A 55,358-nucleotide genomic window follows, 5' to 3' on the forward strand; every position below is an offset into this window, starting at 1 on the left:
AACTGGGGGTGATGTTCCACTACGGAAAGCTGAATATGGCGTTCTGAGCCTTCCCACCATGATCGGGGAAGACCCATTTATATACAGTATTATTATGGATGCCTGACATGAGCAGAGTTAATGTTGTCGATTGCCATGCCGATTTACCCCTGCCGCTGTTCGCCAGTACCGTGGCCTGCGGCTTTCCCAGCCCGGCTCAGGACTATGTGGAAGCGCGTATCGATCTTAATCATCTGGTGGTTCAGCGCCCCAGTGCCACCTATTTTGTCAAAGCCGCTGGCGAGTCGATGATTCAGGCCGGGATCGCCAGTGGCGATCTGCTGGTGGTGGATCGTTCCCTGGCCGCTCGCCATGGCGATATTGTCATAGCCGCACTGAACGGTGAATTTACCGTCAAGGAGCTACAGACCCGACCGCAGGTGCGGCTGGTGCCCCATAACCCCACCTGTCGCCCCATTGTCCCTGGCGAAGGGGAGAGTCTGGAGATCTTTGGTGTGGTGACCTGGATCCTGAAATCGGTACATCAGCATGTACGCACTGGTTGACGTTAACAGTTTCTACGCCTCCTGCGAAACGCTGTTCCGCCCCGATCTGAAAAACCGCCCGGTGATTGTACTGAGTAATAACGATGGCTGCGTGGTGGCCTGCAACACGCAGGCGAAACAGGCGGGGATCGCGCGAGGGGAGCCCTTTTTTAAGATTCGTCAGCGGGTGGAACGCTATGGCGTTCAGGTATTCAGCTCTAACTACGCCCTGTATGCTGATATGTCGGCACGGGTGATGACGATTCTGGAGGGTTTTTCCCCTGCGGTGGAGTGTTATTCCATCGACGAAGCTTTTCTGGATTTGCGCGGCGTAGCCGATCGCTACGCCCTGGGATGTGAGATACGACGCTGCATTAAGCGTGATACAGGTCTGACGGTCGGGGTCGGCATAGCGCCCAGCAAGACTCTGGCCAAGCTGGCGAACCACGCTTCCAGCCGCTGGCCAGCCACCGGCGGAGTGGTGGATCTTGCCGATCCGGCGCGTCAGCGCAGGCTGCTGGCGATTATGCCCCCCGAGGAGGTCTGGGGCGTCGGTCGCCGCCTGGGGCGCCGGCTCCATGCCATGGGTATCACCAGCGCACTGGCGCTGGCGCAGAGCGATCTCTGGTTTATCCGTAAGAACTTTAACGTGGTGCTGGAACGCACGGTGCGTGAACTGCGCGGCGAATCCTGCCTGGCGTTTGAGGAGTTCGCGCCAGCGAAACAGGAGATTATCAGCTCGCGCTCTTTTGCCGAACGGCTGATGGCGTATGAGCCGGTGCGCGAAGCGGTTTGTGCCTGGGCCGCCCGGGCGGCGGAAAAGCTGCGGGCAGAGCGTCAGTATTGCCGCTATGTAGCGACTTTCCTGAAAAACAGCCCCCACGACAGGCGCGAGCCTTACTACAGCAACAGCGCTGGCGTGCGGCTGCTGACGCCGACCCAGGATACCCGGGATATTATCGCTGCGGCGACCCGGGCGCTGGATGCGGTATGGAAGCCGGGGCCGCGCTATCTGAAAGTGGGGGTGATGCTCGGCGACTTTTACAGCCGCGGCGTGGCGCAGCTTAATCTGTTCGATCGCTATGCCCCCAGAGCCAACGGCGAAAAGCTGATGCAGGCGCTGGACGCCATTAACCGCCAGGGAAGGGGCAGGATCTGGTTCGCCGGGCAGGGCACTGGTGAACGCTGGGCCATGAAGCGCGCCTTTCTTTCCCCCTGCTATACCACGCGCTACGGGGATCTGCCGATAGCGCGTTGATCAGCCGTTATCCAGCAGCGCATCAACCAGGGTTTCAATACGGGGGCGATCCGGCAGTTCGGAGGCGAACAGTAGTCGATAGACCAGCGGTGCCACCAGGCGATCGAGGATTGCATCCCCTGCGGGAACCGTCTCGCCGCGGGCCTGCGCGCGCTGTCTGATGGCATCGACCTGTTCCAGAGTATAGGTGGTGCACTGTACCCGGTTCTGTGGTTTATCCACCGCCAGAACGGTACGTAGCATATTACGGCCGGGAACCGAGGATACCTCCTCGATATACTGCTCTATCCAGGCGATCAGATCGGCCCTGAAGCTGCCGTAGTCCTCCGGGGCGCGATCCGGGCGCAGGTTTTCCACTGCGACATCCGACAGCAGCTCCGCCAGAGTGCCCCAGCGTCGATAAATGGTGGAAGGGGTTACGCCCGCTCGCCCGGCGATAGCCGGAATGGTGAGCTGCTGCGCGTCGCCTTGGGCCTGGATTTCACGTACGGCCTGGTGAACGGCGGCCTGTACCAGCGCGCTGCGCCCGCCCGGTCGTGGCCCCGGGCGGCTTTTTTTGTTTTCCATTCAGCTCCTCTGATAAACGCTAAAAAATTGCTATTGCAAATAATTTGCGTTAGTGGGATAGTCCCGCCTATCGACAATTGCAAATTATTTGCTTTTAGCAGAGGTCATGTCGCTATGTCCAGTTTGTTGACTCAAAAAACGCGCCAGTCAGATGCCGCGCTGGTCGCACTACATGCCCAGACGTTGATGGTGACGCTGGCGGCATCGAGCGCTTCAACGCCACTTTATGCGCTCTACCAGGCAACGTGGACGTTCTCTCCTTTCCTGCTCACGGTGGCGTTTGCCGCCTATGCTATCGCGCTGTTACTGACGCTGCTGTTCGTCGGCCGCCTTTCAGATCGCATTGGACGGCGTCCGGTGATCCTGGGGGCCTTACTGTTTGAAGGCGTCAGTATGCTGCTGTTCCTGAACGCTTCCGATATTGGCTGGTTGATAGGCGCCCGCCTGATGCTGGGGGTAGCCACCGGGCTTGCCACTTCAGCCCTGAGCGCGGCCATTATCGATCTTTCCCCACGGCGCGGTGGCTTTATCAACGGCGTCTCGCCGCTGTTCGGCATGGGCGTTGGCGCGTTAGGGGGCGGGTTGCTGGCGCAGTACGCTCCCGCGCCGCTGCATCTGATCTATGCGCTGCTGCTTGGGCTATTTGCACTGCAGTTTATGCGCACCTGGTTTTCGCGCGAGACGGCAAGCGCGTTGCGTCCCGACGCCTGGCGGCCGCTGCCGAAGATAGCCGTTCCGCCAGCGGCGCGCGGCGCGCTGCTGTTGGTCAGTCCGGTGAACATCGCCGCCTGGGCGCTGTGTGGTTTTTATCTGTCGCTGATGCCTTCGCTATTGCTGAAGGTGACGGGGATAACGACGCTGGGATTTCCGGGACTGGTGGTGGCACTGTTGGCCCTTAGCGGCGCGGCGTCCGTTGTGGTTGTGCGGCATCAGCACGGCCACCGGGCGCTGGCGGTGGGGATACTCGCGATGATCCCCGGGGCGCTGTTGATTCTGGCGGGAATTATAGCGGGATCGGTTACGCTGCTGCTGGGGGGCTCGATCTTCGCCGGTGCCGGGCTGGGTGCAGGCTTCCTTGGGGCTATTAAAAGCGTGGCACCGCTGGCCGAGTCCCATGAACGGGCCGGGCTGATGGCGGTATTCTATATCGAAAGCTACCTGTCGAACGCGCTACCAGCCATGAGTGCCGGTCTGCTGGTGCAGTTGATTGGTTTAAAGGCAACTGCGGAAGCGATGAGTTTGCTGGTGTTAGGTCTGTCGGTGATGGCCGCCGTTGCCATACTGCGAATCAGACGGCAACAGATAAGGGATTGTGTCTCCTAAACCTGAATATGTTTAATCAGAAAGTCGACATCGGTGTGGTTTACAAACGTCATCGACCGGGAAGTGAGCAGGCCGAAGACCCGGTTCTTATGGCCGCAGATGACCAGATCCACGCCGTTATGGCTGATAAAACGACGCAGCTCTGCGATACGATCCTGTGAAAAGAGCAGGGTGGTGGCGACTGGCCAGTCCGAATTATGCGCCAGTTCGCTTAGCAGGGATTTGGCCTGAATGAGCTCCGAGGCGGCGGCGTCGTTCATCAGACAGTCGGAAACATAGTTCATCGCCCGATAGTCGATAGCGAAGTGGCCAAGCGTAAGTATTGCCTGGTCATTGGCGGCAATCTTACAGGCATGCTCCAGCAGCGGCAGGCCGTCCCCTTTATTACGCACCAGAACCAGCAAATGGTGATAGTTTTTCATGACGCCTTCCGGGACTGTCTCCTTGGCTGATACCGATAAGCGTAGCACAGTCAGGTATTAGGCTGGATGGGAAATCAGGGTCGCAACGAATGCACCAGGATGCTAAAAAGAGGGGGCGGGGGCACACCCGCCCGCGACAATTCACGACAATAAGATAATAAGGAGTCCGCCATGCCGCACGTCGATATTAAATATTTCCCGCGCAACCTGAGCGAGGAGCAGAAACAGGCGCTAAGCGATGATATTTACGCCGTACTGAACAAGCATCTGCAAACCAAAGAGCATTCCCTCTCCATCGCCCTGACCGAAGTGGCTCCGGAAGCCTGGAAAGAGCAGGTCTGGGATCCCATCATCCAGCCGTCGCTGGAAACCCTGGTGAAAAAGCCCGGGTATAGTATGTAACCGTTGGCGCCAGGAGCCGCCTGGCGCCTCACTTTCATTCGAAAGCTTTTTGCGACATCAGTTACGGTTGTTCTATACTGCCGCTCGTCATTTTTGCATTCCGGCACCGGAACAACGAGGTTGTATGAAGATTAAGCTCATCGCTGTGGATATGGACGGCACCTTCCTGAACGACAGGAAAGAGTACGATAAACAACGCTTTCTGGCGCAGTATGCCGCGCTGCGCGAGCAGGGCATCCGCTTTGTGGTCGCCAGCGGCAACCAGTACTACCAGCTCATCTCTTTCTTTCCGGAAATTCGCCATGAAATCGCCTTTGTGGCCGAGAATGGTGCCCTGATTTATGACCGTGACGAGCAGGTCTGGCATGCTGAACTGACGCACGACGACTATTTGTCCGTCCTGGACGCGCTGGATGATTTTCGCGGCACCAACTTTGTGGCCTGCGGCCTGAAGAGCGCTTACGTGCGCGAAGGGGCGCCGGAGGCTTTCCTGAGCCTGATGGCAAAGCATTACCATCGTCTGCAGCCGGTGCAGGATCTGCGAGCCGTTGACGACGTTATCTTTAAGTTTTCCCTGAACTTGCCGGATGCCGAAGTACCGGCGCTGGTACGCCAGTTGGATCATAAACTGGACGGCATTGTGAAACCGGTGACCAGCGGCTTCGGTTTCGTCGATCTGATTATCCCTGGCGCCCACAAGGCCAGTGGTCTGTCGCGTCTGTTAACGCGCTGGAATATTGAGCCACAAGCGTGCGTGGCGGTGGGCGACAGCGGCAACGATGTCGAAATGCTGGAGCTGGCGGGCTACTCCTTCGCGATGGCGAACGCCGCAGATGTGGTCAGCGAAGTGGCGAAATACCGGACCACCTCCAACAACGACAGCGGTGTGCTGAAGGTGATTGATGCCGTACTGCGGGGCGAAAAGCCGTTTAACGACTGACCGATACGTCGCCCAGTAAAAAGGCGATACTGCGGCCGCCCTGGCTTTGTTCCAGGGCGATTTTTACGATAATGGTCAGCGGCACCGACAGTAGCATTCCCACCGGCCCCAGCAGCCATCCCCAGAAGATCAGCGATAAAAATACCACCAGGGTGGATAGCCCCAGTCCTCGCCCCATCATACGCGGCTCCAGAATATTGCCGAACAGCATATTAATCGCCAGATAAAGGGCCACTACCAGCAGCGCGTCGTAAACGCCACTGAAAACCAGCACCTGGGCGACAGGCGGAATAGCCGCCAGCACGGAACCGATATTGGGGATGTAATTGAGCGCGAAGGCCAGTAAACCCCAGACAAAAGCGAAACGTACCTCAAGCAATGACAGCATGCCCCAGACTACAAGGCCGGTAACCAGACTGATGACGGTTTTCAGCACCAGGTAGTGGGTGACGCTATCCAGCGCTCGCTGAATGGCGCTCATACCTTCTACCGGACGGGCCATGAGCTGCTGAAGTTTGGTGGGTAACTGAGGCACTTCCAGTAGCATAAAGACGACGGTCAGCAATAACAGGAAAATGGACGACATGGCGTTAGAAAGCCGGGCCAGCAGGCTGGTGATTAGCGTCATCGCGGCGTTGGGGTCGATATATTTCACCACCTCGTCCACCGAGACCTGAATGCCCACTTTTTGTAGCCACGGCTCCAGAGTGGAAAGCGGTGCGATCAACGAGGAACGATACTGAGGCAGGGTGCGTGCCAGCTCATTCAGGGAGGTGCCAAGATAGGCCAGCAGCAGCACCGCCAGCATTACGATGGCGCCGACCAGCAGCACGATGGCCAGCGCCCGTGGGATACGGATACGTTCCAGCAGACTCACCACTGGGTTAAGAATGACGGCGATGAACAGCGCCAGGATGAAGGGGACTATCAGATCGGCGGCGACTTTAATCCCGGCCATCACAATCACCAGCATGCCCAGCATGATGACCAGTTTTAAAGCATTCAACGTAATAATGGGCTTTGCCATCCCGGCGACTCCGCGTAGTGGTGTTCGGCGAAAAATAGCATGTCGGCCGACATCAGGGAAATATCCTGGATAAAAATCATGTCCTGACGGTAAAGAACCGAAAATAAATTGAATATCAGAAGGGGCTTATGATAGAAAAGAGAGGTGTTTAGCTACCGGAGACAATTTTCTGTCCGCAACGATGAGAAGCAACCCGCGGATAAGTTGTACAACTTATGAATCAGACGCTGATGTCTTTATCCCTTTCCACTAATTGTTCTCTCTTCTCTGTCGCCAGCCTTTTTAGCGGCGAACAGCACTGGCGCAGCGCGCTTTAGTCCCAGCCTCTCCTGTTCGTGACCCGGCGTTTTTCCGGCGCGTCACGCTAATTTTTGTTTTATTTACTTTCTGTTAAACGTCATTTAACGGATCGACTTTATCATATTTACGTTCAGGAGAGCGTTATGCTGTACTGGCTATTTCTGGCCCTGGCAATTATTTGTGAAATCACCGGAACCCTGTCGATAAAATGGGCCGGTGAAACCTCTGGCGGCACTATTTTTATGCTGGTGATGATTGCCCTTTCTTATATTTTACTGTCCTTCGCCGTGAAGCGAATTGCGCTGGGCGTGGCTTATGCCATGTGGGAAGGCATTGGTATTTTGTTTATCACGCTGTTCAGCGTGCTACTGTTTGGCGAATCGCTACCGCTGCTGAAACTGGCGGGACTGGCGACGCTGGTGGCGGGGATCGCCTTGATTAAGTCAGGCACCCGTAAAGGCAACCGCGAGCAGGAGGTGGCCCGTGGCACAGTTTGAGTGGATTCACGGCGCCTGGCTGGGGTTCGCCATCGTGCTGGAGATTGCGGCCAATATTCTGCTTAAATTCTCCGATGGCTTCCGCCGTAAGCTTTTTGGCGTGCTGTCGCTACTGGCGGTGATGGGGGCCTTCAGCGCGCTTTCCCAGGCGGTAAAGGGAATTGAACTGTCGGTGGCTTATGCGCTGTGGGGCGGCTTTGGCGTGGCTGCCACCGTTGCCGCAGGCTGGGTTCTGTTCGGCCAGCGCCTCAACCATCGCGGCTGGGTGGGACTGGGCCTGCTGCTGGCAGGCATGGTGCTGATTAAGCTGGCCTGATGTGATGCGGGTCGGTGCGGCTTACTGCGCCAGCCCGTCCAGCTGTTCGCGAAAGGCGGTGACCGCAATGGCGCGGTTGTCCGCCCGGGCGCGATCTTCGGGGGCCGGAGCGGAACTCTGGATCCCAATCAGTTCCCAGTTGCCGTTACGTTTCAGCAGCAAAGGCGAACCGCTGTCGCCGGGTAGGGTATCACACTGGTGTGACAATACGCCCTGCTGGGCCCAGCCGGTAATCAGACATGCCTGATGCATATAGAGCGTATCCAGATGATCCTCCGGATACCCGGACTGCATCACCTTGCGGCCGGCCTCTTTCAGCGCGGCGGTCAGCTCGCTACGGCTGCCTTTAAATAGCGGTACCGGCATAATACCTGATGGCGCGTAGCGCAATACGATGAGCCCGTAATCATTCGCGGCGGCGGCGGGGGGGATAATCCAGCCGTCGCCGTCCGGCTTCAGTAACCGCCCCAAAGCGCTGGCCGGACGTCCTTCAATTCCGTGAATTTCATAGCGCCAGACCCCTTTTAACGACACAAAGCGTAGCGCTACCGCCCGATCCGGGGTGGCCTTAGGGGGAGAGAGCAGACAGTGACCGGCGGTTAATGCCAGATTCGGCGCGATAAGGGTGGCAGTACAGAGGTTACCGCTGGCGGTTTCCAGCTGTCCGATGGCGTCCCAGGGGGAAAGTGTGGCGTCGGCGACCGGTACGCGATCGTCCTGACCGAAAAAGAGCGTCTTAATTTGGGCGGCGCTGAGGTTGCCTGCATCGTCAGCCGTGGCCTTTACAGACACCAGACAGAGCGCACCCAGTAACAACACAATGGTTTTATGCATATCACTCTCAATGGCGATCTCGTGTAGAGCGTGTTCCTGAGTCCTAACTATAGCCGGGCCGGGCGCAAAGCGGTAGAAAAATCAGCGTGCTACGTTTTTATAGCCAGAGACAGGCGGTGAGGATCCCGCAGAGAATAAGAACGGTCAGGATAATTTCGAACAGATAGCGACGCAGCATGATGGGCAGCTCCGAAAAACGGTACCCTGGGCGGGCACCGTGCGGGGGATCGGTTCGAATAATGCGGCTATCAGGCGGCCGGTTTTTTAGCGGTGGGTTTGGTCGCCTGATGATGTTTTTTCTGCGGCGCTTTATGCGTCTGTTTTTTTGCCGCCTGGCCTTTCTGTTCAGCGGCTTTAGTTTTATGGTGGTGCACTTTTTTATGATGCTGCTGAGTCGCAGCCGGTTTTGCCGCCGGTGTGCCCTGAGCCGGGGCGGTATCGGCAGCGAAAGCGGCGGAAGAAAGCCCCATAGCGGCAGCGAGAGCCAGTGCGTATACCTTGTTCATTCCATCATCCTCATCTGATTTGTGGTACAGCCCCGACCGGGGCCGTTGACGTCACTATATGCCCCGCAGCCGGGGCATTCCGTGAGTGATTGGTATCGGCGTGTAACGCAATGTACAGCCTTTACAGATAGCGGGTTTCCAGATGACGGCGGAAATGGGCGGGATCGAAATCTTCATTGCTGGCGTGACGGATTAACTGACCGACAGGGAAGCGGCTGCCGTGCTGCCAGACGTTCTGACGCAGCCAGTCGAATAGCGCGCTGAGGTTGCCTTTTGCGATATCACGCACAAGCGCTGGCAGCGCCTGGTGGGCAGCATGGAACAGTTGGGCGGCGTACATGGCGCCCAGCGTATAGGTCGGGAAATAGCCGAAACCGCCGTCGGCCCAGTGAATATCCTGCATACAGCCGTCGCGGTAATTATCGCGGCTGGAAAGGCCGAGCCAGGCCTGCATTTTCTGATCCCAGAGTTCGGGGATATCGGCGACCCTGATATCGCCGTCGATCAGCGCGCGCTCTACCTCATAACGCAGAATAATATGGGCCGGGTACACGTTTGTAGAAAATGAGGTTTAATCATGGCGACTGGTAAACGTCCCGATGGTGAAATTTTTGCGTCTGGTGCGAAAGAGGGAGAGGTACAGGAATTTCCGGCAGTTCCTCGCGGGTGGGGGGCACCGTTGATGAACAGGATGCAGAGGGAAACTCAGTAACTGAGCCGACTAATGGCATCCCACCTATGGAGTGGTTCAATACAGTTCAAACACTGAAATTTGGTCGCCCAGTTTCAGGGTCTTTAAAGGCCATAATAGTCGGGTTGTACTCGGCTGTTTTGTCTCTGTATAGTTTAGTAATCATAAACAATGGAGCTATTCAGAGGGACAGACATGGCAGTCATTCCATTAATGCCACCCGAGGGATTTGCACTTGTTGCGCGGAATATTCGTGAGGCTAAGCGAAATGGTATGCCGCGCAACATGGCGACACCACGCGTTTATTACTGGTTTTATCAGATGGTCAGAAGCGGAGGCCCGTGGGACTATAAGCGGTACAATCGAGCCTGGGCCAACTTCGGAAATTTCAACTATGGCGCCACCGGAACCGCTGCGGGGATACCCCCGAATATTCTGCTGATGGGGGGAGGCTTCGCACAGGGGCGCGCCGGGACATCCAGAAAAGAGTGGGGACACTGGTATGAAAAACCACCCTACGGCGATGACCCTACCGACCAGTTCTGGATACAGCAAGGAATCGACTATGCAAACCAGCATCATTTTTAAAAATGCCCACCGGGTTCTGACCGCAGTTCTTTTAGTGATAGTCGTAGTCGGCTATTTCCTGTGGCGTTCTGATCAAGGGCCATATGATGACAGTCTGTACAGCAGGAAAGATCTGGGCGATGGCACCTGGCTTTATATCACGAAGTACAACAATGCCGGGGCTACAGATAGTGACGTTTATCGCTACTATCTCAATAAGAAACTGGATGATCCGATGCCAACGCTACAGGAAACAGGGCCGTTTCTGACGGCGGATACTGGCGATGCTAAGGTATCGGCCATCGGGCAGCGCGTTATAGTCAGTATGACGGGTAGAATTTACTCGTTCTCTAACTCGGATTTTTTCTATAACGGCTCTGTGGCAGTGATGCCGCGTATCGATATTCATGCTCAAGCCTCGAGCAATTATTAATCAAAAGCTTTCCCCAAAACTATTTTTAACTGGTGGATTTATAAAGGCTGATAACTGCACTATAGAGCGGAGAGTAAAGGGCGGAAAAGTTTTGGTATTTTACTGATATTTAAAGGTATTTTTTTGATTTCTCTACTTCTATGTTTCAAAAAAAGCTCTGGGATTCTGGATTGTGGTGGAGTGCGCCAGTTGAACCGGCTGACCTGACCATTCCCGGGGCAGCTAGCTCCTGCTCATAGCGGGCGTGACTGGTTTCGTGAATTACGCCCAGCAGAGCGCGGAACAGCCCGTCTTCGCTGTAGCGGGTGGTGATGCGAACATCTTCAGGCACGCCGCCGCAGAACGGGTGGGGGCTGACCTCCAGTCGACCGCCCTCGAAGTCAAATCCCAGCAGGGCCATCACCTCCATGCCCAGCGCCCGCTGTTACTCTACGGTAAATGGGCTGTGGGGCGCATCGGGGGATGCTGCGCCTGCTTTTCCAGCGCGCGCTGGAGCAATTGCGGCAGCCAGTCTTTCAGATCGGCGAACAGGGTATCGAGACGAGCGCTGGTCATTTCAGGCTCGTAAAGATCGAGCAGCGCGTCATAGCGCGAACAGCCCAGAGCATCGGCGCGGATGGCGGCCTCTTCGCGACTCAGGCGCACCACCTCCTGTAAATTGGGGGCGAATCCCTGTCAGTCGTTCGTTGGCCGGGCTGGCTACGCCAGACGTGTTCGTAGCGGCTGCCAGCCAGAGATTTGGCCTCGACCAGAGCGGCGGGCAGAATCGCGACCTGCTGATAGTGACGCCGCATTTCCCGCAGGTTGGCGCGCTGCAGATCGTCCAGCGATTCCAGATCCGCCTCCGCCAGCCAGTCGCCGACCCGTTTATCGGTCAGAATCTGATGTTGCAGAACGCTCAGTTCCGCCAGCGCTTCGCGGCGTGCCTGACTGCCGCCGGGGGCATCATCGTGTACATATCCCGGCCGGCGATAGGGGAAAGATGGCCAAAACGGGCAGGGCGGGTAAAAGTATGGGTAAGCTGTTGATAGTTTACCGGTTGCATAGGGCCTCATCCGGCGGTTTGCGAAGCTGGCAAGATAGCACTCAGTGAGGTAAAAAACGAGGAAGCGCGCCATAACGACGGTGGAAGAACAGCTAAGGAAGAAACGATGACTTTAGATATTCGCTCTATGACCCCTGAGGATACGCCGTCCGGTCTGGCGTTAAGCCAGCAGGTGGGCTGGCCGCATCGGCTGGAAGACTGGCGTCAGTCGCTGATGCTTGGGCAGGGGCTGGTGGCGCAAGAGGGCGGACGCATTGTTGGCACCACTCTGTACTGGCCATGGGGCGCGAGCTGTGCCACTGTGGGGCTGGTAATTGTCGATCCTGCCTGCCAGGGGCGCGGTATCGGGCGTAAACTGTTGCAGCTGGCTCTGGATAAACTGGAAGGCTACAACGTGCGCCTGCACGCAACAAAGATGGGGCAGCCACTCTATCAACAGTTCGGGTTTGCAGCGGTGGGGTGCGCCTCGCAGCACCAGGGCCTGGTGGCACCGTCATTTGTGGCGCCCACGCCGCGTTCCGGCACTTGTCTGCGCCCGGGGAATGAACGGGATGCTCCGGCGCTGACGACGCTGGACAGGCAGGCAAGCGGTCTGTACCGCCCGCAGCTTATTGGACTGTTGCTGGCCCGGGCCCGGGTTCTGGTGCTGGAAAGTGATGATGGCGAAGCGCTGGGGTTCGCCGCGCTGCGGCCCTTTGGCCGGGGGCTCTCTATCGGGCCGATAGTCTGTCCGAACGAAGAAGATGCCCGGGTGCTGGCCGGAGCCTTTATGGCGCAACGGCGCGGCGATTTTGTACGCCTTGACTGTGATAGCGCGTTACCGTTTTGTGACTGGCTGGCCCGACAGGGGCTGAGTGAAGCCGATGCGCCGGTAATGATGGTGCGCGGCAAGCCCTGGCAGGCTGAAGCAGGCACACCGCGTACCTTCGGGTTGATGAGTCAGGCGATGGGCTGATTCATCATCCTGTAAACATCACCGATACGCACAGCAGGCCGACCACCAGCGTAATCAGGTTCGCCAGCGAACGGTAGGGCCTGAGCGTCGGAATAATAAAAGTCGACAGGGTCGGCATAATAAACAGGATGATGGCGATAAGTGGCCCGCTAATGGCGGAGATCATCGAAATTGCATTGGGATTAATGCAGCACACCACAAAGGTAATACCAGAGAGGGTCAGCACTGAAATCGCCCGGTTAAAGGCCCGACTGCGTTTAACGCCCACCCGACCCAGCGCGGATTTAGTGATTTCCGTTGCGCCTTCGATAACGCCGAAATAGGTGCCCAGAAACGACTTGGACATGGCGACCACCGCCACAATGATGCCGGAAATACCCAGCCAGCCAGGGGCATCCGGCGTCATTGCCAGCGCGGAAAGAATCGTCAGCCCTTTTTCTTTTGCTTCCACAATATACGGGGCGGGAATCGCCAGCAGGCAGCTAAAGACAAAGAACAGCACGCTCAGGCAGATAATCAGGTAGGCCACTTTCATTATCTTCTTGCAGTTAGCCATGGCGCCGTCGCCGCAGCGCTGGCGGCGCGCCACCGCGAAGGTCGAGATAATGGGAGTATGACTGAAGGCGAAGACCATCACCGGAATAGAGAGCCACACCTGATGCAGGTTCTGGCTGGTTATCTGTAACTGGTCGGTAAAGTGTGCGGTTTGCCAGCTAGCGGTCAGCCAGAGCGACAGAAACAGAAAATAAGCGATAAGCGGAAACACCAGCATGCCCATCACCTTTATGGTGATATGGCGCCCGGTAAGGAAGATGAGATTCAGCGCCAGTACTACGGTAAAACTCACCAGAATGCGTACCGGGGTATCGACGGTAACGTGCTTTGCCAGTTGTTCCGTCAGTGAATTGGTAATGGCCACTGCGTAAATCAGCACTATCACAAAGAAGGCGACAAAATAGAGCGTGGTGATCAGGCTGCCGATTTTTCGGCCATAGTAGCGTTTTACCGCACCGGTGATCCCCTCTTCGCCGGAGGCGCCGGATGACAGAATAAACTGGCACAACGCCCGGTGGGGCCAGTAAGTTAATGGCCAGGCGACCAGTAACGTAATCAGCAGAACCACAGAGCCTGCGGCGCCCAGCTGGATGGGCAGGAACAGAGTACCCGCACCAACGGCAGTGCCATATAATGCAAAACTCCACAAAGTTTCTTCTTTTGACCAGATTTTAGACATCAGAATAGCGTTATTGACTACTAATTTGCGTTCAGGGTGGTGCAATCTACCACAAATGAGGCGGGGGCGGGCAGCAGAGTTTGATGCGGCGTATGGCAGAGGGGCTTGACCCTGTCTGGAGCGGCTGTTGGTTTGAGCGGTAACTGCGGCGTTGTGAATGGGGGCTTATTGGATGAAGCGTTGCCGGGAACGATGCCCCGGCATATTCTCAGGCACGGCTGCGGTGCAGGTGGTGGCCCACCAGCAGAGCGATTATCAGTAGCGCGCCGATAAAGGCAGTTACGCCATGCCAGCCGTAATCGTGCCAGAACCAGCCGCCGCTGGTACCCGCCAGGCTTGACCCCATATAGTAGCTGAACAGATAGAGCGATGAAGCCTGACCTTTAGCGCGGCGTGCCCGAATGCCGATCCAACTGCTGGCCACCGAGTGGGCACCGAAGAAGCCTGCGGTGAACAGCAACATGCCGGTGAAAATCAACCACAGCCAGCCGCTCAGGGTCATTAACAATCCTGCCAGCATAATGCCGGTAAACAGCAGAATAATCGGCCCGCGGCCGTGGCGCGCTGAAAGGGCGCCGGCGCGTGGGGAACTCCAGGTACCGGTCAGATAGGCGACGGAGAGCAGGCCGACCACGGCCTGACTCAGATGCCAGGGCGACTGCATCAGGCGATAGCCGATGTAGTTAAACAGGGTGACGAAGGCCCCCATCAGCAGGAACCCTTCAGCGAACAGCCACGGTAGCGCCCTGTCGCGCCAGTGCAGGCGGAAGTTGATAAACAGCGTTTTCGGGCGCAGCGAAGTGGGACGGAAGTGGCGCGATGCCGGCAGGATTTTCCAGAACATCAGGGCTGAAGCCAGTGAAAAGCCGGCGATAACCGCCAGCGCGATGCGCCAGCCCATCAGATCGGTCATCACGCCGCTCAGCAGGCGGCCGCTCATGCCACCAATGGAGTTGCCGCTGATGTACAGCCCCATAGAAAAGGCCGCCACGCTGGGATGCATCTCTTCGCTCAGCCAGGTCATGCCCACGGCCGCTACGCCACTAAGCGCCAGACCGGTCAGGGCGCGCATTACCAGAATGCCGTGCCAGCTGGTCATAATCGTCGCCAGCAGGGCGCAGCAGGAAGCGAGCAGCAGCGCGGTGACCATAACCGGTTTGCGGCCCACGGCATCGGATATCGGGCCGGTGAACAGCATTCCCACCGCCAGCAGCGCGGTGGTGATGGAAAGCGATACGCTGGCGCTGGCCGGTGAAATACCAAATTCATGCGAAAGGATGGGCAGAATAGGCTGGACGCAATATACCAGGGCAAAGGTGGCGAGTCCGGCGGAAAAGAGCGCCAGGGTGGCGCGCATAAAGGCAGGTGTTCCGCGCCGGATATGGCTGGCCGCTGCTGGCGCAGTCTCTTCGTCACGCATTCCGGTGGCGGAAGGGGCGACGGTAGTTGTACGACTCAAAATACTTCCTTAAATAAAAAAAGTGACCAGTATCACGTATTTATAGGGTAGAAAGTCGGGAATATTCTGTCTAATATATTAATAATCTCAAATAATATGTATTAAATATGAATATCGAGCTACGTCACCTGCGTTACTTTGTGGCGGTGGCGGAAGAACTGCACTTCGGGCGTGCCGCCGCGCGTCTGAATATCTCCCAGCCGCCGCTAAGCCAGCAAATTCAAACCCTGGAACAGGAGGTGGGAGCCCGTCTGCTGGCGCGTAATAATCGCAGCGTGCAGCTAACCGAAGCGGGTCGACAGTTTCTGGGGGATGCCCGTCAGATTCTGGGGCAGGTGGAGGCGGCGGCAAGCCGGGCCGCCCGCCTGCATCACGGTGAAACCGGTGAATTGCGCATCGGTTTTACCTCGTCCGCCCCTTTTATTCGCACGGTTTCCGACAGCCTGTCCACTTTTCGTCGCCTGTGGCCGGAAGTGCATATCGGAACGGTAGAGAATACCACCCGGGCGCTGATTGCACCGCTCAACGAAGGGGAACTGGATCTGGGGCTGATGCGTAATACGGTGCTACCGGAGACGCTGGACTGGCATCTGATTCTGCGTGAGCCGCTGCTGGCGGTGGTTCACCAGGATAATCCGCTGGCGCGACGGCCGCTGATTTCGCTATGCGATCTGGCCAGCGAACCCTTCGTTTTTTTCGATCCCCGGGTGGGAACCGGCCTTTATGACGATATCCTCAACCTGCTGCGCCGTCATGACGTTAGCCCCTATATTACTCAGGAGGTGGGTGAAGCGATGACCATTATCGGTCTGGTAGCGGCGGGGCTGGGGGTCAGTATTTTGCCTGCTTCCTTTCGCCGGGTGCAGCTGGCGGAAACGGTCTGGGTTCCCCTGAGCGAGCAGGAAGCCGTTTCCGAAATGTGGCTGGTCTGGCCGAAGCACCGGGAGATTGGGGCTGCGGCCCGCCGTCTGGCGCAGCTTTTAAAGGATAAAACGACGCAGGAAGTGCAGTAAAATGTGCGACAAATCACAAGGCTGGGTAAATATTTGACGCCGCCTTGCGAACTGATTCACCATAGCCCTGAATGTTTATTTCGAAGCGCGAAAAATAGGGAGTCCAGCAGTGGGGTCGGAGAGTCAGCCAGGGCATATCGATCAGATAAAACAGATTAATGCAGGGGCGGTCTACCGTCTGATCGACAGACATGGCCCGGTATCCCGCATCGATCTGTCACGACTCGCTCAACTCGCCCCCGCCAGTATCACCAAAATCGTTCGCGAACTGCTGGAAGCGCACCTGGTTCAGGAGACTGAAATCCAGGAGCCGGGTAGCCGCGGGCGTCCGGCCATTGGGCTGATGGTGGAAACCGAAGCCTGGCACTATCTGGCGGTGCGTATCAGTCGCGGCGAGCTGGCGCTGGGACTGCATGAACTGAGCGGCAAGGTGGTGGTGGAAGAGCAACTGTCGCTGGCCCCGGAAGCGGAGGAGCCTTTTGCGACCCGGCTGTGCGCTGAAATCGATCGCTTCTTCACCCGCCATCAGCACCAGCTGGAGCGTCTCACCGCTATCGCCATTACGCTGCCCGGGATTATCGATACCGCTAAGGGTATCGTCCGCCGGATGCCGTTCTATGAGGAGGTGCGGGATTTACCGTTGAGCGAATTGCTGGAGCTACGGATCGGCGTGCCGGTCTATATTCAACACGATATCAGCGCCTGGACGATGGCCGAATCCCTGTTTGGCGCCTCGAAGGGAGCCAGGGACGTCATTCAGGTGGTGATTGATCATAATGTCGGCGCCGGCGTTATCAGCGGCGGCCGCCTGCTGCACGGTGGCAGCAGCAGTCTGGTGGAGATTGGCCACACTCAGGTGGATCCTTACGGTAAACGCTGTTACTGCGGTAATAACGGCTGTCTGGAGACTATCGCCAGTGTGGAAAGCATTCTGGAACTGGCCGGGCAGCGTCTGGCCCAGTCAGGCAGTTCGCTGCTGAATGGCCGGTCATTAACCATCGCGTCGCTGTGCGAAGCGGCCCTGGCAGGGGATCCTCTGGCCCGGGATATTATTCAGGGAGTAGGGCTTAACGTAGGCCGTATTCTGGCGATTATGGTTAATCTGTTTAATCCGCAAAAAATTCTTATCGGTTCTCCGCTCAACCAGGCCGCGGAAATTCTCTATCCAACTATCATCGATTGTATTCGCCGCCAGGCGCTGCCCGCTTACAGCCAGCATATCGAGGTTAACGCAACCTGCTTCGATAACCAGGGGACCATGGCAGGCGCTGCGCTGGTAAAAGACGCAATGTATAACGGTTCGTTATTGATTCGTTTGCTTCAGGGATAACATTTTTCGCCCTTATCCATGAAAAATTGCGCTATCTCAATCCTGGGGTGGATTGCATATTTTAGACTTCCGTCACTGTATTATTTCCTTTTTGATATTTTCAGAGCATAACTGGCGGAGTGCTCCTATGCTGAAGCGTCTCTTTATTACAGGTACGGATACCGCAGTCGGAAAAACGGTAGTGTCGCGGGCGTTACTGCAGGCGTTGGCTGCCGGTGGCAGCAGTGTTGTCGGCTATAAACCGGTGGCGAAAGGCAGTCAGCAGACCCCCGAAGGATTACGCAATAAAGATGCGCTGGTGCTGCAGAGCGTTTCTTCCCTGGCGTTGCCATATAGCGCCATTAATCCCATAACCTTTAGCGAAGAAGAGAGCAGCGTTGCGCACAGCTGCGCGATTAACTACGGGTTGCTCTCTGAAGGGCTGGAGAGTCTGAGCGCTATGGTCGAACGGGTCGTGGTGGAAGGGACTGGCGGCTGGCGTAGCCTGATGAACGATCTGCGGCCGTTGTCCGACTGGGTGGTTCAGGAACAACTGCCGGTGGTGATGGTGGTAGGGATTCAGGAAGGCTGCATTAACCACGCGTTGCTGACGGCGCATGCCATTGCTAATGACGGACTGCCGCTGCTGGGCTGGGTGGCTAACCGAATAAACCCGGGACTGGCCCACTACGCGGAAATTATCGGCGTATTGCAAAAAAAACTAAATGCGCCGCTGCTGGGCGAACTGCCATATCTGCCGCGGGCCGAACAGCGCGATCTCGGGCACTATATCGATAAAGCAGCGCTGGAAAACGCGCTGTTGCAGGAAAGCGTCACGCTGTCATGAAAAAAAGCCGGAATCTGAATTCCGGCTTTTTATCCGCTAATCGATACTGACGATATTCAATGCCCGACGGGTACGTCCGGAGCTCAGGTAATCGGCGATGTAATCCTGGGAAATTTCGCCGCTGTAGCGTCCTTCTTCATCGACAATCGGCATCCAGACCATGTTGTGCTCATAGAGTTTTGAGAGCACCACCCTAAGATTATCTTCCGCCTTACCGGTGATCCGGAAATCATGCAGGATGTCACTGCAAACGCCAGTGGCGCCGCGTGCTTCCCGACGTTTCACAAAACCCAGCGGTTTGCCTTCATCATCCACCACGGTAATCGAACGCTGATCGTTGTCGTCCATAATGGCAAAGGCTTCCGCCAGCGGAGTATTGCGTTTAGCGGTAATGGTGGGCTGCCTGTCGGTAACGTCACCAGCCTGCACCAGCAGCAGGCGCTTCAGGGTTCTGTCCTGGCCGACGAAGCTGCCGACGAATTCATTGGCAGGCTTGGCCAGCAGCTCATCGGGGCTGGCGCACTGCACGATCTTGCCCTGACGAAATACCGCGATGCGGTCACCCAGCTTCAGCGCTTCGTCAATATCGTGACTAACCAGCAGAACCGTCTTTTTCAGCTGGCGCTGCATTTCCAGAAATTCATTCTGGATCGCTTCGCGGTTGATGGGATCGACGGCGCCGAATGGCTCATCCATCAGCAGAACCGGCGGATCCGCGGCCAGAGCGCGAATCACTCCGATGCGTTGCTGCTGGCCGCCGGACAGTTCTTTGGGGTAGCGGGGCAGATAGTGTTTTGGATCCAGCGCCACCATTGCCATCAGCTCGCTGGCTCGCTCGCGGCAGCGTTTCTTATCCCAGCCCAGCATGCGCGGCACTACGGTGATGTTTTCTTCGATGGTCATATTGGGAAACAGACCGATCTGCTGAATCACATAGCCGATATTACGACGCAGTGCTACGGTATCCATATCGCTGGTGTCTTTGCCATTGATAAATACCCGACCGTGGCTTGGCGCGATCAGTCGGTTAATCATCTTCAGGGTGGTGGTTTTGCCGCAGCCGGAAGGGCCGAGCAGGATACAGATCTCGCCTTCGGGCACTTCAAGGCTGACGTTGTCGACGGCGTTAAAAGTCTGGCCGTTTTTCTGAACGAACTGACGCGTCAGTCTTTCCAGCTTTATCATAGGTTATCTCCTGTTGCTGCTCCGCGATGGTCGCAGCGGCGAAAATTAGGCAGCTTAGCCGCGCGTCAATAGCTTCTGCACGCCGTGCAGTAACCAGTCCAGAATAATGGCAAGCAGGCAAATCAGTAGCGAGCCTGCAATCAGCATACGGATGTCGCTACCGCCAATACCGTTAATCAGCAGCAGTCCCAGGCCGCCGGCGCCGATAACGGCGGCGATGGCCATAACGCCGATGTTCATCACTACCGCAGTGCGGATACCGCCGAAAATGACCGGCAGGGCGATGGGAATTTCCACCCAGCGCAGGCGCTGCCAGAAAGTCATGCCGATACCGCGTCCGGCTTCTCGCAGTTCGGGAGGCAGGTTAGAGATGGCGGTCCAGGTATTACGTACGATGGGCAGTAGCGAATAGAGGAATACCGCCGCTACCGCAGGAACCACGCCAATCCCCTGACCTATCATTGAGAACAGGGGAATCATTAACCCGAACAGCGCGATGGCCGGAATGGTCAGTACGATGGTCGCCAGGCCCAGTACGGTGCTGGCCAGCGCCTTATAGCGTACGATGAAGATGCCCAGCGGTACGCCGATAATAATCGCCAGTCCTACGGCCAGCAGCACCAGCATCAGATGTTGCAGAGTCAGGCTTCCCAGATAACCGGCGTTATTGATCATATAGTCGATAGTTTCCATGCGTGCTCCTTACAGTAGACCTTTCTGCTTCAGGAAATCACGCGCCACCCGTTGGGGAGATTCGTGGTCGATATCCACCCGGGCATTCAGGGTGGAGATGGTTTCATTATCCAGTAGATCGGAAAGGGTGTTCAGCGCCTGCGCCAGACCCGGATTGGCCTCCAGGGTGTCTTTACGCACCACCGGCGTTACGGCATAGCTGGGGAAGAAGCCCTTATCGTCCTTAAGTACTTTAAGATCGAACCCCTTAACCCGACCGTCGGTGGTATAGATAAGACCGGCATCGACAAAGCCGTCGCGAATGGCGTTGTACACCAGACCGGGATCCATCTGGCGAATCTGCGGGCGATCCAGCACCATATTGTAGGCCCGCTGCAGCGGCTTCATGCCGTCACTGCGGCCGCTGAATTCCAGATCGAGGCCCAGTAGCCAGTTATGCTTAGGGTCGGTTTTACGAATTTGTTCAATTTTTGCCACCATCTGCGACATGGTGCTGATATTTTCCGCTGCGGCACGCTTGCGCTGCATGGCGAAGGCGTAGGTATTGTTCATCTTCGCGGGTTTCAGCCATATCAGACCGTGCCTGGCATCCAGTCTTTTTACGGTTTCATAAGACTGCTCCGGGCTCATCCGTTCCTTAATGTGGTTAAAAATAATCAGCGAGGTGCCGGTATATTCCCAGGTCATGTCGATCTGTTTGTTGATCATCGCATTGCGGGAAATGACCGTGGCGATATTGGTTTTCGGCTCCACCTGGAATCCCTTTTTTTGCAGATAGAGCACCGTCATGGCCGACAGAATGTGCTGTTCGGTAAAGCTCTTGGTCGCCAGCACCAGCGGCGCCGCCTGAACGGAGCCGGCCAATAGTGTTGCGGCAGCCAGGGTGGTGCATAACAGCGTTTTTAGTTTCATTATCTTCCACTCCATCAGGCGGTGTGTGGGCTCAGCCAGCGCTCCAGCGAAGCAAGCAACATATCGAGGATCAGAGCGAACAGCGCGGTGGCTGCGGCGCCAAGGATTAGCGTAGGAAAGTCGTTCAGGTAGATGCCCGGGAAGATAAGCTCACCATAGCTGCTGGCGCCAATCAGAAACGACAGCGGGGCGGTGCCGACGTTAATCGCCGTGGCGATACGGATACCGGACATGATAACCGGCCAGGCGGCAGGCAGCTCCACCTGACGCAGTTGCTGGCAGCGGGTCATGCCAATACCTTTGGCCGCTTCCAGCAGCGCAGGTGGCACCGAGCACAGCCCGGCATAGGTATTGCGCACTATCGGTAGCAGTGAGGCAAGGAACAGCGCGACGATGGCCGGTCGGTCGCCGATGCCGATAATCACCATCGCCAGCGCCAGAACCGCCATAGGAGGCAGGGTGTTGCCGATGTTAAACAGCTGCATGACATATTCAGCCCAGCGCCTGGCGAAAGGGCGGCTGAGCAGGATGCCGCTGGGGATGCCAATGAGCAGCGCCAGGGCCATAGAGGAGAAGACCAGAATCATATGCTGCTGCCCAAGGTAAATAAGATCGACCTTGCGCGCGGCAATCGTTTCCGGGCCGATCCCCCAGACCAGCAGGCCGAGCACGATGAGCAGCGCCAGAACGCCCAGCGAGGCCCGTTTTGCGAATGAGAGTGCCATTGCCGTGTGTCTCCAGTGGTAAGCGTGGAAAAGAACGATTCCGGCTGCGTCTTTTGACCGCGTTGCGCAGTACCGGCGTTACCTGAGCTATAACAAGCTCCGGTGCAGGTTGCCAGTAAGGGGCGCAAGGAATGAACCCCAGTTTTGTCCGGGAAATCATTGATTTGCCCTTGTTGCGTCACGCCTGGTTTGTGTGTTTAAGAAAAGTCTTAAAACAGCGCTTTGTAAGTGACGTTGTCACATACTTGACAAATTGAGGCACTGACCGACAGGACGTCGGCCGTGAGGAGGTTAGCGGAACAGGGGTTTTTCTGCGACGGGAATCAGCAGGCCCGAACGCCATTCGGAAAGCGTGAACCGGGTCAGTTCGCCGAGCCCCTGCCAGAAGGGATGCGCCGCGTTTTCAATAAAGCACTCAAGGAAGCGCGGCGCCCAGGGGAGCAGATGCCAGGCCAGCAGTTCGTCCAGGGCCTGCTGCTGTCCGGCGTCTGCCAGCCAGGCGGCCAGCATCAGCAGGGTGCCGATATGATCTTCCGGCTCGTTCATTGCGCTGCTATGGGCGATGCCGCGGCTTTGCATCCACTGACGTAGAGTCAGGGTGGAATCGCCGAACAGCACATTTTCCCGATCGAGCCAGACGGATCCCCATGGCGGCGCCGGGAGCGCCCAGGGGCCGACGAACAGGCGCTGATACGCCTGCTCAATCGTCTCATCCGGGCTGTTCCGGGCCATCAGGGCGGGGATAGCCGATGGCAGCGGCCGGGACTGCGGCCATTCGCTTTCCCAGCCTGTATTTTGCAGCATCTGTACCAGCGTCGCTGCGGCGTCGCTGTGCGGTTCGTAGTAGAACAGCGCGCCCAGCACCCGGCCGCTCAGTGCGATGGCGTTAAGCCGGGCGGCGTGGTTGGTTGCGGTCATAACTCTCCTTTGTTGCCCTGCAAATATGCAGGGCGGGTTAAATTTTCTCGATATCCACCAGGTTGCTGTGCTGCGGATTCCCTTTCGCCAGCGGCGACGGGCGGTGGGTGGTCAGGGTATTCATACAGGCGCCGGTATCGATGCGATCGCCGTTCATATCGGCCTGATGCCAGGCGCCCTGACCCATGGCGGTCACGCCAGGCATAATGCGCGGCGTGACTTTGGCCGCGACCCGCACTTCGCCGCGCTGGTTAAACACCCGAACCATATCGCCGTTGACGATGCCACGTTTACCGGCATCGATGGGATTGATCCACACTTCCTGGCGACAGGCGGCCTGCAAAACGTCGATATTGCCGTAGGTTGAGTGAGTACGCGCTTTATAGTGGAATCCAAACATTTGCAGCGGGAAGCCAGCGCGCTGCGGCGAGTCCCAGCTTTCGAAACCCGGCGCGTAGACAGGCAGTGGGCTTATCACATCATCCGGGGCCAGTTCCCAGCTGGCGGCTATCTCCGCCAGACGCTGCGAGTAAATCTCGATCTTTCCTGAAGGCGTTTTGAGCGGATGGGCTGCGGGATCGCGGCGGAAATCGCGATAGGCCACGAAATGGCCGTTCGGATCGTGCCGTTTGTAGATCCCCATCGCGCGTAGCGCCTCGAATTCCGGTAATTCCGGATCTCTGGCGCGCATTTTAGCATACAGATGCTCCAGCCACTGGCGCTGGCTGCGCCCTTCGGTAAAGCGCTGATAGACTTCCGGCCCCAGTCGCTTCGCCACTTCGCTCATTATCCAGTAGATAGGGCGGCGCTCAAACTTAGCGGTGGTGGCGGGCTGAATAAAGATCAGGTAGCCCATGTTGCCAGCATAGTCGTTGGGGATGATATCCTCCTGCTCGACGGTCATCAGATCCGGCAGCAGAATATCGGCGTACTTCGCCGACGAGGTCATAAAGTTTTCAATCACCACAATGGTTTCGCACAGGCTATCGTCCTGCAGAATATCGTGGGTACGGTTAATGTCGGAATGCTGGTTCACCAGCGTGTTGCCGGCGTAGTTCCAGATAAACTTGATGGGGACATCCAGTTTATCCTTGCCGCGCACGCCGTCACGGGTGGCGGTCATCTTCGGCCCGTGGGTGATGGCGTCGGTCCAGCTAAAGCAGGAGATACTGGTCTTTACCGGATTTTCCAGCACCGGCATACGTTCGATGGTAATGGTGTAAGTGGATTCTCTGGCGCCGCTGTTGCCGCCGTTAATACCGACGTTGCCGGTTAAAATGGGTAGCATGGCGATAGCGCGGGCGGTCTGTTCGCCGTTGGCCTGGCGCTGTGGGCCCCAGCCCTGGCAAATGTAGGCCGGTTTAGCGCTGCCGATTTCGCGCGCCAGCTTAATAATTTTATCCACCGGAATACCGGTAATACGCGAAGCCCACTGCGGCGTTTTTTCCACGCCGTCATCGCCCTGGCCCAGAATCCAGGCCTTGTAGTGAGCGTTGGCTGGCGCACCGTCGGGCAGGGTCTTTTCGTCGTAACCGACGCAGTATTTATCCAGAAACGGCTGATCAACCAGATTTTCGTTAATCAACACCCAGGCAAGGCCAGCGACCAGCGCGGCGTCGGTACCGGGTCGAATCGGGAGCCACTCGTCCTCACGCCCGGCGGCGGTATCGGTATAGCGTGGGTCGATAACGATCATCCGGGCATTGGAACGTTCCCGGGCCTGTTCCAGATAGTAAGTGATGCCGCCGCCGCTCATGCGGGTTTCAGCCGGGTTGTTGCCGAACATCACCACCAGTTTACTGTTTTCGATATCGGATGTGCTGTTGCCTTCGTTGCTGCCGTAGGTGTAAGGCATGGCGCAGGAGATTTGCGCGGTGCTGTAAGTGCCATAGTGACTCAGAAAACCACCGTAGCAGTTCATCAGGCGTGCCACCAGCGAAGCGTAGGGGGAAGAGCGGGTGATATTGCCGCCGACAACGCCGGAAGAGTAGTTGATATAGACCGATTCATTACCGTACTGCTCGACGGTTTTCTGCAACTTCCCGGCGATGGTGTCCAGAGCCTCCTGCCAGCTGATGCGCTCGAACTTGCCTTCACCACGTTTGCCTACCCGCTTCATTGGATAGTTGAGGCGTTCCGGGTGATTGATGCGGCGGCGAATCGACCGGCCGCGCAGACAGGCCCGTACCTGGTGATTACCGTAAATATCCTCGCCGGTATTATCGGTTTCGACCCGCCAGACTTCATCGTTGCGCACGTGCAGACGCAGCGCACAGCGGCTGCCGCAGTTGACCGAGCAGGCGCCCCAGACGATGCGATCTTCAGCGCCTGATACGGCATCGCCGACGGCTGCGGCCGCAGGGCGAATGCCAAACGGCAGCGAAACCGAACCGGCGGCCAACGCAAGACCGCCGAGCGCCGATGACTTAATCAATGTACGGCGGCTGATTCCGCCCGGTTGTTGTTGAGTGGTGGACATGGCTCACTCCACGGCACGACTTTCCGCAACCTGGAAGGTGCCTTGTTGTTATAGGGATTTGGGGTTGCTGGGTACGCCGCTATCGGCGTATTGCAGGGGGAGTGTTACCCATGTGGAGGTAGTCGATATTAATATGCATCAAAGTTGCTGCATAATTCTGTGATAATCCCGCAGGGGTGTCTGATGCACCCCTTTGGTATTACTGCTGTGGCGCGGCATCGTCGCTGGTACGGGTGTAAAGAATTTTCTGGGTATCGTTGGCGCAGTGGCCTACGACCTGAGCGCCGGGTTGATCCGCCTGATCGTTAGGCACGATAGTCAATGTGAACCCCGATTGCGGTACGCCGTTATTAATAATGCGTTGCTCAATATCCGCTTTAACCCTTTCGCACGAGTTCTGTGCTGCCATTACCGGCGCGGTTGCCACCAGGAGTAACGCGCTAATCCAGACCGAAGGTTTCATTGTTGCTTCCTTTTGTTGAGCATGGAGCTCAATCATAGCAGAATAGGGGTAAAGTATTGTATTTACTTATATCGTTTGCCACATTTTCAGATTCTATGAGTATGAGTCGGTGATGAAAAGAGGACTACTGGGATGCGCGCTGGCACTGCTCGTCGTCGGCTGCGACGAGAGGCATTCACAGAGCGACGGCTGGTCGCCGCAGATGTCCAGCTTTGCTAACGAATTCGACTTCGATCCGCTGCGCGGGCCGGTGCGCGATTTTAGTGAAACTGTTATCGATCAGAATGGCGAAGCCGTACGCCACGTCAGCGCACGACTTTCGCGCGACGGCTGTTTTAACAGCCTGGAGTTTCACGACCTGAAAAACGACAGTAGCGCTTCGCTGCAACGTCAGAATGACATGCTGGTGGATGCCGATAGCGGCATTCTGAGGGTGCTATTACAGGGCCACTGCCAGTTGGGTTCGCTGCCGGATGCCTCTGTCGATTATCGTCAGGATCGGCGCGGCTATGTGACTTCGGCTAAGGGGCCTCGGGTGGCGATTCGCTATCGCTACGATGAAGAGGGGTATCCGCTGGGTAAGAGCGCTCAGGAAAATGGCGAGAGGAGCGTATTGCGCATCATTGCCGGCGAGCCCGGCCATAAGCCGGACTACACGACGGTCAGTGAGCGTAATGGGCGCAAGATAGCCACAACCCGCCAGCGTTGCAGCTACGACGCCAGGGGCAACCCAACCGCTTGTCGGGTAATGAGCCGCGATCTGACCACGGGAGCGGAACAGCACTACATCATTTCCAACAGTATCGGTTACTACTGAGCGGTGGGGGTCAACATGGTCCCGCCAGGCGCCTTCAGGTTTTGCAGATAGTTGTGCTGGAAGATGCACATCCTGATGGTGTTGCGGTATTCGCCATTAACGAAGAACTCGTGAATCAGTTCTCCTTCCACCATAAAGCCCAGCTTTTTGTAGATATGAATCGCTTTGGCGTTCTCTTTATCAACGATCAGATAGAGCTTGTATAGATTCAGTACGGTGAAGCCGTAATCCATCGCCAGCTTCGCCGCGCGGGAAGCCAGGCCCTTGCCCTGATGTTCAGGCGAGATGATTATCTGGAATTCGGCGCGGCGGTGTACATGATTGATTTCCACCAGTTCTACCAGTCCCGCCTTTTCACCATTACACTCCACCACAAAGCGGCGTTCGCTTTGATCGTGAATGTGCTTGTCGTAAAGATCGGAGAGTTCCACGAAGGCCTCGTAAGGCTCTTCGAACCAGTAACGCATGACGCTGGCGTTGTTGTCCAGTTGATGGACAAAGCGGAGGTCTTCGCGCTCCAGAGGGCGCAGTTTAACCTGTAGGTCGCCGGACATAAGGGCTCCTTGAAGCGGCGGCAGAGCGTTCTGCCGCATCGAATTACGGGTTAATCACGCGTCCCGTACGGCGATCCAGACAGCGCAGGGTGTTGGGTTCCCAGTAAGCGTTAAGGTTGGCGCTTTTCTGGCAGTTATCGCGGGCATCAAAGGCGGTATCCGCCTTATCCCACTCTTTTTCCGTACGGCGGTTCACTTTCTGACGCAGTGAACGGGTATCGTTCCATTGTTCCTTTTCCATCGCAGCCTGCTGGCGGCTCATGGCGCTATCGCCGGATTCGATGATCAACTTGTTGGTTTGAGCCTGAGCTGGTGCGCTAAGCAGAGCAGCGGCGCTAAACGCCAGCGGCAGTAGCGCAAGGGACAGGCGCTTCATTGAATGACTCATAGAAATGATTTCCTTATTGGTCGTGAACGCCACGACCCCTTTATTTTACCCGATTTTGACGCGCCGGACACCCTGCAGATATCGATATACGACTGCCCGTTCAAAGGTTACAGCGCTTCGGCGAAGGTTCTGAAACTGTTGCAGTTCCTGAGTCAATAGTGTGACGGAGTACAATATTTTCATTATTTATACTTGTATGGTAGTTGGCGGAAGGGAATGATGAGACGCAATAGCTAATGCGTTGAGTTAGCTGACTTCAGTTTGCATTAACACCGGGAAAATGGCGGGGCGCTACCAGCCTGCCGTATTGTTAAAACAGGAGAATAACAAATGAGAAGCGTTGTCGTTCAGCAGCCAGGCCGCCTTGAGATTGCGGAGCGTCCGTTACCGCAACCTGCCGCGGGCGAAGTGAGGATCCGCGTGAAGCATGCGGGGATCTGTGGCTCTGATGTGCATATTTTCCATGGTCACAATCCGTTCGCTAAATATCCCAGGGTGATTGGTCATGAGTTCTTCGGCCATATTGACGCCGTGGGGGAAGGGGTCGATCCGGCGCGGATCGGCGAGCGGGTCGCGGGGGATCCCGTGGTGAGTTGCGGCCACTGTTATCCCTGCCAGATTGGTCGCCCTAATGTCTGCACCTCGCTGCAGGTGGTCGGCGTACATCGGGACGGCGGCTTTAGCGATGCCGTGGTGATTCCGGCGGGTAATGCGCATCGGGTGCCGGATGCTATTCCAGACGATCAGGCTACCATGATCGAACCCTTTACCATCGCCGCCAATATTTGCAGCCAGTTACAGCCTGGTGCGCTGGACGTGGCGCTGGTGTACGGCGCGGGGCCGATGGGGCTGACGACTATCCAGGCGCTGCGCGGCGTTTACGGCGTGAAGAGTGTTATCGTAGCGGATCGCATCGACGAACGGCTGGCTATGGCGCGGGACAATGGCGCCGACCATACCATTAACAACGGCCGCGAAAGTCTGGCTGGCTGGCTGGAGAGCCACGGAGTACAGCCGACGCTTATCGTCGATGCCGCCTGCCATCCGAGCATTCTGCCGCAAGCCATTAGTCTGGCGTCGCCTGCAGGGCGTATCGGCATCATGGGATTCTCCGCCGATCCCTGCACCATCAGCCAGCAGGGAATCACCAGTAAAGAGCTGACCATTATCAGCTCGCGTCTGAACAGTAATCGCTTTCCGATGGTTATCGACTGGATGGCGCGCGGCCTGATTCGGCCCGAAAAACTGATAACCCATAGCTATCCGGTAGAGCAGGTGCTGGAAGCGATGGAAACCTTTGAGAAGGATCAGAAGCTGTGCTGCAAGGTGCTGCTTAATTTCTGAGTACGATGTTCTGTACCTACAACCTGTAAGGATAAACGGGGAAATGAAAAATGACTGATACGACAGATAACAGCAACAAGCCGGAGCGTGATACCCGTGACCTGGTGAAGGCCGCTGTATCGGGCTGGCTTGGTACCGCGCTGGAGTTTATGGATTTCCAGCTTTATTCACTGGGCGCCGCGCTGGTGTTCCATGAAATATTCTTCCCGGAGCAGTCGGCGGCGATGGCGCTGATCCTGGCGATGGGCACTTACGGTGCAGGATATATCGCCCGTATCGTCGGCGCGTTTATTTTTGGTCGGATGGGTGACCAGGTCGGGCGTAAAAAGGTGTTGTTTATCACCATTACCATGATGGGGATCTGTACCACGCTTATCGGCGTGTTGCCCACCTATGCTCAGATAGGCATCTTTGCGCCGGTTCTGCTGGTCACGCTGCGTATTATCCAGGGGTTGGGCGCCGGTGCCGAGATTTCCGGCGCGGGTACCATGCTGGCGGAGTATGCGCCACGCGGTAAGCGCGGCATTATCTCGTCGCTGGTGGCAATGGGCACCAACTGCGGCACCCTGACGGCGACGGCTATCTGGGCCCTGATGTTTTTCCTGCTGGATCGTCAACAGCTGGTGGACTGGGGCTGGCGTATTCCCTTCCTGTGCAGCGCGGTGGTGATGATCTTCGCCATCTGGCTGCGTATCAATCTGAAAGAGAGCCCGGTCTTCGAAGGCGTTCAGGAACAGGATGAGCAGCATGGTACGCCTATCGATCAGGACAACACTATTGGCGCGATGCTGCGCAGCAAATCTTTCTGGCTGGCCAGCGGCCTGCGCTTTGGCCAGGCGGGAAATTCAGGGCTGATTCAGACCTTCCTGGCGGGTTATCTCGTCCAGTCGTTAATGCTGGATAAGAGTATCCCAACCGATGCTCTGATGATCAGTTCCGTGCTTGGCTTCCTGACGATTCCGCTGCTGGGCTGGATTTCCGATCGGGTGGGGCGCCGCATGCCGTACATTATCGTCAATATCAGCGCTATTCTGCTGGCCTGGCCAATGCTGTCCCTGTTGACTAACGGTGCGTCATCGGTCGGCGTGATGATGGCGAGCATCATTATCATCCATAACGTGGCGGTGCTGGGATTGTTCGCGCTGGAAAACATCACCATGGCGGAAATCTTCGGTTCCCGTAACCGCTTTACCCGTATGGCGATTTCCAAAGAGGCGGGGGGGCTTATCGCCGTCGGTTTTGGCCCGCTACTGGCCGGTATTTTCTGCAATATGACCGATAGCTGGTGGCCTATCGCCGCGATGATTGTGGCCTATTCGCTGATTGGCCTGATCTCTGCATTCCTGATGCCGGAAGTTGCCGACAGGGATCTGGAAAATCCGGACGATGCGGCTGATATCACCGTATCGGGTCGCGCAGGCGTGACCCGTACGCTCTCCTGATAATCTGCCAGCTACCCTGTTACGAGATGATACTTACACTTTGTTACCATTCTAGTCAGGGTAGTTGGAAAAAGCTGTCGCAAATCAAGGTGCGAACCGGTGCAGGCGGTAGTCTGCCACGGTTCCCTTATTAATGATGAAGTGGGTATCAACAATGGTAAATTCACTTTGGTCCGCACAGGCAACTTTGCCGAAGTATGACCGTAACCGTCTGCAAACCCGTATCGTTCACCTGGGATTTGGTGCATTTCATCGCGCCCACCAGGCGGTGTTTGCCGACATTCTCGCCGCTGAGCACAACAGCGACTGGGGATACTGCGAAGTTAACCTGATTGGCGGCGAACAGCAGATCGCCGATCTCAAACGCCAGGAAAACCTGTTCAGCGTTTCTGAAATGTCTGGTGAAGGCTGGAATTCTCGGGTGGTCGGGGTGGTGAAAGAGGCCCTGCACGCGGAAGTGGACGGTATTGATACCGTTCTGGCGGCCATGTGCCGTCCGGAAGTGGCTATTGTTTCATTGACCGTGACCGAAAAGGGCTATTGCCATTCTCCGGCAACTGGTGAGCTGGTGGTCGATCACCCGCTGATTCAGGCGGATTTAAAAAATCCTCAGGCGCCGCGTTCCGCGCCAGGAACCATCGTTGCCGCACTGGCGCGCCGTAAAGCGGCCGGGCTGCCGGGCTTTAGCGTGATGTCCTGCGATAACATGCCGGAAAACGGCCACGTGACCCGTAATGTGGTACTGGCCTATGCCCGAGAGCTGGATCCGGCGCTGGCGGCATGGATCGAACAATCGGTCACTTTCCCCTCAACGATGGTGGATCGCATTGTTCCGGCGGTCACCGCCGAAACGCTTGCGCAGATTGAAAGCCATCTTGGGGTAGCCGATCCGGCAGGCGTTGCCTGCGAGCCGTTCCGCCAGTGGGTCATTGAGGATAACTTTGTGGCGGGTCGTCCGCAGTGGGAAAAAGCCGGTGCTGAACTGGTACAGGACGTGCTGCCGTGGGAGGAAATGAAGCTGCGGATGCTGAATGGCAGCCATTCGTTCCTGGCCTATCTAGGGTATCTGGGCGGTTATCAACACATCAATGAGTGCATGGAGGATGAAAACTATCGCCGTGCCGCGCATGCGCTGATGCTGAATGAGCAGGCGCCGACCCTGAAGGTGCAGGGGGTGGATCTGCGTCACTATGCTGATTCGCTTATCGCTCGCTACTGCAACCCGGCGCTGCGCCACCGTACCTGGCAGATTGCCATGGACGGCAGCCAGAAACTGCCGCAGCGTATGCTGGATCCTATCCGCTGGCATCTGGCTCATAACGACGGCTTCGATCTGCTGGCGCTTGGGGTTGCTGGTTGGATGCGCTACGTCGGCGGGGTGGATGAGCAGGGAGCGCCCATTGAAATCAGTGACCCGCTGCTGCCCGCCATCTCTCAGGCCGTTGCCGCAAGTGAAGAAGGAGAAGCCCGGGTGCGGGCGCTGCTGGGGCTGGATGCTATCTTTGGCCGCGATTTGCCGGACAGCAGCGTTTTTGTCGCGAAAGTACTGAGCGCATATCAGGGCCTGCTGGTTAACGGTGCCCGCAGTATGGTGGCGAAGGCTGCCAGATAGTCGAACTAAAGGCGGGGTTTCACCCTGTGTAAAAAGGCTCATGGTTTCCATGGGCCTTTTTTATGCTGTCAGAGCTGCTATTTTCTACCATGACATCCAGCATTGGTATAGCGCTGTATTCTCTGGGACCCGCTGTAGTAAGTAATAATCCGGATTATTTGGCAATCGCTCTGTTTGATATAATTCACTATCGTTTATATAAACAGACAGTTATTCCCCTGATATAAATGGCCACTATTTATTTATTGGCTCGCAGACAGCTGAGAAACCACTGTCCCAACGAGTAAAGGAAACAGGAAGTGAAAATTTATCACCCTGCACTACATTCCATAAGGTAGCTTTTCGAGGAATAAAATCATACCCATCGAACCTGATGTTATTGCTGGCATTAAGGATAGATATGTCGTATTTTGTTTTGATCAAAAAATCACGATCGTTAATCTTTATGTCAATGACGGATTTTGTGTTTTTCTTTAGTGTGGGGTATTGAGCCGTATATGTGCAAAATATTTCCAGTGCTCTTCCTGTTATTGCCTGACTGTTTGCTACAGATATTAAATGCAGATTGTTTATGACGTCGGAAGGGAGATTAATTCCTGAATCATAAATAGCCAGGAATATTGCGTTGTCTAAATCAGGCTCCGAATGTTGATTTGTCGGGCCCAGATATTTGATGATCTGCTGTAACAGATCTGATGGGATACTAACATCATTGATCGATACAATAGTATTAGTGGTATCCATTCGCGAAAAGTCTAGCTTTAAGCATTCTGATGAAAAAAGCTCCTTATATTTTTCAAAATCAATTTTTGGCTGGCATCCGGTTAAAATAAATTCGTCATCAAAACTGACGCCATCATATATTGGTTGTTTGCTGGTTTGAATTTTATCAATGATTTTCTGATCGATAAAGTTTAAATCGTAATTTAGAATGTGAGCCTCCTCTGGTATGTTGATTGACGTATGAACTGGCGGGAATTTGTTTTCCAGGAGAGCTTTGTTTAATATTATGCGGGTGAGTAATGTACTGATTGATGAATGATCATAAAAAGATAGGTGATGGTCTTCTGAATTCAAAGGAAAATTATTGTATGTTGCTGGATTTATTTTTATAACGGAATTGTTTTCATTTTTTATTATGATGGAGCCATCATTATTCATTCTGATCTGAAGTTCATAGTTTTTAGAGTAATGTGTTAGCGTTACATGATAGAAATCATCGGTATTTTTGCATGCTGCTCCCGGTAATATATGGATGTGATTATTCTCATTGTATTCCTGGTTGGTCAGGAAGCTTAATAAATCGTGGCCTTCTAACTCTTTTATTTCTACTGGTGATGGCTGTATTTCTCTATCAAAAGAATGACCTGGAAGATGGTTTTGGCGTTGTATGCTAATCGGGATGTCACTCATCGGCTTAACCCTGGCTGTTGGTATGTAACTCCCTGAATTAGAAAAGAACAACGATATGCCTGACTATCAATTTTTGCTCTTTTTGAACGCTTACGTGTCGAGTGACAGCGCTTCAATATTTCTGAATGGAACATTATCGAAACTCATATCAGCGCTATCCAGAGTGCTATCCAGCATTAACCGGATTATGAAGTTGCTGTTTCGTTCAGCAAATCTGGGGGAATTGTTATCAAAATGTGTTTCATGTCTAATTTTTATCATCCAATTCGCTGCTTTTCTTGCAGGATTGGCGCTAAGGATACAGATTGATTGAAACGTTTCAGCTATTGCCCTGATGGATTTTATCCAGACGATCATCCTTTTTGTATCTAAAAAGCTGAATCGTTTCAATTTCTGATAAAGGAGTGAACCATGTTCCAGTTATCTGTGCAGGATATTCACCCAGGACAGCATGCGGGAAGCAAAGAGGAGGCAATCCGGCTGGTGGCCGGGGCGCTGGCGCAGGCAGGCAACGTGACCCCGGGTTATGTCGAAGGCATGTTGGCCCGCGAACGGCAGACCTCTACCTGGCTCGGCAACGGGATCGCCATTCCTCATGGCACGACCGATACCCGGGACGAGGTGCTGAAAACCGGGGTACAGGTTTATCAGTTCCCGGATGGCGTTCCCTGGGGCGAAGACCAGACGGTGTATGTGGCGCTCGGTATTGCAGCCCGTTCGGATGAGCATCTTGGTCTGTTGCGCCAGCTGACGCACGTGCTAAGCGATGATTCGGTGGCGGAGCGACTGAAATCTGCCGTCGATCCGCAAGCGCTGCGTGCGATGCTGATGGGGGAAAACGGGCAACAGACGCTGAAGTTCGATAACGACATGCTGTCGCTGGACGTTGAGGCCAGCGATCTGGTCATGCTTCAGGCGCTGAATGTCGGGCGGTTGAAAGCAGCAGGCGCCGTTGATGCACGGTTTGTCAGCCATGCGATTGGCGATGAACCCATGAATCTGGGCCAGGGCGTCTGGCTGAATGACAGTACGGAAGGCAGTCTGAAGAGCGCCATTGCGATCGGCCGCCCTGCCGCGCCGATCGATGTGGATGGCCAGCAGGCGGCGCTACTGGTGACGGTTTCAATGGTTGACGATCGGCCGCTGGCCGTTCTGGAAAGACTGAGTTCGCTGCTGACGGCGCGTGAGGCGCAGCGTTTGCTGAAGGCGGATGCCGCTACGCTGCTGGCGTTGCTCACTGGAGAGGGCACCGTCAGCGACGATGATTTCAGCGCTGAGTTCGTGGTGCCCAATGAGCATGGATTGCACGCCCGCCCTGGTGCCATGCTGGTGAACACCATCAAGCGGTTCAACAGCGAAATTACCGTAACTAACCTTAACGGCAGCGGCAAGGCGGTTAACGGCCGCAGTCTGATGAAGGTGGTGGCCCTGGGCGTTAAGAAAGGGCACCGAATTCGCATCACGGCCCGGGGCGATGACGCCGCCGCGGCGATAGAGGGCATCGGTCAGGCCATTGCCGACGGTCTTGGGGAGGGCGTGCAATGAGCCGTCGCGTTGCCACTATCACCCTGAATCCGGCCTATGACCTGGTGGGATTCATTCCGGAGATCGAGAGCGGAGAGGTCAACCTGGTACGTACCACCGGACTGCATGCGGCGGGCAAGGGCATTAACGTCGCTAAGGTGCTTAAGGATCTGGGCATTGACGTCACCGTAAGCGGCTTTCTGGGAAAAGATAATCTGCAAGGATTTCAGCAGTTGTTCAGCGAACTGGGTATCACCAACCGTTTTCACGTGGTGGCGGGACGAACCCGTATCAACGTCAAACTGACGGAGCAAAGCAGCGCCGTCACCGATTTAAATTTTTCAGGCTTTGAAGTTTCTCCCGAAGAGTGGACGCGCTTTGTTGAAGATTCCCTGAGCTGGATAGGGCAGTTCGACATGATCTGCGTCAGCGGCAGTCTGCCTGCCGGCGTCAGCCCCGATGCCTTTTCCGGATGGATGACCGCACTGCGCGATCTGTGCCCGTGCATCATTTTCGACAGTAGCCGCGAAGCGCTGGCTGCCGGGCTAAGTGCCGCGCCCTGGCTGGTTAAACCAAATCGCCGCGAGCTGGAAAGCTGGGTCGGCCGCTGTCTGCCGGACATCAGCGATGTGGTGACGGCCGCCCATGCGCTGCGTCAGCAGGGCATTGCTCACGTAGTGATTTCGCTTGGCGAGCAGGGTGCCCTGTGGGTAAGCGGCTCCGGTGCGTGGATCGCCAGGCCGCCCTCAGTCGATGTGATCAGTACGGTCGGCGCCGGCGATGCCATGGTCGGCGGCATTATCTACGGGTTACTGATGCGTGAATCCAATCAACATACCCTGCGTCTGGCGACGGCTGTATCGGCGCTGGCGGTAGGTCAGAGCAACGTCGGCATCAGCGATCGCCCGCGACTGGCGAAGATGATGGCCTGCGTAGAGGTGTACCCTTTTAACTTACGGCAGGAGAACGACTTATGAAAACGCTGCTGATTGTCGATACCAGGCTGGGTCAGGCGCGTGCCTGGATGGCGAAAAATTTGCTTGGCGCAGCTGCGGCTAAGGCGCAGATTGAAATGACGGATAACCCGGATGACGCGGAGCTGGTGATTGTGCTGGGTACCACGCCGCTGAGCGACAGTGCCCTGAACGGCAAACGGGTCTATCAGGGGGAGATTAATGGCGCGGTAGCCCAGCCGGAAGCTTTCCTTAACGAAGCCCGGCATCGGGCCCAGCCGTATCAGATGTCGGAAACGGTCGCCGCTACGGCTCCCCGACGCATCGTGGCGGTCACCGCTTGCCCTACTGGCGTGGCGCATACATTTATGGCGGCTGAAGCTATTGAAACCGAAGCCAAAAAACGCGGCTGGTGGGTTAAGGTCGAAACCCGCGGTTCCGTGGGAGCAGGTAATGCGATAACCCCGGATGAGATAGAACAGGCAGATTTGGTGCTGGTGGCCGCCGATATCGAAGTCGACCTGAGCAAATTTGCCGGTAAGCCGATGTACCGTACCTCGACCGGACTGGCGCTTAAGAAGACGGCCCAGACGCTCGATCGGGCGCTGAGCGAGGCGCAGCCGTACCAGCCTGCTGGCAGCCGCGAAAAAGCGGCGAGCAAAACGACGGGCGATGAGGGGGGCGGCATTTATCGTCATCTGCTGACCGGGGTCTCTTTTATGCTGCCTGTGGTGGTGGCGGGAGGCCTGTGTATTGCGCTTTCCTTCGCTTTTGGGATCGACGCTTTTAAGCAGCCGGGAACGCTGGCGGCGGCGCTGATGCAGATCGGTGGTGATTCGGCATTCGCTTTGATGGTGCCGGTGCTGGCGGGTTATATCGCCTTTTCCATCGCTGACCGGCCCGGCCTGACGCCTGGAATGATCGGCGGGATGCTGGCGGTCAGCACCGGTGCTGGTTTTATCGGCGGTATTCTTGCCGGTTTTCTGGCGGGATACGTGGCGAAACTGATCGGCGCCCGACTGAAACTGCCTGCGGGAATGGAAGCGTTAAAGCCGATTCTGATTATTCCGCTGGTGGGCAGTTTGATCGTGGGGCTGGCGATGATCTATCTGATTGGCCGTCCGGTTGCCGATATTCTGGCGGCGCTGACTCACTGGCTGCAGACAATGGGTACCACCAATGCGGTGCTGTTGGGGGCGATCCTTGGCGGAATGATGTGTACCGATATGGGAGGGCCGCTTAATAAAGCCGCCTATGCCTTCGGCGTGGGACTGCTGAGCACCCAAACTTATGCGCCGATGGCGGCGATTATGGGCGCCGGAATGGTGCCGCCGCTGGCGCTGGGACTGGCGACGCTTATTGCAGGGAAAAAGTTCGATAACACCCAGCGGGAAGGGGGAAAGGCTGCGTTAGTTCTGGGGCTGTGCTTTATTACCGAAGGGGCCATTCCCTTCGCCGCCCGGGATCCTATGCGGGTGTTGCCCTGCTGTATCGCAGGCGGCGCCGTGACCGGTGCCATCTCTATGGCGGTGGGGGCAGCGCTGATGGCGCCGCACGGCGGTTTATTCGTGCTGTTTATTCCAGGGGCGATTACGCCGGTATTAGGTTATCTGCTGGCGATTATGGCGGGTACGCTGGTGACGGGAGTCTCTTATGCACTGGTGAAGCGCCCGGAAACGGTACCGATGGAGGTATAAAAATGCTCATCGCGCCTTAGCGTGGAATGGTTGAAGACGGGAAGCTAAAAAGCGGCATCATATGACGATGCGGTGGGCAGTTCCGCTCATTGCCGGGAAACTCCCTCTCCCGTTTCGGGAGAGGGCCGGGGTGAGGGTGACAGGCGGCTCCGGCGCCCGGTTTCAGAACAGAAGCGGCAGAATATGATAATGCGGTGGGTGTTCCGTTCACTTTGCGTGATGGCTTCTCTGTTAATCCACCTCGGGTGAACGGGCCAGGGGGGCTCAGTCGCCGCTCCCCTGGCGACCCGGGCTTCCCGGCGGTAAAAAACGCCCTTCGGGGCCCCTTCGCTTATCACTTCGGGCTTTTCGGAACGGGCAAGAGTCGCCATCCATGGCGACCTTACCCTGTCGCGACATCCTGCCGCTCCTCCGGCCCTGCGTGAACGCTACGGTTTAAGCCGGGTGGCTACATCCTCGTCGCTTCAGACCAGGTGCTCAAATACAACCAGCAATACCTGTACGGATAAATCCGGGCAGAAGATTCAGGGCGATGATACTCCGGCCTGAAAATCGCCGCAGCGTTCACGGCCGCCAGGGTCAGCCCGACAGGACGTCGGGCTGAGGGTGTGCGGCACAGGGAGGTGGCGTCACGCCCGACCCGTCCGGCGGACGGGAAAAGCGGAGGGGCCCGCGACAGCGGCGATTTTCACGCCGGAAAGCCAGGTTGTCAGGAGGCGGCGTTTGAGCCTCCTGACACGTTCACCGGTTCCGGAACCGACATAAGATAAATCACCTTAAGGTGAACGGAACCTTCGCCAGCGCGACATATTCCTCCAGAACACGGCGTAGTTGCATCCGGTTTCACGCTAATCCGCGATGAAACTAAAAAAATGGGCCAGTGATATCACTGGCCCGTGCTCTTTCGTTGGTCTTACTCTTCGCTAAACCACTCGCTGTTTTCTTTACGAATCAGCAGGATGGACTCGCTGATTTCATGAAGGTGGCGGTGCATGGCCTCTTCAACCCGGGTTTCGTCGCGCTGTTCCAGCGCATTAAAAATCTCAATGTGTTGATTGAGCAGCATTTCCGGCGGCGAAACGTGATCGAGACTCATAAAGCGTACCCGGTCAATAGTAGCCTTTATGTTTTCTACGGTATCCCAGGCGAGCTGACAGTCGGCGATCAGCGCCAGCTTCTGGTGAAAATCGTCATCCAGGGCGAAGAAATCATTCTGCTGCTGGCGTTCGATGGCGCTACGCTGCTGGTTCAGATTCTGTTCCAGCTTCCACAGCCAGTCGTCGCCGATAAGCGCGGCGGCGCGACGGGCGACGGCGCATTCAATGGCTTGGCGCACGAAACAGCCGTTGCTGACCTGACGGATGGAAATCTTATTCACATAACTGCCACGCTGGGGGCGGATCTGGATCAATCCGTTTTCTGCCAGTTTGATAAAGGCTTCGCGCACCGGCTGACGGGAGACGTCGAAACGAACAGACACCTCCTTTTCAGAGAGCGGCGTACCCGGCGGAATCAGGCAGTGAACGATATCCCTGCGCAGGATGCGATAGATCTGCTGGTTAACGGGCTGTGTGGGGTTTAACGTATCGACGGCCATCTGTTTTATCTGAGTGGTGAGTAACTTGCCGATTTTAGCATTTTTCTAACGTCTGGCCTATACCCGGCTCACAGGCCGGGCAGGAATATCGTTAGCGCTGGCGATGAACGCTCAGGCCGCCGAAGCTCTGACTGACTGGCATCATCTCCAGAGTATTAATGTTGACGTGAGCCGGCAGGGTGGCAACCCACCAGACCGCTTCCGTCACATCTTCAGGCGTCAGGGCGTTGCTGTCCTGATAGGTTTGCGCCACCTTCGCATCGTCGCCTTTAAAGCGCACCCTGGAAAATTCGGTGCCGCCCACCAGTCCCGGCTCGATATCGGTCACGCGAACGGCGGTACCGTGCAGATCGGTACGCAGGTTCAGGCTGAACTGGCGTACGAACGCTTTGGTCGCGCCGTAGACGTTACCGCCAGCGTAAGGCCAGCTTCCGGCCGTGGAGCCCATATTGATAATATGGCCGCGATTGCGCTCAACCATGCCCGGCAGCACTGCGCGGGTCATCCATACCAGCCCTTTGTTGTTGGTATCTATCATAGCCTCCCAGTCATCGACGCTGGCGCGCTGCGCCGGCTCCAGCCCCAGAGCCAGTCCGGCGTTATTCACCAGAACGTCGATCTCGCGCCAGGCTTCGGGCAGAGAGGCGATGGCTTCTTCAACGGCGGCGCGATTGCGCACATCTAACTGCATGGTAAGCACGGCATCGCCGAGCTCTGACTGTAGCGCCTGAAGGCGATCGTGACGGCGTCCGGTGGCGATCACCCGATGGCCATTATCGACAAATCGGCGGGTAATGCATTCGCCAAAGCCGGCGGTGGCGCCGGTAACCAGAATAATCATCTTGCTGTTCCTCAACGCATTATCTAAGTGGTAACTGACTGAATGGACAGCCTAACACGGCTTGCGGCGAATGGGATCGATGAAATGCCTGTCTCGCTCATTGACATTGCCGGGCGGCAATGAGCGGCATAAGCTATAAGGCTAATCCGGTGATTCAGGAGAATAAAATGGCCGTGGATAATCCCTTTTTTCAGGTAAGCCTGCTTCCCTATCAGGCGCCGCCTTTCGATGCCATTCGCGATGAGCATTACCGCCCGGCGTTTGACGAGGCGGTACGTATTAAGCGCGCTGAAGTGGCGACGATCGCTAATGCGCCAGAGGCGCCGGATTTTGCCAATACCTGCCTGGCGCTGGAGTGCAGCGGCCAGATGCTGGCCCGAGTCACCGGCGTTTTTTTCGCGATGACGGCGGCCCACACCAACGATCAGTTACAGCAGCTCGATGAAGCCTTCAGCGCCGAGCTGGCGGCGCTGGATGATGAAATTTATCTGAACGACAGCCTGTTTTCCCGTCTGGAGAAGGTCTGGCAGGGGCGACATAGCCAGGGCCTGGACGATGAATCGGTACGGCTTATCGAACAGCAGCACCAGCGTTTCGTTCTGGCTGGCGCTCGCCTTAATACCGAGCAAAAAACGGCGCTGCGGGCGCTTAATCAGCAGGCGGCGCAGTTAAGCAGTCAGTTCAATCAGCGTCTGCTGGCGGCCACTAAGTCCGGCGGTCTGGTGGTTGACGATGTCATGCAGCTTGCCGGTATGAATGCCGCGGAAATCGCCGCCGCGGCCCAGGCGGCGCGCGATAAAGGGCTGGAGGGGCGCTGGCTGCTGACGCTGTTTAACACCACGCAACAACCGGCGCTTCAGAACCTGGCCCATCGTCAGACCCGCGAGGCGCTGTTTATGGCTGGCTGGCGGCGCTGCGAAAAAGGCGACAGCGGCGACACCCGGGATATCATTCGCGCGCTGGCGCAGGTTCGCGCCCGTCAGGCCGAGCTGCTGGGGTACCCGGACTACGCGAGCTGGAGTATGGCCGATCAGATGGCCGCCAGGCCCGAAGCGGCGCTGGATTTTATGCGTAATATCGTGGCGGCGGCGAGCGGACGCGCGCGTCGCGAACAGGCTGATATTCAGCGGCTCATCGATGCGCAAGAGATTCGTTTCCCGGTCCAGGCCTGGGACTGGAATTTTTATGCGCAACAAGTCAGACGTGAACGTTATCAACTGGATGACAGTGAGATCCGGGCCTACTTTGAACTGGAAAGCGTGCTGCATCGCGGCGTATTCTGGTGCGCCAGCCAGCTTTATGGACTGCGGTTCGTCGAACGTTTTGATATTCCGCTCTACCATCCGGATGTGCGGGTATGGGAGATCTTTGATCGCGACGGACGCGGTATGGCACTGTTTTATGGCGATTTTTTTGCTCGTGACAGCAAAAGCGGTGGCGCCTGGATGGGGAACTTTGTCGAGCAGTCGTTACAACTGGCGAGCGAACCAGTGATTTATAACGTCTGTAATTTCACCAAACCGGCCGCCGGTGAACCGGCGTTACTGAGCTGGGACGATACCATTACGCTATTCCATGAGTTCGGCCACACGCTGCATGGCGTGTTTGCCAGCCAGCGCTATGCGTCGCTTTCCGGTACCAATACGCCACGCGATTTTGTAGAATTCCCGTCGCAGATTAACGAACACTGGGCCAGCCATCCCGAGGTGTTCGCCCACTATGCGCGCCATTACCAGAGTGGTGAAGCCATGCCCCAGGCGCTGCGTGAACGGATGCTGTGCGCCGGGCAGTTTAATCAGGGCTACCATATGACTGAACTACTGGCCGCCGCGCTGCTGGATATGCACTGGCACCAGATAGCCCCGGACGCTGATATTGAAGATGTCAGCGCCTTCGAGCAGGCGACCCTGGCCAGGGAGCAGCTGGCTCTCGATGCAGTACCGCCACGCTACCGCAGCAGCTACTTCGCTCATATCTGGGGCGGAGGTTATGCTGCGAGCTATTATGCCTATCTGTGGACTCAGATGCTGGCGGATGACGGCTTCAAATGGTTTGAAGAGCAGGGGGGCTTAACCCGGGAAAACGGTCAGCGCTTCCGGGACGAGATTCTGTCGCGCGGTAACAGCAGCGATTTGGCTGATTTGTATCGCAGCTGGCGTGGGCACGATCCTGCCGTGGAGCCGATGTTAGAGCATCGTGGACTGAGCGACTGAAAACAAAAAATCGGCTGTGATGGCCGGTTTTACGTCAGGCGTTAAAAAAACGGGGAGGTTGAATGGCAGTGGGTTTGCCCCTCCCCAAACGCTGAAAAGTCTCATTGTCTGATGGACAGACATCTCTGTTATCGGCGCTATCGCCAGAGACTTTAGCGGTTTTTTATCTGACGCAGTCGCGCCTCCTGTGGGCGCTAAAAGCGTGAATATCGAAGTTTACGGCGACCAAAGGTGCCGTTTCGATCTCCTGCACCGTTTTAGTAAAATTCTGAGCCCACGCCTCGCCGCCTTGTTCTTCTATATAGCGGGTCACATAGCTGGTGGATAAAAAGAATAGCGCCACTTCCAGCGGAGTCAGAAACAGGATATTGGCAAACACTTCCCGGCGGGCGTTGCACAGATGTGGACAGGCCTGCATTAATTCCAGAGTATCGTCATAGTGGGTCAGGCGTGAATCACGCCATGCGGCCCAGCGAGTCACCAGTTCGCGGCCAATAAAGTCTTGCAGAGGCCCATACACCAGAGGGAAATCATATTTCCAGGCGCAGAACAGCGCATCGGGTTTTAACCACCGGGCAAGATGCGCCAGAATTTTGGGGCGATCCATCCAGTAAAAGGACGTGGCGCTGGTCACCAGATCATAAGGTTGATTTGGCGTAAAACAGGCGGCGTCGCAAACGGTGAAATGAATATCCGGATAATTCTGGCGGGCTTTGGCAATCATCGCATCGCCAATATCGCAGCCTTCAACCTGACTGAACAGGGCCGCCAGCGGGGCGGTGGAGACGCCGTTGCCGCAGCCGATATCGAGTGCGGCCTGGCGTTCGGGCGTGCGGGAAGCGAGTGAATCGTACAGCGCTTGCGGGTAGCGGATTTTATGCCTGATAGCATTATAGGCGGCGGCATGACGATTAAACTGCTGCATGTAATACCCCTGTATTTATTCTGTATATCTGCGTTTGTCATCAGAGAGCCAACGATATTTGTCAGAAAAATGTAGCAGAGATTCAGACTGTAACGGGGAATAGTTATTTCAGATTATTATATTGCTTATTTTGATTGCTACAGTAACCGTATTCGCAAATATTAAACATGAGCCGTCCATCATCACTCAATAAAAGCTCAGGTTTTATCGATAAAATCCACAATGTTTAACAGATAATGTGTAACATCGTTGTTTCCAAAAAGTAACGCCCCCCATAATGGCAGCAGCAGCGCTAAAATCAGGGTTGCAAACCAGAAAGTCAGCTTTTGTGCGAACATCACTATCACCAATGGCTTATTGCTATTTTTAATACTGACTTTTGTCCGCCGGAAAAGTTCACACTGCCATATTAATTGATGAAAAATGGGAAAAATCCCTTTGCTTGCTCGTCTTGCGTGGCGAAAAAGACCGGACTATGGGGATTACATAGTCCGGTAAAAGTGTTACAGGGGATTTTCATGGAGAACCCACATTCATCATGGCACAACGCGCTGTGAGTTTGTCGGCCATCCCGGGTTTTCGGAGTGATCCAGGCACTTTTTGTTTGGTGGTGGAATAGCGAAAAAAAATCCGGCGCGATAGAGGCATCGCAGCCGGAAAAAGTAGCAGTTTCAGGATATCTCAGAGTGATACGTTAATCATAGTGGCATAAAAAAGGCGGTTTTAGCGGCGGGGAGACGGGTTTTAGGAAGCATCCAGGAATAGGGGGAGTTTTTATGTCGCTGAGCTCACTGAATTTTTCACAAAAAACGTTATGTAAACAATGCGTTAATTCTAATGTTAAAGCGGGGAAGTCGGTTTTGACAGCGCAATAAATGTTAAAACTGCTTTGGCCGTTGATGTGGTTAATGATTGACCAGAAGTTGCTGCTGTGTGGGTGAAAACGAAGAAAAACGCGATGGTCGTTTATTGAGCGGTTTTCGGTTGTAAAACATACGGCGCAGAATTATGCACCTGGCAGCATTCTGATTATTGACGATCGCGACGTTTAACAACTTTTTTAGCAGGAAGAGCGATAGCCGACAGGCCTTGTCATACGTGGCCTGTAGCATATTTGCGCAAACAGGTATTGCGGTTTATTTTTGAGATAAATCCCGGTTCAAATCTTGCCATAAAAGCAGGAGATGCAGGGAGATAAGGTTGACTACGCAGAGAAAATAGGGCTTTATGTAAATAAATATGTGATCCAGGTCACTCTGGTTGACAAAAGAAACCCGGCCTTGACAAAAGGTGCGATTCCGGCGCCGTTCGCGGATCTACATAATGGAGGAAAATGCCTGCTACGCTATAGCAGGAAGTAACATCAGAAGTTCGGCCCGCTGACTATTAGTCGGGTGGGGCAAAAGGCGAGAAGTGCACTCCCTTAAATTTTTCTGCCGGGGGCAACCCGTATTTGCACAAAGCTTGCTTCTGGCAGATCGCCTGTAAGGGCGTTTTACCGTTAGAGGATGGAACATGAAGTTAAGAAGGAAAAAGGTCAAACCGATAACGCTTAAGGATGTGACCATCATCGATGATGCCAAGCTGCGTAAGGCGATTACCGCCGCGTCGCTGGGTAACGCGATGGAGTGGTTCGATTTTGGTGTCTATGGTTTCGTTGCCTACGCACTCGGTAAAGTATTCTTCCCTGGCGCCGATCCCGGCGTGCAAATGATAGCCGCACTGGCGACCTTCTCAGTCCCATTTTTGATTCGTCCGCTGGGCGGCCTGTTCTTCGGTATGCTGGGCGACAAATATGGCCGTCAGCGTATTCTGTCTATCACGATAGTGATCATGTCGATCAGTACGTTCTGTATCGGGCTGATACCTTCCCATGCCACCATCGGTATCTGGGCGCCGATATTGCTGCTGTTGTGTAAGATGGCGCAGGGTTTTTCGGTAGGTGGTGAATATACCGGCGCTTCGATCTTCGTAGCCGAATATTCGCCAGACCGCAAACGCGGTTTTATGGGGAGCTGGCTGGACTTCGGCTCTATTGCTGGTTTCGTACTGGGGGCGGGCGTCGTGGTGTTGATCTCCACGGTTGTCGGTGAGGCGAACTTCCTTGACTGGGGTTGGCGTATTCCGTTCTTCCTGGCGCTGCCGCTGGGCATTATCGGCCTTTATCTGCGCCACGCTCTTGAAGAAACCCCGGCTTTCCAGCAGCACGTCGATAAGCTGGAGCAGGGCGACCGTGAAGGTCTGCAGGATGGCCCGAAAGTCTCCTTTAAGGAGATCGCTACCAAACACTGGCGCGGCCTACTGGCCTGTATTGGTCTGGTGATTGCCACCAACGTGACCTACTACATGCTGCTGACCTATATGCCAAGCTACCTTTCCCATAACCTCCATTATTCCGAGGATCATGGGGTGCTTATCATTATTGCCATTATGATTGGTATGCTGTTCGTACAGCCGGTAATGGGACTGCTGAGCGACCGTTTCGGCCGCCGTCCTTTCGTGCTGTGTGGTAGCGTAGCGCTGATAGCCCTGGCGGTACCGGCATTTAAGCTTATCAACAGTGATGTTATCGGACTGATTTTCGCTGGTTTGCTGATGCTGGCGGTGATCCTCAACTCCTTCACCGGGGTGATGGCCTCTTCGCTGCCGGCGATGTTCCCGACGCATATCCGCTACAGCGCTCTGGCCAGCGCCTTTAATATCTCGGTGCTGATTGCCGGTCTTACGCCGACGCTGGCCGCCTGGCTGGTGGAAAGCACCCAGAACCTGATGATGCCCGCTTACTATCTGATGGTGATAGGCGTCATTGGTCTGATTACTGGCCTGTATATGAAAGAGACCGCGAATAAACCGCTGAAAGGCGCCACGCCGGCGGCGTCGGATCTGGAAGAAGCGCGTGAAATATTGCAGGAGCATCACGATTACATCGAGCATAAAATCGAAGATATCGATCGTGAGATCGCTGAACTGGAAGAGAAACGCAATCGCCTGGTGCAGCAGCACCCGCGTATTAACGAGTAATCCCAAAGGGCCCCCATCCGGGGGCTTTTTTTTAGGTTCACCGCGGATTGTCGTGAAGCTGGAGTTACCGGCGGCTGTCCTGGCTTCTGGGTGAGTATGTCGCGCAGGAGAAGGTTCCGTTCACCTTAAGGTGATTTATCTTATGTTGGTTGCGGAACCGGTGAATTAACAGAGAAGCTGTTGCCTGAAGTGAACGGAACAGCCCACCGCATCGACATATTCTGCCGTATTTTGGGAAACAAGCGGCACGCCAATCCGCGATGCCCCTTTTCTTGCCTAACGCAGCCGCATCGCCGTAAATTTATTGCGAATCACGCCATCATAAAAACGTCCCTTAGAAACGACGGCCAAAAACGTGTGGAAGGTTTTTTCCGGAACGTTGCGATAGCGCCACAGCTGACCATCTTTAAACAGAATCTCCAGCTCGCGCATCCCGGTATCGTAGCCAATACTGGCGATTCGTGATGAAGTCACGGGGTGTCTGTTCATTCTTGTGGCTCCGCTGCGCTTAAGTACCGTATAAAAACATACGCAAATTTTCAGCCAACGATCAACTGGCAGGGAGTACGATTTAACGATGGTACGAAAATAAACATGCTGAAAGATTATCTGATTATCGCCATGCTCACGGTAGTGGCGGGTTGGAAGATTAGCCTGCCAGTAATGGGATTATTGATTTTGTGGTGCTGGCGGCGCCGACATATCGTCTGGGGCTTGCTGTTCGGGGCGGGATTTTTGTGGATAGCGCTGGCGGCCTGGCAGTTTGAGAAGTATCTGTGAATGCCGCCGTGGCGGCATTCATTGTGCTTAGTTCATGCCGAGGCGGATAAGCTCCACGGGCTGATACCGACCTTCACAACCCTCGATTTCCACCGTCTTCGAGCGGCGCAGGTCGCCAGGCGACATGCCGTCGCCGTGGATTGCGGTAATCACGCCCGTCTGGCCGGTGCCGTTAATCATAACGCGGCTGCCGGTGGTAATAGAATTGCGATTGCGGTCATAGGTCATCATTGTGGTTTCTCCTCTGAATGAAAGTGAGCAATTCAGACGCTGTTATTCTGGAATATTCTGAGCAAACAGGGCGTTGATCGCGATCAATTCGAATGTTTTCATGTGATTTTCGTCACATAATTACAGTAGTGGCGCTGCGGCCCGTTAGCCGCTAATGTGTGAATCATTATGCACCGCATACGGCGGCGCAGGCTGAATCAGGGAGGCTTTTCGCCAGGATGTTAAAGATGATGCTGGTCACGGCCCGTGACAGGGTACGGCTGACGGAAATTACTTCGGTTCTGATCCGTTATGGGTTGCAGGATATCGCCCGAATGCTGGGGCTGACGACGCTGCGCGACAGCATTCGCCGCGATCGCGAACAGGCCCGGGTACAGAGCATGCCCGAGCGACTGCGGCACGCTCTGGAAGAGCTGGGGCCGACCTTTGTTAAACTCGGGCAGATCCTGGCGACCCGCACCGATTTGCTGGATCCCGCCTGGACCGACGAACTGGAAAAATTACACAGTCAGGCCAGAGCGCTTCCCTGGGAAAGTCTGGCGGGCCAGATATGTGAAGATTTGGGCGCCGAGCCGGAGCAGGTTTTCGCTGAGTTCGATCGCACGCCGATCGCCGCCGCGTCGATGGCGCAAATTTATCGCGCCAGGCTCCATAGCGGCGAGGCGGTCGTGGTGAAGGTGCTACGCCCCGGCCTGGAAAAGACTATCCGGGCCGATCTGCGGCTACTGACCTTTCTGGCGGGCGCGCTGGAAGAACAGAGTAGTCAACTGGCGCGCTATCATCCGAGCCAGATTGTACTGGGCCTTGCTACTGCCTTGAACCACGAGCTGGATCTCACCCAGGAAGCCAGTAACTGTGAGCAGCTCGCTCACTGCTTTGCCGATGACCCACAGGTGGTCATTCCCGCCATCCACTGGGCCTGGACTTCACCGCGTCTGATGGTACAGGAGTTCTTACCGGGAATGACGCCGGAAAGTCCGCAGCAGTTGACTGACGCCGGGCTGGATGGCCATATTCTTGCACGAGAAGGAGCTCGGGCGTTTATGGAGATGGTGCTGGAGCATCGTTTGTGGCATGCCGATCCTCACCCCGGAAATGTGATGGCCCTGGAAGGAAACCGGGTTGGTTTCATCGATTTCGGGATGGTGGGGCGCCTGAGCGAGCGGCGGCGCAATCAGTTGCTGATGATGCTGGATGCCATTGCCGCTCGCCAGAACGAAGGTATTATCAATGCCCTGATCGAATGGTCGGGGGATGAGGCCATCGATATTAACCGCTTTGAGCTGGCGGCGCAGAATTTCCTCGATAAGCAGGGGGCGGCGCCAATGAAGCTCAGTAAGGCGCTGGCGGATCTGCTGGCGATGGTTCGCGAATTCCGGCTGGCGCTGCCGCCAGATCTGGCGCTGCTGTTTAAGGCGCTGATTACCGCCGATGGGGTGCTGCAGCGTCTGGATCCCGGTTTTGACATCGTCGCTACGCTGCGCCCGATGCTGCGTGAAGTCGTGATGCGGCGCTACCGGCCAGGCGACGCCCGCCGTCGCCTGCTGGCGCTGGGGGCACAGGTACTGGATGCCGGTGAAGAGTTGCCCCAGACGCTGCGCCTGATGTTACGCCGTCTGAAGTTGGGGAAGGTCAATGCCGATCTGGAAATTAAGAATATCGGGATGCTCGGTCGCGCCCTTGAGCGCGCGGCGGTTACGCTGGCGATTGCGGTAGTGACGGCGGCATTCGCGCTGGGGATAACGCCCTGGCTGATGGCTAGCGGATGGCATCTCTGGGGGATCCCCATCTTTCCGGTGCTGGGCCTGCTGGCCTGCGGTGCAGGCATTTTTCTGCTGGTGCTGCGATTGCGCCGTTAGTCCGTCTGTTTAACCTTTGTTGACGTTATCTTCGCTACAGTGGCTCAGCAATCCGCCGCGTCCGGCAGAGGCGTGGCGTATAAATACCCAGAAAATAAAACGATCTATCCATGCAAGCTTGAACCGCCAGTCGCTGGCGGTTTTTTTTCGCCCGGCGGCCGTATAGGCCAGAAATATATGGCTGTTTCCCGGTATTATTTCCTCTTTTGCACTTTACCCGATAAACAGCCCCCGCCGTATTAACTCATTTTGATCGATGGCATTTATTCAACTCAGGCAAACGCTGAATTGCGTGAAGATGACGCAGCCGATGGTAAGGAAATGCTCCCTATAGCGCCCTGACGAGCATTTGTAACAGCGTCAGAAGAACAGGCGACGGAACAAACGGACTGATACGCTGACGCAGCCTTTCCCACCAGCGCTGCCGCGACTGCCAGCAGCGAGGGGGGAATATCTTCGGGATTCAGCGCGTCGAGCCACCACAATCCGACGGTCAGGCCAGGCTGGCGGTGGTGAAGACGACGCCCGGCCCTGGTATCAGCTGTCGTTCAGCAGACATTCTTAATTCCCCGTGAGTGATTAACCGGCGCCAGCGTAGCGGGTTTCGTCAGCTAACGAACTATGTTCGGGCTCAGAATGAATTTTTTTCATGGTTGATGAATTTTCCTCGTTTGCATCACAGGCATTCTGCTGTCATTGTTTCGGACATGCAGCCATCCAGATGGCTAAAAATTCAATACGACAATTATCACCCGGCTGAACTACCGGGAGAGGAGAGCAGCATGCAACGACAACAGGCACCGTTCCGCGCCGATGTGGTGGGGAGTTTTTTACGTCCGGACAGCATTAAACGCGCTCGTGAGCAGTTTGCCGCCGGGGAGATCGACGCCGCCGCGCTGCGCAAAGTGGAAGATGAGGCGATCCGCGATGTGGTACAGCAACAGTGTGCCTGCGGTCTGCATGTGGTTACTGATGGTGAATTCCGTCGTGCCTGGTGGCATTTTGACTTCTTCGACGGGCTGGAAGGCACGGAACCCTTCGAGACCGAGCACGGCATCCAGTTTAACGGCGTGCAGACCAAAGCTCGCGGTATTCGGGTGGTGGGACGGGTGAAATTCGGCGATCACCCGATGCTGGAGGATTTTCGCTATCTGAAGAGCATCAGCGGTGATGCCTGCCCAAAAATGACGATTCCCAGCCCCAGCGTCCTGCACTTCCGCGGTGGTCGCGAAACCATCGACCGTACCGTTTATCCGGAGCTGGACGCGTACTTCGACGATCTGGCCATCGCCTGGCGCGACGCCATTCGCGCTTTTTACGACGCGGGCTGCCGTTACCTGCAACTTGATGATACCGTCTGGGCCTATTTGTGCTCCGACGAACAGCGTCGTCTGGTGCGGGAGCGTGGCGATGACCCCGACGAACTGGCGCGTACCTATGCCCGGGTTCTGAATAAGGCGCTGGAAGGTAAACCTCAGGATCTGACGGTCGGGCTTCATGTATGCCGCGGCAATTTCCGCTCCACCTGGATCTCCGAAGGGGGCTATGAGCCGGTGGCGGAAGTGCTATTCGGCACCGTCAATATCGACGCCTTTTTCCTGGAATACGATAACGATCGCTCCGGGGATTTCAGCCCGCTGCGCCATATTCGTCCCGGCAATCAGCAGGTGGTACTGGGGCTTATCACCACCAAGAACGGCGAGCTGGAAAATCCGCAAGGCGTGAAGGCGCGCCTGCAGGAAGCGGCGCAATATGTTGATATCAATCAGATCTGCCTGAGCCCGCAGTGTGGTTTTGCCTCCACTGAAGAGGGCAATAGCCTGAGCGAAGGGCAACAGTGGGATAAAGTCCGGCTGGTGACCCGCCTGGCGGGAGAAGTCTGGTAAACGGGAGCGGCCCGGTCTGCGCCGGGCCAGTAGTGGTATAACTCAGGGCTGGATATGGTACAGCGGCATGTCCAGCTGAGCCGGATTATCGCGGCCTGCGCCTGGATCCATACCTTCCCAGGGAATATGGCCGGGCATAATCATCGCATTACGTGATGTCTGTGGTTGTGGCAGACAGGGGTCGGCCAGCGCGCCAAAGGGAAAGGTTGTCAGCAGCGCGGCCAGGGTCAATATAGGTTTCATTGGCTTCCTGACTCGCCCGGTGCGGGCTTAATAGGTTCAGGCAGGCGTGAAGAGCCTGCCGACGGGCCTAACTATTACAACCGTTGTAGCCATAGCCGCTGTGGTAGTGATTCAGCGGATAAAGATACCGGGACTCGCCTTGCATATTGGTCACGCGATACTTATGGGGCGGTACGGAAAAATAATTTTTAAACGTACGGGTCAACGTCTGCTGGGATTCAAAACCATAGCGTTCGGCCAGGTAGAGAATCGGCTCATCGCTTTCTTTTAGCTTCTGGGCAATCTCAGTCAATTTGCGATTGCGGATATACTGACCCAGCGAATGGCCGGTTTCTTTCTTAAACATCCTCTGTAAGTGCCATTTGGAGTAACCGGAACGCTCGGAAACTTTATCCAGCGAAAGCGGGGACTCCAGGTTGTCTTCAATCCAGTCCAAAATGCTATGAATCGTAACCGCATCATTATTGCGTCTGGACATCATCTCACCTCATATAATTATACTTTTACGGCAGAATCTTCTTGAGCAGGCATTCAAGATGAACCACCTCATCCGCCGTAAGATTTCTTGTTAATTCCTGGTGCAGGCTTTGCCCTACAAGCTGATGACAACGCTCGCACAGCTCAGCGCCGGTGGGCGTGAGGCGAATCAGCACGCCGCGTTTGTCATGGGGATTCGGCAGACGCTCAATCCAGCCCTTGCAGGTGAGGCGGTCGAGCATTCGGGTCAGGGCACCCAGATCCACCGATAATCTCTTTTTTAACTCCACCGGTGTGGCACTGACTTCGCAGTGAATAGTACACAACACTCTAAACTGCGATGCCGTAATACCCAGTGGAGACAGGTAATCATTCAACAAGCGGTCTTTATGCTGGTTAGCCAGCGTGATCAGACGTCCCAGAGGGACGATTTGATTAAACAGATCGCTCGATTCATTCAAGATAGTTGCCCAGGCAAGTACATTAGTCACGTGAGATATTATTGCCCGGGCAAGAGTAAGTCAACTAACTTAAAGTGGGCGATAACACTTTCTGCTAAAGCGTTTCGTGAATATAAAAAAATATGTCTGAATGTATCTTCATGCCAGTCATTGCGGCCAGAATAGCCGGTTAATACCTTACTTTTACTGACAGATATTCGCTGGTCTGACCGGCGATTTGTCCATATACTCGGGCCGGTTTTCCGATCGGATCGTTAATAAGGAGTGACGATGCTGGATTTGTTTAAAGCCGTTAGCCTTGGGCTGGTGGTGTTGCTGCCGCTGGCCAACCCTTTGACTTCCGTTGCGCTGTTTCTTGGGCTTTCGGGCGGGATGAACAGCGAGGAGCGTAACCGTCAGTCGCTGATGGCTTCCGTCTATGTTTTTGCCATTATGATGGTGGCCTGGTATGCCGGTCAGCTGGTAATGAGCACTTTCGGGATCTCAATACCTGGTCTGCGTATTGCCGGTGGCTTAATTGTGGCCTTTATCGGTTTTCGAATGTTGTTTCCGGCGCCTGTAGTCGCCAGAAAGGATGAAGAAGAGCCCCCAAAGGCAGCAAATATCGCTTTTGTACCGCTGGCCATGCCAAGTACGGCGGGGCCGGGTACCATCGCGATGATTATCAGTTCAGCCTCTACCGTAAAACACGGCATCGACTTTCCGGACTGGGTGATTCTGGTGTCGCCGGTACTGATTTTCCTGTGTGTCAGCCTGATATTGTGGGCCTGCCTGCGCAGTTCAGGGGCTATTATGCGGCTGGTGGGTAAAGACGGCATTGAGGCTATTTCTCGTCTGATGGGCTTTTTGCTGGTCTGCATGGGCGTGCAGTTTATTATTAACGGCGTGCTGGAGATAGTTTCTCAGTACCATTAAGGGCGAGGGCGGCAGGCACAATAAAAACAGGGTTGTTAATGAAAGGTTAAATGATGAGAATGAAATATTCTCCTTGTATGACCTGAATGAGCAGTACCATGTTAACCACTCTTCCCGCATCCCTGTTTTCGCGGATCCGTATTTTTCTTGGCCGCCTGAAACCTCACGCCCTGCCGGTAGCCAGAAAACATATCCTTCTCTGTTCCGTTGGTGCGGGTAGCGGGCTGGCGGTAACCGGCATGTTCAGCCACTGGCTGCTCGGCGAAGTTAATCTGTGGTTTATTGCGCCAATGGGGGCTTCAGCCGTACTGCTGTTTGGCGTTCCGGCAAGTCCTCTGGCCCAGCCATGGTCCATTGTCGGGGGTAATGTCCTGTCTGCGATGATCGGCGTCTCTGTGGGGATTCTGGTGCCTGATACGGCGCTGGCCTGCGGTCTGGCGGCCGGTCTTTCCATTGCTGCGATGTATTTTTTGCGCTGCCTGCATCCGCCTGGCGGTGCGGTGGCGCTAACGGCTATTCTGGGCGGCGCCGAGGTTGCGCATCAGGGTTATCACTTCGTCCTGACGCCAGTACTGCTGAATTCTCTGATGCTGGCAGCGCTGGCCATTGTCTTTAACAATCTGGTGGGGCGCCGTTATCCGCATCCGCTGGCCGAAGAAGAGGTTAAAAGCCGGGGGATGCCGCTGGGAATGTCCGTGACCCGCGAAGATATCCATGCCGCGCTACTCGACGGTCAGTTTCTGGATATTGACGAGGATGACGTTCAGGAGTTGCTGGAGAAAATTGAGCAAAAAGCGGCTATGCGGAAGTCGGAAGCGCGGCGGAGTTGAGGTGTTTTCCCATCGGTGGTTGCCGATGGGAAAACGTGCGCGTCAGGAGTGGTGGGGCTGTTCTTCCAGCGCGTTGGGCCAGCGACGGAAGACCACCAGCGACCAGACCAGCGCCGCCAGGGCCGGGATGGCGCCCACATAGCCGATATCCGCCATCGACAGATGCAGACTGACCTGATTCCCCACCAGCGCGCCCGCGCCGATACCAATATTAAAGATGCCGGAAAACAGGGCCATCGCGACATCGGTGGCATCCGGTGCCAGCGCCAGCACTTTCACCTGCATGCCCAGACCAATCACCATCATCGCAATTCCCCAGAACAGGCTAAGCGCGATAAGCCCATTGCTGCTGCCGGAGGCCGGATACAGCAACATCAGGCAAACCAGTAGCATGGCGATAGCGCCGCTGACCAGGGTTGAGGCATGAAGGTTGCCCAGCTTGCTGAAAATAATACTGCCGATGATTCCGGCTCCGCCCAGAATCAGCAACAGTACGGTGGCGAATCCGGCGCTGAAACCGGCGACCGCCATCACAAAGGGCTCAATATAGCTGTAAGCGGTGTAATGGGCGGTCACCACTACGGCGACCAGCAGGTAGATGCCCACCAGCGCCGGGCGACGGAACAGCGCCGGCAGACTCTTAAGCGAGCCGGAATGCTCGCTGGGAAGCCTGGGCAGCAGCTTCATCAGGCTCAGTAGCGTCAGCAACGCCACCATACCGATACCCAGGAAAGTCATGCGCCAGCCCAGATACTGACCCACCATACGGCCCAGCGGCAGACCCAGCACCATCGCCAGCGCGGTACCGGTGGCGATAAGACTCAGTGCCTGGGCGCGCTTACCGTGCGGCGCCATACGGATCGCCAGCGAAGCGGTAATCGACCAGAAAATAGCGTGGGCGCAGGCGATGCCGATGCGACTCAGCACCAGTATCTGGAAGTTCCAGGCTAGATAAGAGAGCAGGTGGCTCGCGACGAAAACCATAAACAGGCCAATCAGCAGTCCGCGCCGCTCAAACTTCGCCGTCAGCAGCATAAACGGCAGCGACAATAGCGCCACCACCCACGCATAGATGGTCAGCATAATGCCCACCTGAGCGGTCTGCATATTGAAACTCTGCGCGATATCCGACAGCAGGCCCACGGGCGCAAACTCCGTGGTGTTGAAGATAAATGCGGCGATGGCGAGCGTCACAACGCGCAGCCACGCGACTTTGCGGGAGACTGTGTTTGCCGTCATAAGAGTGTTTTGCGTCTGTTCATCTGAAAGGAGGAAGAAAGGCGCCGATCTTAAAACCTCGCTCGGGCAAAATACAATGGTTTTGTGACGCAACTCTCATTTCTTTACAATGATGACGTTCATCCTGGTACGGTTACTGACGGCATGTTAATAACTGAGGAATCAATATATCGAGGATGTAAGTTATGCAGGCGATTGATTTCTGGCTGGTTGATGCGTTCAGTGACCGGCCGTTTGGCGGCAATGCGGCGG

59 protein-coding genes and 1 pseudogene (1 of these 60 running past the window's edge) are annotated in these 55,358 nt (G+C 55.8%); 29 read left to right on the forward strand and 31 right to left on the reverse strand.

All coding sequences use genetic code 11. The annotated features are described in order from the left end of the window. Positions 1–107: 107 nt before the first annotated feature. Together umuD and umuC are read left to right on the forward strand one after the other, a co-directional pair. Entirely contained in the window at positions 108–545 is a 438-nt protein-coding gene (gene umuD / locus V3W49_RS15375) for a translesion error-prone DNA polymerase V autoproteolytic subunit (RefSeq protein WP_500146664.1), read from the forward strand. After that, the gene (gene umuC / locus V3W49_RS15380) at positions 529–1,782 is read left to right on the forward strand and encodes a translesion error-prone DNA polymerase V subunit UmuC (RefSeq protein ID WP_500146665.1); all 1,254 of its coding nucleotides are present in this window, start codon (positions 529–531) and stop codon (positions 1,780–1,782) included. Before umuD ends, umuC begins: the two co-directional genes overlap by 17 nt. Here umuC and V3W49_RS15385 read toward each other — a convergent pair whose 3' ends face one another. After that, positions 1,783–2,349, reverse strand: a complete 567-nt coding sequence (locus V3W49_RS15385; protein ID WP_500146666.1) for a TetR/AcrR family transcriptional regulator — start codon at positions 2,347–2,349, stop codon at positions 1,783–1,785. A 114-nt stretch (positions 2,350–2,463) separates the two neighbouring features. On the opposite strand from V3W49_RS15385, the gene V3W49_RS15390 reads away from it, so the two are divergent. Then, positions 2,464–3,672, forward strand: coding sequence for an MFS transporter (locus tag V3W49_RS15390; RefSeq protein ID WP_500146667.1), 1,209 nt, complete (start codon positions 2,464–2,466; stop codon positions 3,670–3,672). Here the strand turns inward: V3W49_RS15390 and V3W49_RS15395 are convergent. Then, positions 3,669–4,094, reverse strand: coding sequence for a universal stress protein (locus V3W49_RS15395; protein ID WP_500146668.1), 426 nt, complete (start codon positions 4,092–4,094; stop codon positions 3,669–3,671). The genes V3W49_RS15390 and V3W49_RS15395 overlap by 4 nt on opposite strands. 171 nt (positions 4,095–4,265) lie before the next feature. On the opposite strand from V3W49_RS15395, the gene pptA reads away from it, so the two are divergent. Both pptA and V3W49_RS15405 read left to right on the forward strand, forming a co-directional pair. Continuing rightward, positions 4,266–4,496 (forward strand): tautomerase PptA, encoded by a 231-nt coding sequence (gene pptA, locus V3W49_RS15400; RefSeq protein ID WP_500146670.1) that lies wholly within the window; start codon positions 4,266–4,268, stop codon positions 4,494–4,496. A gap of 124 nt (positions 4,497–4,620) precedes the next feature. Beyond that, positions 4,621–5,436 (forward strand): Cof-type HAD-IIB family hydrolase, encoded by an 816-nt coding sequence (locus tag V3W49_RS15405; RefSeq protein ID WP_500146671.1) that lies wholly within the window; start codon positions 4,621–4,623, stop codon positions 5,434–5,436. Here V3W49_RS15405 and V3W49_RS15410 read toward each other — a convergent pair. Continuing rightward, a complete protein-coding gene (locus V3W49_RS15410) occupies positions 5,426–6,463 on the reverse strand; it encodes an AI-2E family transporter (RefSeq protein WP_500146672.1) in 1,038 nt (345 codons plus the stop codon). The two genes, V3W49_RS15405 and V3W49_RS15410, sit on opposite strands and share 11 nt — an antisense overlap. A gap of 443 nt (positions 6,464–6,906) precedes the next feature. Here V3W49_RS15410 and mdtJ point away from each other — a divergent pair, with 443 nt between their 5' ends. Together mdtJ and mdtI are read left to right on the forward strand one after the other, a co-directional pair. Then, positions 6,907–7,260, forward strand: a complete 354-nt coding sequence (gene mdtJ / locus V3W49_RS15415) for a multidrug/spermidine efflux SMR transporter subunit MdtJ (protein WP_500146673.1) — start codon at positions 6,907–6,909, stop codon at positions 7,258–7,260. Further along, a complete protein-coding gene (gene mdtI / locus V3W49_RS15420; RefSeq protein ID WP_500146675.1) occupies positions 7,247–7,576 on the forward strand; it encodes a multidrug/spermidine efflux SMR transporter subunit MdtI in 330 nt (109 codons plus the stop codon). Before mdtJ ends, mdtI begins: the two co-directional genes overlap by 14 nt. A 21-nt stretch (positions 7,577–7,597) precedes the next feature. Here mdtI and V3W49_RS15425 read toward each other — a convergent pair whose 3' ends face one another. From V3W49_RS15425 to V3W49_RS15440, 4 genes and pseudogenes are all read right to left on the reverse strand, one after another. Then, positions 7,598–8,410 (reverse strand): trypsin-like serine peptidase, encoded by an 813-nt coding sequence (locus tag V3W49_RS15425; RefSeq protein ID WP_500146676.1) that lies wholly within the window; start codon positions 8,408–8,410, stop codon positions 7,598–7,600. A 97-nt stretch (positions 8,411–8,507) separates the two neighbouring features. Further along, complete coding sequence (gene ydgU, locus V3W49_RS15430) at positions 8,508–8,588, reverse strand: small membrane protein YdgU (protein ID WP_500146753.1); 81 nt, start codon at positions 8,586–8,588, stop codon at positions 8,508–8,510. Positions 8,589–8,658: 70 nt separating this feature from the next. Beyond that, complete coding sequence (asr, locus tag V3W49_RS15435) at positions 8,659–8,916, reverse strand: acid resistance repetitive basic protein Asr (protein ID WP_500146677.1); 258 nt, start codon at positions 8,914–8,916, stop codon at positions 8,659–8,661. Positions 8,917–9,037: 121 nt separating this feature from the next. Then, positions 9,038–9,466 (reverse strand): annotated as a pseudogene (locus tag V3W49_RS15440) (carboxypeptidase M32); the annotation flags it as partial. Positions 9,467–9,802: 336 nt separating this feature from the next. Here V3W49_RS15440 and V3W49_RS15445 point away from each other — a divergent pair. After that, positions 9,803–10,195 (forward strand): polymorphic toxin type 44 domain-containing protein, encoded by a 393-nt coding sequence (locus V3W49_RS15445; RefSeq protein WP_500146679.1) that lies wholly within the window; start codon positions 9,803–9,805, stop codon positions 10,193–10,195. Continuing rightward, positions 10,173–10,607: a hypothetical protein gene (locus V3W49_RS15450; protein WP_500146680.1), complete on the forward strand. Its 435-nt coding sequence runs from the start codon at positions 10,173–10,175 to the stop codon at positions 10,605–10,607. The genes V3W49_RS15445 and V3W49_RS15450 overlap by 23 nt, the downstream gene beginning before the upstream one ends. 145 nt (positions 10,608–10,752) lie before the next feature. Here V3W49_RS15450 and V3W49_RS15455 read toward each other — a convergent pair whose 3' ends face one another. From V3W49_RS15455 to V3W49_RS15465, 3 genes are read right to left on the reverse strand one after another with little or no spacing between them, the layout of a single operon-like run. Continuing rightward, positions 10,753–11,016: a hypothetical protein gene (locus tag V3W49_RS15455; RefSeq protein ID WP_500146681.1), complete on the reverse strand. Its 264-nt coding sequence runs from the start codon at positions 11,014–11,016 to the stop codon at positions 10,753–10,755. A gap of 20 nt (positions 11,017–11,036) precedes the next feature. Continuing rightward, a complete protein-coding gene (locus V3W49_RS15460) occupies positions 11,037–11,252 on the reverse strand; it encodes a hypothetical protein (RefSeq protein WP_500146682.1) in 216 nt (71 codons plus the stop codon). After that, positions 11,243–11,662: a hypothetical protein gene (locus tag V3W49_RS15465; RefSeq protein WP_500146684.1), complete on the reverse strand. Its 420-nt coding sequence runs from the start codon at positions 11,660–11,662 to the stop codon at positions 11,243–11,245. The genes V3W49_RS15460 and V3W49_RS15465 overlap by 10 nt, the downstream gene beginning before the upstream one ends. Before the next feature lie 96 nt (positions 11,663–11,758). Here V3W49_RS15465 and V3W49_RS15470 point away from each other — a divergent pair, with 96 nt between their 5' ends. Continuing rightward, the gene (locus V3W49_RS15470) at positions 11,759–12,607 is read left to right on the forward strand and encodes a GNAT family N-acetyltransferase (RefSeq protein WP_500146685.1); all 849 of its coding nucleotides are present in this window, start codon (positions 11,759–11,761) and stop codon (positions 12,605–12,607) included. A gap of 4 nt (positions 12,608–12,611) precedes the next feature. On the opposite strand, the gene V3W49_RS15475 is transcribed toward V3W49_RS15470, so the two are convergent. Together V3W49_RS15475 and V3W49_RS15480 are read right to left on the reverse strand one after the other, a co-directional pair. After that, positions 12,612–13,841, reverse strand: a complete 1,230-nt coding sequence (locus tag V3W49_RS15475; protein ID WP_500146686.1) for an amino acid permease — start codon at positions 13,839–13,841, stop codon at positions 12,612–12,614. A 208-nt stretch (positions 13,842–14,049) separates the two neighbouring features. Continuing rightward, positions 14,050–15,300, reverse strand: coding sequence for an MFS transporter (locus V3W49_RS15480; RefSeq protein ID WP_500146688.1), 1,251 nt, complete (start codon positions 15,298–15,300; stop codon positions 14,050–14,052). A 107-nt stretch (positions 15,301–15,407) separates the two neighbouring features. Here V3W49_RS15480 and ynfL point away from each other — a divergent pair, with 107 nt between their 5' ends. The 3 genes from ynfL (at position 15,408) to bioD (ending at position 18,469) form a co-directional block, all read left to right on the forward strand. Then, positions 15,408–16,313, forward strand: a complete 906-nt coding sequence (ynfL, locus tag V3W49_RS15485) for a multidrug efflux transcriptional activator YnfL/SxtR(Kp) (protein WP_500146689.1) — start codon at positions 15,408–15,410, stop codon at positions 16,311–16,313. Positions 16,314–16,422: 109 nt separating this feature from the next. Further along, complete coding sequence (gene mlc / locus V3W49_RS15490; protein ID WP_500146691.1) at positions 16,423–17,643, forward strand: sugar metabolism global transcriptional regulator Mlc; 1,221 nt, start codon at positions 16,423–16,425, stop codon at positions 17,641–17,643. Between the two features lie 127 nt (positions 17,644–17,770). Next, positions 17,771–18,469, forward strand: a complete 699-nt coding sequence (gene bioD / locus V3W49_RS15495; protein ID WP_500146692.1) for a dethiobiotin synthase — start codon at positions 17,771–17,773, stop codon at positions 18,467–18,469. Between the two features lie 36 nt (positions 18,470–18,505). Here the strand turns inward: bioD and osmV are convergent, their stop codons facing one another. The 7 genes from osmV to V3W49_RS15530 form a co-directional block, all read right to left on the reverse strand. After that, on the reverse strand, positions 18,506–19,654 hold the full coding sequence (gene osmV, locus V3W49_RS15500; protein WP_500146693.1) for an osmoprotectant ABC transporter ATP-binding protein OsmV: 1,149 nt from the start codon (positions 19,652–19,654) through the stop codon (positions 18,506–18,508). A 54-nt stretch (positions 19,655–19,708) separates the two neighbouring features. After that, positions 19,709–20,347 (reverse strand): osmoprotectant ABC transporter permease OsmW, encoded by a 639-nt coding sequence (gene osmW, locus V3W49_RS15505; RefSeq protein ID WP_500146694.1) that lies wholly within the window; start codon positions 20,345–20,347, stop codon positions 19,709–19,711. A gap of 9 nt (positions 20,348–20,356) precedes the next feature. Further along, the gene (locus tag V3W49_RS15510; RefSeq protein WP_500146696.1) at positions 20,357–21,259 is read right to left on the reverse strand and encodes a glycine betaine ABC transporter substrate-binding protein; all 903 of its coding nucleotides are present in this window, start codon (positions 21,257–21,259) and stop codon (positions 20,357–20,359) included. 14 nt (positions 21,260–21,273) lie between these two features. Further along, positions 21,274–21,984, reverse strand: a complete 711-nt coding sequence (locus V3W49_RS15515) for an ABC transporter permease (protein WP_500146697.1) — start codon at positions 21,982–21,984, stop codon at positions 21,274–21,276. A 291-nt stretch (positions 21,985–22,275) separates the two neighbouring features. Next, the gene (gene dmsD, locus V3W49_RS15520; protein ID WP_500146698.1) at positions 22,276–22,902 is read right to left on the reverse strand and encodes a Tat proofreading chaperone DmsD; all 627 of its coding nucleotides are present in this window, start codon (positions 22,900–22,902) and stop codon (positions 22,276–22,278) included. Positions 22,903–22,939: 37 nt separating this feature from the next. Next, the gene (gene ynfE / locus V3W49_RS15525; RefSeq protein ID WP_500146699.1) at positions 22,940–25,381 is read right to left on the reverse strand and encodes a selenate/tellurate reductase subunit YnfE; all 2,442 of its coding nucleotides are present in this window, start codon (positions 25,379–25,381) and stop codon (positions 22,940–22,942) included. A gap of 199 nt (positions 25,382–25,580) precedes the next feature. Continuing rightward, complete coding sequence (locus V3W49_RS15530) at positions 25,581–25,844, reverse strand: DUF1161 domain-containing protein (RefSeq protein WP_500146700.1); 264 nt, start codon at positions 25,842–25,844, stop codon at positions 25,581–25,583. Between the two features lie 112 nt (positions 25,845–25,956). Between V3W49_RS15530 and V3W49_RS15535 the strand changes: the two genes are divergently transcribed. Beyond that, complete coding sequence (locus tag V3W49_RS15535) at positions 25,957–26,661, forward strand: YnfC family lipoprotein (protein ID WP_500146702.1); 705 nt, start codon at positions 25,957–25,959, stop codon at positions 26,659–26,661. Here the strand turns inward: V3W49_RS15535 and speG are convergent. Both speG and V3W49_RS15545 read right to left on the reverse strand, forming a co-directional pair. Further along, positions 26,655–27,215, reverse strand: coding sequence for a spermidine N1-acetyltransferase (gene speG / locus V3W49_RS15540; RefSeq protein ID WP_500146703.1), 561 nt, complete (start codon positions 27,213–27,215; stop codon positions 26,655–26,657). The genes V3W49_RS15535 and speG overlap by 7 nt on opposite strands. A gap of 43 nt (positions 27,216–27,258) precedes the next feature. Beyond that, entirely contained in the window at positions 27,259–27,591 is a 333-nt protein-coding gene (locus tag V3W49_RS15545) for a DUF1283 family protein (RefSeq protein ID WP_500146755.1), read from the reverse strand. Positions 27,592–27,594: 3 nt separating this feature from the next. Here V3W49_RS15545 and V3W49_RS15550 point away from each other — a divergent pair, with 3 nt between their 5' ends. The 4 genes from V3W49_RS15550 (at position 27,595) to V3W49_RS15565 (ending at position 32,001) form a co-directional block, all read left to right on the forward strand. After that, positions 27,595–27,762 (forward strand): hypothetical protein, encoded by a 168-nt coding sequence (locus V3W49_RS15550; protein WP_500146705.1) that lies wholly within the window; start codon positions 27,595–27,597, stop codon positions 27,760–27,762. A gap of 171 nt (positions 27,763–27,933) precedes the next feature. Then, positions 27,934–28,947, forward strand: a complete 1,014-nt coding sequence (locus V3W49_RS15555; protein WP_500146706.1) for a Zn-dependent oxidoreductase — start codon at positions 27,934–27,936, stop codon at positions 28,945–28,947. A gap of 50 nt (positions 28,948–28,997) precedes the next feature. After that, on the forward strand, positions 28,998–30,389 hold the full coding sequence (locus V3W49_RS15560; protein ID WP_500146707.1) for an MFS transporter: 1,392 nt from the start codon (positions 28,998–29,000) through the stop codon (positions 30,387–30,389). Between the two features lie 154 nt (positions 30,390–30,543). Then, positions 30,544–32,001, forward strand: a complete 1,458-nt coding sequence (locus V3W49_RS15565; protein ID WP_500146709.1) for a mannitol dehydrogenase family protein — start codon at positions 30,544–30,546, stop codon at positions 31,999–32,001. Between the two features lie 234 nt (positions 32,002–32,235). On the opposite strand, the gene V3W49_RS15570 is transcribed toward V3W49_RS15565, so the two are convergent. Then, the gene (locus V3W49_RS15570) at positions 32,236–33,414 is read right to left on the reverse strand and encodes a hypothetical protein (protein ID WP_500146710.1); all 1,179 of its coding nucleotides are present in this window, start codon (positions 33,412–33,414) and stop codon (positions 32,236–32,238) included. 411 nt (positions 33,415–33,825) lie between these two features. Between V3W49_RS15570 and fruB the strand changes: the two genes are divergently transcribed. Genes fruB through fruA form a run of 3 tightly spaced genes read left to right on the forward strand, consistent with a single transcriptional unit; the run spans position 33,826 to position 37,588 of the window. Then, entirely contained in the window at positions 33,826–34,959 is a 1,134-nt protein-coding gene (gene fruB, locus V3W49_RS15575) for a fused PTS fructose transporter subunit IIA/HPr protein (RefSeq protein ID WP_500146712.1), read from the forward strand. After that, a complete protein-coding gene (gene fruK, locus V3W49_RS15580; protein WP_500146713.1) occupies positions 34,956–35,915 on the forward strand; it encodes a 1-phosphofructokinase in 960 nt (319 codons plus the stop codon). Before fruB ends, fruK begins: the two co-directional genes overlap by 4 nt. Further along, positions 35,912–37,588 carry a PTS fructose transporter subunit IIBC gene (fruA, locus tag V3W49_RS15585; RefSeq protein ID WP_500146715.1) on the forward strand — a complete coding sequence of 559 codons (1,677 nt, stop codon included), beginning with the start codon at positions 35,912–35,914 and terminating at the stop codon, positions 37,586–37,588. The genes fruK and fruA overlap by 4 nt, the downstream gene beginning before the upstream one ends. A gap of 913 nt (positions 37,589–38,501) precedes the next feature. Here fruA and V3W49_RS15590 read toward each other — a convergent pair. Both V3W49_RS15590 and ydfG read right to left on the reverse strand, forming a co-directional pair. Further along, on the reverse strand, positions 38,502–39,185 hold the full coding sequence (locus V3W49_RS15590; RefSeq protein WP_500146716.1) for a GntR family transcriptional regulator: 684 nt from the start codon (positions 39,183–39,185) through the stop codon (positions 38,502–38,504). Between the two features lie 91 nt (positions 39,186–39,276). Further along, positions 39,277–40,026 carry a bifunctional NADP-dependent 3-hydroxy acid dehydrogenase/3-hydroxypropionate dehydrogenase YdfG gene (gene ydfG, locus V3W49_RS15595; RefSeq protein ID WP_500146718.1) on the reverse strand — a complete coding sequence of 250 codons (750 nt, stop codon included), beginning with the start codon at positions 40,024–40,026 and terminating at the stop codon, positions 39,277–39,279. A 167-nt stretch (positions 40,027–40,193) separates the two neighbouring features. On the opposite strand from ydfG, the gene dcp reads away from it, so the two are divergent. Further along, the gene (gene dcp / locus V3W49_RS15600) at positions 40,194–42,239 is read left to right on the forward strand and encodes a peptidyl-dipeptidase Dcp (RefSeq protein ID WP_500146719.1); all 2,046 of its coding nucleotides are present in this window, start codon (positions 40,194–40,196) and stop codon (positions 42,237–42,239) included. A 163-nt stretch (positions 42,240–42,402) separates the two neighbouring features. On the opposite strand, the gene V3W49_RS15605 is transcribed toward dcp, so the two are convergent. Beyond that, a complete protein-coding gene (locus V3W49_RS15605) occupies positions 42,403–43,164 on the reverse strand; it encodes a methyltransferase domain-containing protein (protein ID WP_500146721.1) in 762 nt (253 codons plus the stop codon). A 1,515-nt stretch (positions 43,165–44,679) separates the two neighbouring features. Between V3W49_RS15605 and proP the strand changes: the two genes are divergently transcribed. Then, positions 44,680–46,185: a glycine betaine/L-proline transporter ProP gene (proP, locus tag V3W49_RS15610; RefSeq protein ID WP_500146722.1), complete on the forward strand. Its 1,506-nt coding sequence runs from the start codon at positions 44,680–44,682 to the stop codon at positions 46,183–46,185. Between the two features lie 276 nt (positions 46,186–46,461). Here proP and V3W49_RS15615 read toward each other — a convergent pair whose 3' ends face one another. Beyond that, positions 46,462–46,674 (reverse strand): KTSC domain-containing protein, encoded by a 213-nt coding sequence (locus tag V3W49_RS15615; protein WP_500146723.1) that lies wholly within the window; start codon positions 46,672–46,674, stop codon positions 46,462–46,464. A 105-nt stretch (positions 46,675–46,779) separates the two neighbouring features. Here V3W49_RS15615 and V3W49_RS15620 point away from each other — a divergent pair, with 105 nt between their 5' ends. Next, on the forward strand, positions 46,780–46,965 hold the full coding sequence (locus V3W49_RS15620) for a hypothetical protein (RefSeq protein WP_500146724.1): 186 nt from the start codon (positions 46,780–46,782) through the stop codon (positions 46,963–46,965). A gap of 27 nt (positions 46,966–46,992) precedes the next feature. On the opposite strand, the gene ydfZ is transcribed toward V3W49_RS15620, so the two are convergent. Beyond that, positions 46,993–47,196, reverse strand: coding sequence for a putative selenium delivery protein YdfZ (gene ydfZ / locus V3W49_RS15625; RefSeq protein ID WP_500146725.1), 204 nt, complete (start codon positions 47,194–47,196; stop codon positions 46,993–46,995). Between the two features lie 218 nt (positions 47,197–47,414). On the opposite strand from ydfZ, the gene V3W49_RS15630 reads away from it, so the two are divergent. Both V3W49_RS15630 and V3W49_RS15635 read left to right on the forward strand, forming a co-directional pair. Beyond that, the gene (locus tag V3W49_RS15630; protein ID WP_500146727.1) at positions 47,415–49,055 is read left to right on the forward strand and encodes an ABC1 kinase family protein; all 1,641 of its coding nucleotides are present in this window, start codon (positions 47,415–47,417) and stop codon (positions 49,053–49,055) included. A 782-nt stretch (positions 49,056–49,837) separates the two neighbouring features. Next, positions 49,838–50,941: a cobalamin-independent methionine synthase II family protein gene (locus V3W49_RS15635; RefSeq protein WP_500146729.1), complete on the forward strand. Its 1,104-nt coding sequence runs from the start codon at positions 49,838–49,840 to the stop codon at positions 50,939–50,941. 42 nt (positions 50,942–50,983) lie between these two features. On the opposite strand, the gene V3W49_RS15640 is transcribed toward V3W49_RS15635, so the two are convergent. The 3 genes from V3W49_RS15640 to marR all read right to left on the reverse strand — a co-directional run bounded on the left by V3W49_RS15640 (position 50,984) and on the right by marR (position 52,122). Beyond that, entirely contained in the window at positions 50,984–51,184 is a 201-nt protein-coding gene (locus tag V3W49_RS15640; RefSeq protein ID WP_500146731.1) for a hypothetical protein, read from the reverse strand. A 67-nt stretch (positions 51,185–51,251) separates the two neighbouring features. After that, entirely contained in the window at positions 51,252–51,662 is a 411-nt protein-coding gene (marA, locus tag V3W49_RS15645) for an MDR efflux pump AcrAB transcriptional activator MarA (RefSeq protein WP_500146757.1), read from the reverse strand. Between the two features lie 25 nt (positions 51,663–51,687). After that, entirely contained in the window at positions 51,688–52,122 is a 435-nt protein-coding gene (gene marR, locus V3W49_RS15650; protein ID WP_500146732.1) for a multiple antibiotic resistance transcriptional regulator MarR, read from the reverse strand. A gap of 270 nt (positions 52,123–52,392) precedes the next feature. On the opposite strand from marR, the gene V3W49_RS15655 reads away from it, so the two are divergent. After that, on the forward strand, positions 52,393–53,037 hold the full coding sequence (locus tag V3W49_RS15655) for a MarC family NAAT transporter (protein ID WP_500146734.1): 645 nt from the start codon (positions 52,393–52,395) through the stop codon (positions 53,035–53,037). Positions 53,038–53,135: 98 nt separating this feature from the next. Continuing rightward, positions 53,136–53,867 carry an HPP family protein gene (locus tag V3W49_RS15660; protein ID WP_500146736.1) on the forward strand — a complete coding sequence of 244 codons (732 nt, stop codon included), beginning with the start codon at positions 53,136–53,138 and terminating at the stop codon, positions 53,865–53,867. A 42-nt stretch (positions 53,868–53,909) separates the two neighbouring features. Here V3W49_RS15660 and V3W49_RS15665 read toward each other — a convergent pair whose 3' ends face one another. Further along, positions 53,910–55,106, reverse strand: a complete 1,197-nt coding sequence (locus tag V3W49_RS15665) for a sugar transporter (protein WP_500146737.1) — start codon at positions 55,104–55,106, stop codon at positions 53,910–53,912. 185 nt (positions 55,107–55,291) lie between these two features. Here V3W49_RS15665 and V3W49_RS15670 point away from each other — a divergent pair, with 185 nt between their 5' ends. Next, a protein-coding gene (locus V3W49_RS15670; RefSeq protein WP_500146739.1) for a PhzF family phenazine biosynthesis protein crosses the window boundary here: on the forward strand, positions 55,292–55,358 show its 5' portion. It continues 725 nt past the right edge of the window; only the first 67 of its 792 coding nucleotides appear in the window; the start codon lies at positions 55,292–55,294; its stop codon lies beyond the right edge, outside the window.

Source organism: Rosenbergiella sp. YN46 (assembly GCF_036620675.1).
Classification (GTDB): Bacteria; Pseudomonadota; Gammaproteobacteria; order Enterobacterales; family Enterobacteriaceae; genus Jejubacter.

Coding starts and splice junctions, on each gene's coding strand:
- V3W49_RS15395 (WP_500146668.1), bottom strand. CDS start 4,094: ATGAAAAACTATCACCATTTGCTGGTTCTGGTGCGTAATAAAGGGGAC.
- fruK (WP_500146713.1), top strand. CDS start 34,956: ATGAGCCGTCGCGTTGCCACTATCACCCTGAATCCGGCCTATGACCTG.
- V3W49_RS15405 (WP_500146671.1), top strand. CDS start 4,621: ATGAAGATTAAGCTCATCGCTGTGGATATGGACGGCACCTTCCTGAAC.
- ydgU (WP_500146753.1), bottom strand. CDS start 8,588: ATGCTGCGTCGCTATCTGTTCGAAATTATCCTGACCGTTCTTATTCTC.
- pptA (WP_500146670.1), top strand. CDS start 4,266: ATGCCGCACGTCGATATTAAATATTTCCCGCGCAACCTGAGCGAGGAG.
- V3W49_RS15630 (WP_500146727.1), top strand. CDS start 47,415: ATGTTAAAGATGATGCTGGTCACGGCCCGTGACAGGGTACGGCTGACG.
- V3W49_RS15655 (WP_500146734.1), top strand. CDS start 52,393: ATGCTGGATTTGTTTAAAGCCGTTAGCCTTGGGCTGGTGGTGTTGCTG.
- fruB (WP_500146712.1), top strand. CDS start 33,826: ATGTTCCAGTTATCTGTGCAGGATATTCACCCAGGACAGCATGCGGGA.
- V3W49_RS15475 (WP_500146686.1), bottom strand. CDS start 13,841: ATGTCTAAAATCTGGTCAAAAGAAGAAACTTTGTGGAGTTTTGCATTA.
- V3W49_RS15425 (WP_500146676.1), bottom strand. CDS start 8,410: ATGCATAAAACCATTGTGTTGTTACTGGGTGCGCTCTGTCTGGTGTCT.
- V3W49_RS15640 (WP_500146731.1), bottom strand. CDS start 51,184: ATGAAACCTATATTGACCCTGGCCGCGCTGCTGACAACCTTTCCCTTT.
- fruA (WP_500146715.1), top strand. CDS start 35,912: ATGAAAACGCTGCTGATTGTCGATACCAGGCTGGGTCAGGCGCGTGCC.
- V3W49_RS15515 (WP_500146697.1), bottom strand. CDS start 21,984: ATGGCACTCTCATTCGCAAAACGGGCCTCGCTGGGCGTTCTGGCGCTG.
- V3W49_RS15570 (WP_500146710.1), bottom strand. CDS start 33,414: ATGAGTGACATCCCGATTAGCATACAACGCCAAAACCATCTTCCAGGT.
- marA (WP_500146757.1), bottom strand. CDS start 51,662: ATGTCCAGACGCAATAATGATGCGGTTACGATTCATAGCATTTTGGAC.
- V3W49_RS15450 (WP_500146680.1), top strand. CDS start 10,173: ATGCAAACCAGCATCATTTTTAAAAATGCCCACCGGGTTCTGACCGCA.
- osmV (WP_500146693.1), bottom strand. CDS start 19,654: ATGATAAAGCTGGAAAGACTGACGCGTCAGTTCGTTCAGAAAAACGGC.
- V3W49_RS15410 (WP_500146672.1), bottom strand. CDS start 6,463: ATGGCAAAGCCCATTATTACGTTGAATGCTTTAAAACTGGTCATCATG.
- V3W49_RS15555 (WP_500146706.1), top strand. CDS start 27,934: ATGAGAAGCGTTGTCGTTCAGCAGCCAGGCCGCCTTGAGATTGCGGAG.
- osmW (WP_500146694.1), bottom strand. CDS start 20,347: ATGGAAACTATCGACTATATGATCAATAACGCCGGTTATCTGGGAAGC.
- V3W49_RS15635 (WP_500146729.1), top strand. CDS start 49,838: ATGCAACGACAACAGGCACCGTTCCGCGCCGATGTGGTGGGGAGTTTT.
- V3W49_RS15385 (WP_500146666.1), bottom strand. CDS start 2,349: ATGGAAAACAAAAAAAGCCGCCCGGGGCCACGACCGGGCGGGCGCAGC.
- asr (WP_500146677.1), bottom strand. CDS start 8,916: ATGAACAAGGTATACGCACTGGCTCTCGCTGCCGCTATGGGGCTTTCT.
- V3W49_RS15550 (WP_500146705.1), top strand. CDS start 27,595: ATGACTCATAGAAATGATTTCCTTATTGGTCGTGAACGCCACGACCCC.
- V3W49_RS15470 (WP_500146685.1), top strand. CDS start 11,759: ATGACTTTAGATATTCGCTCTATGACCCCTGAGGATACGCCGTCCGGT.
- V3W49_RS15530 (WP_500146700.1), bottom strand. CDS start 25,844: ATGAAACCTTCGGTCTGGATTAGCGCGTTACTCCTGGTGGCAACCGCG.
- umuC (WP_500146665.1), top strand. CDS start 529: ATGTACGCACTGGTTGACGTTAACAGTTTCTACGCCTCCTGCGAAACG.
- V3W49_RS15560 (WP_500146707.1), top strand. CDS start 28,998: ATGACTGATACGACAGATAACAGCAACAAGCCGGAGCGTGATACCCGT.
- dcp (WP_500146719.1), top strand. CDS start 40,194: ATGGCCGTGGATAATCCCTTTTTTCAGGTAAGCCTGCTTCCCTATCAG.
- V3W49_RS15620 (WP_500146724.1), top strand. CDS start 46,780: ATGCTGAAAGATTATCTGATTATCGCCATGCTCACGGTAGTGGCGGGT.
- V3W49_RS15465 (WP_500146684.1), bottom strand. CDS start 11,662: ATGAGGCCCTATGCAACCGGTAAACTATCAACAGCTTACCCATACTTT.
- proP (WP_500146722.1), top strand. CDS start 44,680: ATGAAGTTAAGAAGGAAAAAGGTCAAACCGATAACGCTTAAGGATGTG.
- V3W49_RS15605 (WP_500146721.1), bottom strand. CDS start 43,164: ATGCAGCAGTTTAATCGTCATGCCGCCGCCTATAATGCTATCAGGCAT.
- V3W49_RS15660 (WP_500146736.1), top strand. CDS start 53,136: ATGTTAACCACTCTTCCCGCATCCCTGTTTTCGCGGATCCGTATTTTT.
- V3W49_RS15535 (WP_500146702.1), top strand. CDS start 25,957: ATGAAAAGAGGACTACTGGGATGCGCGCTGGCACTGCTCGTCGTCGGC.
- V3W49_RS15545 (WP_500146755.1), bottom strand. CDS start 27,591: ATGAAGCGCCTGTCCCTTGCGCTACTGCCGCTGGCGTTTAGCGCCGCT.
- V3W49_RS15665 (WP_500146737.1), bottom strand. CDS start 55,106: ATGACGGCAAACACAGTCTCCCGCAAAGTCGCGTGGCTGCGCGTTGTG.
- V3W49_RS15445 (WP_500146679.1), top strand. CDS start 9,803: ATGGCAGTCATTCCATTAATGCCACCCGAGGGATTTGCACTTGTTGCG.
- speG (WP_500146703.1), bottom strand. CDS start 27,215: ATGTCCGGCGACCTACAGGTTAAACTGCGCCCTCTGGAGCGCGAAGAC.
- dmsD (WP_500146698.1), bottom strand. CDS start 22,902: ATGACCGCAACCAACCACGCCGCCCGGCTTAACGCCATCGCACTGAGC.
- ynfL (WP_500146689.1), top strand. CDS start 15,408: ATGAATATCGAGCTACGTCACCTGCGTTACTTTGTGGCGGTGGCGGAA.
- V3W49_RS15615 (WP_500146723.1), bottom strand. CDS start 46,674: ATGAACAGACACCCCGTGACTTCATCACGAATCGCCAGTATTGGCTAC.
- V3W49_RS15590 (WP_500146716.1), bottom strand. CDS start 39,185: ATGGCCGTCGATACGTTAAACCCCACACAGCCCGTTAACCAGCAGATC.
- umuD (WP_500146664.1), top strand. CDS start 108: ATGAGCAGAGTTAATGTTGTCGATTGCCATGCCGATTTACCCCTGCCG.
- V3W49_RS15510 (WP_500146696.1), bottom strand. CDS start 21,259: ATGAAACTAAAAACGCTGTTATGCACCACCCTGGCTGCCGCAACACTA.
- V3W49_RS15565 (WP_500146709.1), top strand. CDS start 30,544: ATGGTAAATTCACTTTGGTCCGCACAGGCAACTTTGCCGAAGTATGAC.
- ydfG (WP_500146718.1), bottom strand. CDS start 40,026: ATGATTATTCTGGTTACCGGCGCCACCGCCGGCTTTGGCGAATGCATT.
- bioD (WP_500146692.1), top strand. CDS start 17,771: ATGCTGAAGCGTCTCTTTATTACAGGTACGGATACCGCAGTCGGAAAA.
- ynfE (WP_500146699.1), bottom strand. CDS start 25,381: ATGTCCACCACTCAACAACAACCGGGCGGAATCAGCCGCCGTACATTG.
- ydfZ (WP_500146725.1), bottom strand. CDS start 47,196: ATGATGACCTATGACCGCAATCGCAATTCTATTACCACCGGCAGCCGC.
- mdtJ (WP_500146673.1), top strand. CDS start 6,907: ATGCTGTACTGGCTATTTCTGGCCCTGGCAATTATTTGTGAAATCACC.
- V3W49_RS15455 (WP_500146681.1), bottom strand. CDS start 11,016: ATGGAGGTGATGGCCCTGCTGGGATTTGACTTCGAGGGCGGTCGACTG.
- V3W49_RS15390 (WP_500146667.1), top strand. CDS start 2,464: ATGTCCAGTTTGTTGACTCAAAAAACGCGCCAGTCAGATGCCGCGCTG.